This is a genomic window from Streptomyces sp. NPDC046197, assembly GCF_040646295.1.
Lineage (GTDB): Bacteria > Actinomycetota > Actinomycetes > Streptomycetales > Streptomycetaceae > Streptomyces.
In genome coordinates, this window is the sequence record NZ_JBEYZY010000002.1 from 244878 (window position 1) to 298562 (window position 53685).

Here is a 53685-nt window from a genome sequence, read left to right on the forward strand (position 1 = left end):
CTCTACATCTCCGAGGCCTACGTCGACGAGGGCCCGACCCTGAAGCGGTTCCGTCCGCGTGCCCAGGGCCGTGCCTACCGGATCCGCAAGCGGACCAGCCACATCACCGTGGTCGTCAGCAGCAAGGAAGGAACCCGGTAATGGGCCAGAAGGTAAACCCGCATGGGTTCCGGCTCGGTGTCACGACCGACTTCAAGTCGCGTTGGTACGCCGACAAGCTGTACAAGGACTACGTCAAGGAAGACGTCGCCATCCGTCGGATGATGACGTCCGGCATGGAGCGCGCCGGTATCTCGAAGGTTGAGATCGAGCGCACCCGTGACCGCGTGCGTGTGGACATCCACACCGCTCGTCCGGGCATCGTCATCGGCCGCCGTGGCGCCGAGGCCGACCGTATCCGCGGCGACCTGGAGAAGCTGACCGGCAAGCAGGTCCAGCTGAACATCCTCGAGGTCAAGAACCCGGAGACGGACGCTCAGCTGGTGGCCCAGGCCGTCGCCGAGCAGCTGTCCTCCCGCGTCTCCTTCCGCCGTGCCATGCGCAAGAGCATGCAGTCGGCGATGAAGGCGGGCGCCAAGGGCATCAAGATCCAGTGCGGTGGCCGTCTCGGCGGCGCCGAGATGTCCCGCTCGGAGTTCTACCGCGAGGGCCGTGTGCCCCTGCACACGCTCCGCGCGAACGTGGACTACGGCTTCTTCGAGGCCAAGACGACCTTCGGCCGCATCGGTGTGAAGGTCTGGATCTACAAGGGCGACGTCAAGAACATCGCCGAGGTCCGCGCCGAGAACGCTGCCGCCCGTGCGGGTAACCGCCCGGCCCGCGGTGGTGCCGACCGCCCGGCCCGTGGTGGCCGCGGTGGCGAGCGGCGCGGTCGTAAGCCGCAGCAGGCTGCCGGCGCCGAGGCCCCCAAGGCCGAGGCTCCCGCGTCCGCTCCGGCTGAGAGCACCGGAACGGAGGCCTGACCGACATGCTGATCCCCCGTAGGGTCAAGCACCGCAAGCAGCACCACCCGAAGCGCAGCGGTATGAGCAAGGGTGGCACGCAGGTTGCGTTCGGCGAGTACGGCATCCAGGCGCTGACCCCGGCGTACGTCACGAACCGCCAGATCGAGGCGGCTCGTATCGCCATGACCCGCCACATCAAGCGTGGCGGCAAGGTCTGGATCAACATCTACCCGGACCGCCCGCTGACCAAGAAGCCGGCCGAGACCCGCATGGGTTCCGGTAAGGGTTCTCCGGAGTGGTGGGTTGCCAACGTCAAGCCCGGACGCGTGATGTTCGAGCTGTCGTACCCCAACGAGAAGATCGCCCGTGAGGCGCTGCTTCGTGCGGCCCACAAGCTGCCGATGAAGTGCCGGATCGTCAAGCGCGAGGCAGGTGAAGCGTGATGTCGGCCGGTACCAAGGCGTCCGAGCTGCGCGAGCTGGGCAACGAGGAGCTTCTGGGCAAGCTCCGCGAGGCCAAGGAAGAGCTGTTCAACCTCCGCTTCCAGGCGGCGACCGGTCAGCTCGAGAACCACGGTCGGCTGAAGGCCGTCCGTAAGGACATCGCGCGGATCTACACCCTGATGCGTGAGCGCGAGCTGGGCATCGAGACGGTGGAGAGCGCCTGATGAGTGAGAGCAACGTGACTGAGCAGACTGCAGAGGCCCGCGGCTTCCGCAAGACCCGTGAGGGTCTCGTCGTCAGCGACAAGATGGACAAGACCGTCGTCGTCGCCGTCGAGGACCGCGTCAAGCACGCGCTGTACGGCAAGGTCATCCGCCGTACCAACAAGCTCAAGGCGCACGACGAGCAGAACGCCGCCGGCGTCGGCGACCGCGTCCTCCTCATGGAGACCCGGCCGCTGTCCGCGACCAAGCGTTGGCGCGTCGTCGAGATCCTCGAGAAGGCCAAGTAATTCTCCTGCGGGGCACCCCTCGCAGGACAGTTCCGCCAGGCTCCGGGGGCCGCTCGCCCGAGCGGCCCCCGGGGAACCGGCAGACAAACAGGAGATAGACGTGATCCAGCAGGAGTCGCGACTGCGTGTCGCCGACAACACTGGTGCGAAGGAGATCCTTTGCATCCGTGTGCTCGGTGGCTCCGGTCGCCGCTACGCGGGCATCGGTGACGTCATCGTCGCCACCGTCAAGGACGCGATCCCCGGTGGCAACGTGAAGAAGGGTGACGTCGTCAAGGCGGTCATCGTTCGCACCGTCAAGGAGCGCCGCCGTCCGGACGGCTCGTACATCCGCTTCGACGAGAACGCCGCCGTCATTCTGAAGAACGACGGCGACCCTCGTGGCACCCGTATCTTCGGCCCCGTGGGCCGTGAGCTGCGCGAGAAGAAGTTCATGAAGATCATCTCCCTCGCGCCGGAGGTGCTGTGAGCATGAAGATCAAGAAGGGCGACCTGGTCCAGGTCATCACCGGCAAGGACAAGGGCAAGCAGGGCAAGGTCATTGCCGCTTACCCGCGCGACGAGCGCGTCCTGGTCGAGGGTGTCAACCGGGTCAAGAAGCACACCAAGGCCGGTCCGACCGCTCGCGGTTCCCAGGCCGGCGGCATCGTCACCACCGAGGCCCCGATCCACGTGAGCAACGTTCAGCTCGTCGTGGAGAAGGACGGCAACAAGGTCGTGACCCGCGTCGGTTACCGCTTCGACGAGAACGGCAACAAGATCCGCGTTGCCAAGCGGACGGGTGAGGACATCTGATGGCTACCACCACCACTCCGCGTCTGAAGCAGAAGTACCGCGAGGAGATCGCGGGCAAGCTGCGTGACGAGTTCAAGTTCGAGAACGTCATGCAGGTTCCCGGCCTCGTCAAGATCGTGGTCAACATGGGTGTCGGCGACGCCGCCCGTGACTCGAAGCTGATCGAGGGCGCGGTCCGCGACCTGACCACCATCACCGGTCAGAAGCCGGCCGTCACCAAGGCCCGCAAGTCCATCGCGCAGTTCAAGCTGCGTGAGGGCCAGCCGATCGGTGCCCACGTCACGCTCCGTGGCGACCGCATGTGGGAGTTCCTGGACCGCACCCTGTCGCTCGCGCTGCCGCGCATCCGCGACTTCCGCGGCCTGTCCCCCAAGCAGTTCGACGGCCGTGGCAACTACACCTTCGGTCTCACGGAGCAGGTCATGTTCCACGAGATCGACCAGGACAAGATCGACCGCACCCGGGGTATGGACATCACCGTGGTGACCACGGCGACCAACGACGCTGAGGGCCGCGCGCTCCTTCGTCACCTCGGCTTCCCGTTCAAGGAGGCGTGAGCGAGATGGCGAAGAAGGCTCTGATCGCTAAGGCTGCTCGCAAGCCCAAGTTCGGTGTGCGTGGCTACACCCGCTGCCAGCGCTGTGGCCGCCCGCACTCCGTGTACCGCAAGTTCGGCCTGTGCCGCGTGTGCCTTCGTGAGATGGCTCACCGTGGCGAGCTGCCGGGCGTGACCAAGAGCTCCTGGTAGTCCCTGTTACAGGGGACTTCCAGGGCTCTCGGTAAGCATCTGGGACGGCAGGGGGCCCTCCCCGCATGCCTTAGGCTTGTGGGGTTGGGCACCTGCCGTGCCGTACGACTTACTACGCCGTAGGTCCACCGCGCCGCACCCGTCCCGTCTCGGATCGGGGAGAGGGATGGCGCACCAGGAAACCACGGCGAGAGAGGCCGAAGGCCAATTCATGACCATGACTGATCCGATCGCAGACATGCTCACGCGTCTGCGGAACGCGAACTCGGCATACCACGACACCGTGACCATGCCGCACTCGAAGATCAAGTCGCACATCGCGGAGATCCTCCAGCAGGAGGGCTTCATCACGGGCTGGAAGACCGAGGACGCCGAGGTCGGCAAGAACCTCGTCCTCGAGCTCAAGTACGGCCCGAACCGTGAGCGCTCCATCGCGGGCATCAAGCGGATCTCCAAGCCCGGTCTCCGGGTGTACGCGAAGTCCACCAACCTGCCCAAGGTGCTCGGTGGCCTCGGCGTGGCGATCATCTCCACGTCCCACGGGCTCCTCACCGACAAGCAGGCCGGCAAGAAGGGCGTGGGTGGGGAAGTCCTCGCCTACGTCTGGTAACGGAAGGGAACGGAGGAAACAGCTATGTCGCGCATCGGCAAGCTCCCCATCGCGGTTCCCGCCGGCGTGGACGTCACCATCGACGGCAGCACGGTTTCGGTCAAGGGCCCCAAGGGCGAGCTGACCCACACCGTCGTGACGCCGATCGAGATCGTCAAGAACGAGGACGGCACCCTCCAGGTGACCCGCCCCAATGACGAGCGTCAGAACAAGGCTCTCCACGGCCTGTCCCGCACGCTGGTGGCGAACATGATCACCGGCGTGACCCAGGGTTACGTGAAGAAGCTCGAGATCAGCGGTGTCGGTTACCGCGTTGTCGCCAAGGGCTCGAACCTGGAGTTCTCCCTCGGCTACAGCCACCCGATCCTGGTCGAGGCCCCCGAGGGCATCACCTTCAAGGTGGAGGCCCCGACCCGCTTCTCGGTCGAGGGCATCGACAAGCAGAAGGTCGGCGAGGTTGCGGCCAACATCCGCAAGCTGCGCAAGCCTGACCCGTACAAGGCCAAGGGCGTCAAGTACGAGGGCGAAGTCATCCGCCGCAAGGTCGGAAAGGCGGGTAAGTAAGCCATGGCATACGGGCAGAAGATCCTGAAGGGCGACGCCTACAAGCGCGCCGCGATCAAGCGCCGTCACATCCGGATCCGCAAGCGGATCTCCGGTACGGCGGAGCGTCCCCGTCTGGTCGTGACCCGCTCCAACCGCCACATCGTGGCGCAGGTGATCGACGACCTCAAGGGCCACACCCTGGCGTCGGCGTCCACGCTGGACACCTCGATCCGCGGTGGCGAGGGCGACAAGTCCGCGCAGGCCAAGCAGGTCGGCGCCCTGGTCGCCGAGCGTGCCAAGGCCGCCGGTGTCGAGGCCGTCGTGTTCGACCGTGGTGGCAACCAGTACGCCGGGCGCATCGCCGCCCTGGCGGACGCCGCCCGCGAAGCCGGGCTCAAGTTCTGAGCCGCTTGTAGCTAGCGGAAAGAGAGAGGTAATCCAATGGCTGGACCCCAGCGCCGCGGTGGCGGTGCCGGTGGCGGCGAGCGGCGGGACCGGAAGGGCCGTGACGGCGGCGCAGCTGCCGCCGAGAAGACCGCGTACGTTGAGCGCGTCGTCGCGATCAACCGCGTCGCCAAGGTTGTGAAGGGTGGTCGTCGCTTCAGCTTCACCGCGCTGGTCGTGGTGGGCGACGGTGACGGCACCGTGGGTGTCGGTTACGGCAAGGCCAAGGAGGTGCCGGCCGCCATCGCCAAGGGCGTTGAGGAGGCCAAGAAGCACTTCTTCAAGGTCCCCCGGATCCAGGGCACCATCCCGCACCCGATCCAGGGTGAGAAGGCTGCCGGCGTCGTGCTGCTCAAGCCCGCGTCCCCCGGTACCGGTGTTATCGCCGGTGGTCCGGTGCGTGCCGTGCTCGAGTGCGCCGGTATCCACGACGTGCTGTCGAAGTCGCTCGGCTCCGACAACGCGATCAACATCGTGCACGCGACCGTGGAGGCCCTGAAGGGTCTGCAGCGTCCCGAGGAGATCGCGGCCCGCCGTGGTCTGCCGCTCGAGGACGTCGCGCCCGCGGCTCTGCTGCGTGCCCGTGCCGGAGTGGGTGCGTGATGGCACAGCTGAAGATCACGCAGGTCAAGTCCTACATCGGCAGCAAGCAGAACCACCGTGACACCCTGCGGTCGCTTGGTCTCAAGGGGATCAACACCGTGGTCGTCAAGGAGGACCGCCCCGAGTTCCGCGGCATGGTGCACACCGTCCGCCACCTCGTGACGGTCGAGGAGGTCGACTGATCATGGCGGAGCAGAACCCGCTGAAGATCCACAACCTCCGTCCCGCCCCGGGCGCCAAGACCGCCAAGACCCGTGTCGGTCGTGGTGAGGCGTCGAAGGGTAAGACGGCCGGTCGTGGTACGAAGGGTACGAAGGCCCGTTACCAGGTTCCGGAGAGCTTCGAGGGTGGCCAGATGCCGCTCCACATGCGTCTCCCGAAGCTGAAGGGCTTCAAGAACCCGTTCAAGACCGAATACCAGGTCGTGAACCTCGACAAGCTGGCCGCCCTCTACCCCGAGGGTGGCGAGGTCACCGTCGAGGACCTCGTGGCCAAGGGTGCCGTTCGCAAGAACAGCCTCGTCAAGGTGCTCGGCCAGGGCGAGGTCTCCGTGGCGCTGCAGGTGACGGTCGACGCCGTCTCCGGCTCCGCCAAGGAGAAGATCACCGCCGCCGGCGGTTCCGTCACCGAGCTCGTCTGAAACTTTCGGACGTCTCGATGACCTGAACGATCCCGACCGGGGATACCCCACAAATGGGGTATCCCCGGTTGGTCGTTCCAAGGGGAGTACTGTCGCCGGTAAGGTGGCCTGCACTGCCCACTTTCACCGGGTGCGCACAGCGGGCACTCGGAACGGCAGTTGACCGTTGTTAAGTCGTTGTTCTGTTGGAACCTCAAGACCATCACCCTTGACGCAGTTGCGCGGGGGTCGCAGGAGGCACCGTGCTCACCGCGTTCGCCCGGGCGTTCAGGACGCCCGACCTGCGCAAGAAGCTGCTCTTCACGCTCGGCATCATCGTGGTGTACCGGGTCGGTACGCACATCCCGATCCCGGGCGTCGACTACAAGTACGTCCAGCAGTGCGTAAGCGAGGCCTCCGGCAACCAGGGCCTCTTCGGGCTGGTCAACATGTTCAGCGGTGGGGCGCTGCTGCAGATCACGGTCTTCGCGCTCGGGATCATGCCGTACATCACGGCGAGCATCATCCTGCAGCTGCTGACCGTGGTGATCCCGCGCCTGGAGGCCCTCAAGAAGGAGGGCCAGGCCGGCACGGCCAAGATCACTCAGTACACCCGCTACCTGACCGTGGCGCTCGCCATCCTGCAGGGCACCGGCCTGGTGGCCACCGCCCGCAGCGGCGCCCTGTTCTCCGGCTGCACGGTCGCCAGCCAGATCGTCCCGAACCGGGAGATCTTCACGACGATCACCATGGTCGTCTGCATGACCGCCGGTACCTGTGTGGTCATGTGGCTCGGCGAGCTGATCACCGACCGCGGCATCGGCAACGGCATGTCGATCCTGATGTTCATCTCGATCGCCGCGACCTTCCCGTCCGCGCTGTGGGCCATCAAGAAGCAGGGCACCCTGGCCGGTGGCTGGATCGAGTTCGGCACCGTGATCCTCGTCGGCCTGGTCATGGTCGGTCTGGTCGTCTTCGTCGAGCAGGCCCAGCGCCGCATCCCGGTGCAGTACGCCAAGCGCATGATCGGGCGCCGGTCCTACGGCGGTACGTCCACGTACATCCCGCTCAAGGTCAACCAGGCGGGTGTGATTCCCGTCATCTTCGCGTCGTCGCTGCTCTACATCCCGGCGCTGGTCGCGCAGTTCTCCGGGGGCAACTCGGGCTGGAAGCAGTGGGTACAGCAGAATCTGACCAAGGGTGACCACCCGATTTACATCACTCTGTACTTCTTGCTCATCGTTTTCTTCGCGTTCTTCTACGTGGCGATCTCCTTCAACCCCGAGGAAGTCGCCGACAACATGAAGAAGTATGGTGGCTTCATCCCGGGCATCCGGGCTGGCCGACCGACCGCTGAGTACCTGTCGTACGTGCTCAACCGGATCACCTGGCCGGGTTCGCTGTATCTGGGTCTGATCGCTCTCGTACCGACGATGGCGTTGGTTGGCTTCGGGGCAAGCCAGAACTTCCCGTTCGGCGGGACCAGCATCCTGATCATCGTGGGTGTCGGTCTTGAGACGGTGAAGCAGATCGAGAGCCAGCTCCAGCAGCGCAATTACGAAGGGTTCCTCCGCTGATGCGAATCGTCCTCGTCGGGCCGCCGGGCGCCGGTAAGGGTACGCAGGCCACGCGCCTGGCCAAGGAGCTGGGCATCCCGCACATCTCCACGGGCGACCTCTTCCGCGCGAACATCAGCCAGCAGACGGAGCTCGGCAAGCTCGCGAAGTCCTACATGGACGCCGGCAACCTCGTGCCGGACGAGGTGACCATCGCGATGGCCAAGGACCGCATGGAGCAGCCGGATGCCGAGGGCGGCTTCCTGCTGGACGGCTTCCCGCGCAACGTGAAGCAGGCCGAGGCGCTGGACGAGCTGCTGGACTCCGAGGACATCAAGCTCGACGCGGTGCTGGACCTGGAGGTCCCGGAGGAGGAGGTCGTCAAGCGGATCGCCGGCCGGCGGATCTGCCGCAACGACTCCAGCCACGTCTTCCACGTGTCGTACAGCCCCGCGAAGAAGCAGGGCGTGTGCGACGTCTGCGGCGGTGAGCTGTACCAGCGGGACGACGACTCCGAGGACACCGTCCGCAAGCGGCTGGAGGTCTACCACAGCCAGACGGAGCCGATCATCGACTACTACAAGGCGCAGGGTCTCGTGCAGACGATCCCGGCCATGGGCGCCGTGGACGAGGTCACGCGCCGGTCGCTGGACGCGCTCAAGCGCGAGGACGGCAAGTAGTCCCACGTCGGTCGCAGCCGCGGTTCCCGGAGCGGGGGCCGCGGCTGCGTCGTGGGGCCCCGCCCGCCGGCACGCATGCCCCCGACTTGCGCGGGCTGACTGCCCGTATCGTTGGAAGCGTCCGTCCCCTCCCCGGTCCCAGAAAGGCCGTAGCCCCCATGGTGCAGATCAAGACCCCCGAGCAGATCGCCAAGATGCGTGCGGCGGGCCTGGTCGTCGCTGCCATCCACGCGGCCACCCGGGAGGCGGCCGTGCCCGGGGCGACCACCAGGGATCTGGACGAGGTGGCGCGCAAGGTGCTCGCGGAGCACAACGCCAAGCCGAACTTCCTGGGCTACGGCGGCTTCCCCGCGACGATCTGCACCTCCGTCAACGAGGTCGTGGTCCACGGCATCCCGTCCGACGACGTCGTCCTCAAGGACGGCGACATCATCTCCATCGACTGCGGCGCGATCATCGACGGCTGGCACGGCGACGCCGCCTACACCGCCTTCGTGGGGTCGGGTCACGCTCCGGAGCTCGTCGAGCTGTCCCGGGTGACCGAGGAGTCGATGTGGGCCGGCATCGCTGCCATGAAGCAGGGCAACCGGCTGGTCGACATCTCGCGCGCCGTCGAGACCTACATCCGCCGGCAGCCCAAGCCGGGCGGCGGCCGGTACGGGATCATCGAGGACTACGGCGGCCACGGCATCGGTACCGAGATGCACATGGACCCGCATCTGCTGAACTACGTCGACCGGCGGCGCGGCAAGGGCCCCAAGCTGGTCACGGGCTTCTGCCTCGCGATCGAGCCGATGGTCTCCCTGGGCACCCCGAAGACGCGGGTCCTGGAGGACGACTGGACCGTGATCACCACGGACGGCACCTGGTCCTCCCACTGGGAGCACTCGGTCGCCCTCACCGAGGAAGGCCCCCTGGTCCTCACCGCCCCCGACGGCGGCAAGGCGAAGCTCGCCGAGCACGGCATCACCGCCGCGCCGGACCCGCTCGCCTGACGGCGTCCCGCCGTCCCTGCCCTGCTCGCATAATGATCTCCGGCGTGGGGCAGGATTCTTCGATTCGTCTTTCCGGGTGCGCTGACGTAGACTGACTCGTCGACTCTCGTGCACCCGCATGTCCGCATGCGCCCGTAAGGGACGCGGGGGAGTCGATCAAGGTAGTCGATTCGAAGGGCGAAGAGTGGCCAAGAAGCAAGGTGCCATCGAGATCGAGGGCACTGTCGTCGAGTCTCTGCCGAACGCCATGTTCAAGGTCGAGCTCCAGAACGGCCACCAGGTCCTGGCACACATCAGCGGCAAGATGCGCATGCACTACATCCGCATCCTCCCTGACGACCGGGTCGTGGTGGAGCTGTCTCCGTACGACCTGACGCGTGGCCGGATCGTCTACCGCTACAAGTAGATCTTGCCCGCACCCCGCACTCGTGGGGTACGCACTCCGCTTCCGCGGGGTGGTGGCACTGACCCGGAGAACCTCACATCCCATGAAGGTCAAGCCGAGCGTCAAGAAGATCTGCGACAAGTGCAGGGTGATCCGCCGTCACGGCCGGGTCATGGTCATCTGCGAGAACCCGCGCCACAAGCAGCGCCAGGGCTGACGCACGACCGCACCCTCTGCACGGTTCGCAGAGATTCGCGCGACGCAAGCTGAACAGTTCATACGCAGAACCCGAGCCAAACGGCTCGATACCCCCGGTTCGGAGGCCGGGGACCCAGTTCGTACCTGGTACGGCGGCTGGGAGCCGGTTCTGTGGAAGACCTCCGAAGATCAACTGGAGCCATTGAATGGCACGCGTTTCCGGTGTTGACATCCCGCGCGAAAAGCGCGTGGAGGTCGCCCTCACCTACGTGTTCGGCATCGGCCGGACACTCTCGCAGCAGACGCTGGCCGAGACCGGCATCGACCCGAACACCCGCGTTCGCGACCTGAGCGAAGAGCAGCTCGTCGCGATCCGCGAGTACGTCGACAACAACATCAAGACCGAGGGTGACCTCCGTCGCGAGATCCAGGCCGACATCCGCCGCAAGGTCGAGATCGGCTGCTACCAGGGTCTGCGTCACCGCCGCGGCCTGCCCGTCCGCGGTCAGCGCACCAGCACCAACGCCCGCACCCGCAAGGGCCCGCGTCGCGCCATCGCCGGCAAGAAGAAGCCGGGCAAGAAGTAGTCCGCAGCGGACACCTGTCCACGGTCTTCGCTGTAGGACCGACCACCTCCCGTAGGAGTTAGTAGATGCCCCCCAAGGGACGTCAGGGCGCTGCCAAGAAGGTGCGCCGCAAGGAAAAGAAGAACGTCGCTCACGGCCACGCGCACATCAAGAGCACGTTCAACAACACCATCGTTTCGATCACGGACCCGTCCGGCAACGTGATCTCCTGGGCCTCCGCCGGCCACGTCGGCTTCAAGGGCTCCCGGAAGTCCACGCCGTTCGCCGCGCAGATGGCCGCCGAGTCGGCTGCCCGCCGCGCCCAGGAGCACGGCATGCGCAAGGTCGACGTGTTCGTCAAGGGCCCGGGCTCCGGTCGTGAGACCGCGATCCGCTCCCTGCAGGCCACGGGCCTCGAGGTCGGCTCCATCCAGGACGTCACCCCGACCCCGCACAACGGCTGCCGTCCGCCGAAGCGCCGCCGCGTCTGACGCACGGCCGCTTCGCGAGAGCGCGGTTTCGGGCGGTACGGCACCGTAAAAGGGCCGTACCGCCCGTACCCTTGCAGTATCCGCACTTCTCACGGGTGCGGTTTCCGTCGGACGTCAAATAGCGGGCGTCCACGAAAGAAGGATCTGATCCACACATGCTGATCGCTCAGCGACCCTCGTTGACCGAAGAGGTCGTCGACGAGTTCCGCTCCCGGTTCGTGATCGAGCCGCTGGAGCCGGGCTTCGGCTACACCCTCGGCAACTCCCTCCGCCGTACGCTCCTGTCGTCGATCCCCGGCGCTGCTGTCACCAGCATCCGCATCGACGGCGTCCTGCACGAGTTCACCACCGTGCCGGGCGTCAAGGAGGACGTCACCGACCTGATCCTCAACATCAAGCAGCTGGTCGTCTCCTCGGAGCACGACGAGCCGGTCGTGATGTACCTGCGCAAGCAGGGCCCGGGTCTGGTCACCGCCGCCGACATCGCGCCCCCGGCCGGTGTCGAGGTGCACAACCCCGACCTGGTCCTCGCCACGCTCAACGGCAAGGGCAAGCTGGAGATGGAGCTGACCGTCGAGCGCGGTCGCGGCTACGTCTCCGCCGTGCAGAACAAGCAGGTGGGCCAGGAGATCGGCCGTATCCCGGTCGACTCCATCTACAGCCCGGTGCTGAAGGTCACGTACAAGGTCGAGGCCACGCGTGTCGAGCAGCGCACCGACTTCGACAAGCTGATCGTCGACGTCGAGACCAAGCAGGCGATGCGTCCCCGTGACGCCATGGCCTCCGCCGGTAAGACCCTGGTCGAGCTGTTCGGTCTCGCCCGCGAGCTGAACATCGACGCCGAGGGCATCGACATGGGTCCGTCCCCGACGGACGCCGCCCTGGCCGCGGACCTCGCTCTGCCGATCGAGGAGCTGGAGCTCACCGTTCGGTCCTACAACTGCCTCAAGCGTGAGGGCATCCACTCCGTGGGTGAGCTCGTCGCCCGCTCCGAGGCCGACCTCCTCGACATTCGTAACTTCGGTGCGAAGTCCATCGACGAGGTCAAGGCGAAGCTGGCCGGCATGGGCCTGGCCCTGAAGGACAGCCCGCCCGGATTCGACCCGACGGCTGCCGCCGACGCCTTCGGCGCCGACGACGACGCGGACGCCGGGTTCGTCGAGACCGAGCAGTACTGAGAGCTCGGGACCGACTGCCGGTTCCTGGGTGCGGGTGCGCTGTGGCTGGTCGCGCAGTTCCCCGCGCCCCTTCCGGGAGCGCCCCTTCGGGGCTGCTCCCGGATCTCCGACGGGCAACCGCCCGCTCGGATACTGACCCCGGTACCTGACACGGCCGGGGCAGACACACAGGAGAAGAAGAATGCCGAAGCCCACCAAGGGTGCCCGTCTGGGCGGCAGCGCCGCGCACGAGAAGCTGCTCCTCGCGAACCTCGCGAAGTCGCTGTTCGAGCACGGCCGTATCACCACCACCGAGGCGAAGGCCCGCCGCCTGCGCCCGTACGCCGAGCGTCTGATCACCAAGGCGAAGAAGGGCGACCTTCACAACCGCCGTCAGGTGCTCCAGGTCATCACGGACAAGGGCGTCGTCCACACGCTCTTCGCCGAGATCGGCCCGCGTTACGAGAACCGTCCGGGTGGCTACACCCGCATCACCAAGATCGGTAACCGCCGTGGCGACAACGCGCCCATGGCCGTCATCGAGCTGGTCGAGGCGCTGACGGTGCAGCAGAAGGCCGTGGGCGAGGCCGAGGCCGCCACCAAGCGTGCGGTCAAGGAGGCCGAGGAGGCCAAGGTCGAGGAGACCAAGGCCGACGAGGTCGTCGAGGACGCGGCTCCGGCCGAGGAGTCCAAGGACGCCTGAGGTCATCCCTCGCGTTGAGCGGGTCCGCCCTTGCGGGGCGGGCCCGCTTTCGCGTACCTGAGAGGATCCCCGTGTGAGTGACGAAGTACAGCCCGGTCATGTCCGTATCCGCCTCGACCTGTCCTACGACGGCACCGACTTCCACGGCTGGGCCAAGCAGGCCGGCGGGCGGCGGACCGTGCAGGGGGAGATCGAGGACGCGCTGCGTACGGTCACGCGCTCCAGGGAGACCTTCGAGCTGACCGTCGCCGGGCGGACCGACGCCGGGGTGCATGCGCGGGGGCAGGTGGCGCATGTGGATCTGCCCGAGGGCGTCTGGCGCGAGCACCACGAGAAGCTGCTCAAGCGGCTCGCCGGGCGGCTGCCGAGGGATGTGCGCGTGTGGGCTCTCAGGGAGGCGCCCAGCGGCTTCAACGCCCGATTCTCCGCCGTCTGGCGCCGGTACGCCTACCGGGTCACCGACAACCCGGGCGGTGTCGATCCGCTGCTGCGCGCCCACGTCCTGTGGCACGACTGGCCGCTCGACGTCGACGCCATGAACGAGGCGGCCCGGCGGCTGCTCGGCGAGCACGACTTCGCCGCGTACTGCAAGAAACGTGAGGGCGCGACCACGATCCGCACGCTCCAGGAGCTGAGCCTGGTGCGCGGCGACGACGGGATCGTCACCGCGACCGTCCGCGCCGACGCCTTCTGCCACAACATGGTGCGCTCGCTCATCGGGGCGCTGCTGTTCGTGGGGGACGGGCACCGCCCGCCGGACTGGCCCGCGAAGGTCCTCGCGGCCGGGGTACGGGACTCCGCGGTGCACGTCGTACGGCCGCACGGGCTGACGCTGGAGGAGGTCGGCTACCCGGCCGACGAACTGCTGGCCGCGCGCAGCAGGGAGGCACGCAACAAGCGGTCGCTGCCGGTGGCGGGCTGCTGCTGAGGCGGCCGGGCGCCGGTGCGGGAAGGGCACGGCGGCCGGCGGTACGGCGCGCGTGCGGCGTGCGGCGTGCGGCGTGCGGCGAGTGACGGTACGGATCGTGCGGACCGGGAACTCGCAGTATCGGCTTCTGCCGACGTCCCTGCGCCGTACCGACGGCGCGGGGCACGCCGTCTTTCGGCCCGCGGCGAGAAAGGCGTACCCATGCGGCTCTCCGTCATCGGCACCGGCTACCTCGGTGCCACCCACGCCGCGCGATCATGGGTGTGCCGTCCTCGGATCGTGGACGGACGGGGGGTGCTCGACCCGGACCGCTGGACCGCGGCGGGCTGGCAGTTCCGGGCGCTGGGCAGATCCGCGCCCGCGGCGGAGGGGTAGGAGAGCATGACGGACCACGAGCCGACGGATCACGAGCCGACGGATCACGGGCTCACGGACCGCAAGGCGTACGGCGATGTGCCGGTCACCGTGGTGATGCCGACGTACAACGAGGCGGCGAACCTGCCGCGGATGGCCGAGGCGGTGCTGGGGCTGCCGCTCGGCGGGCTGCACCTGAAGGTCGTCGACGACTCCAGCCCGGACGGCACCGGGCGGATCGCCGAGGAGATCGCGGAGAAGTACAACGCCGGCACCGGCGGGCGCCGCCGGATGAGCGTGCTGCACCGCACCGAGAAGGACGGGCTGGGCCGGGCGTACACCGCGGGCATGAGCGCCGCGCTGGAGGAGGGCGCCGCCTACGTCGTGCAGATGGACGCCGACGGCAGCCACCCGGTGGAGGCGGTGCCGCGGATGCTGGACACGGCGGTCGCCTCCGGGGCCGGTCTGGTGGTCGGCAGCCGCTACGTCGAGGGCGGCTCGCTGGCCGAGGACTGGGGCGTGCACCGCGTCCTGCTGTCCCGCTTCGCCAACCGTTACGCGCGCACCGTGCTCGGCACGGAGATCAAGGACATCACGGCCGGATTCAACCTCTGGTCGGCGCAGACCCTGCGGGAGATCGATCTGGCCACGCTCGACAGCGCGGGCTACAGCTTCCAGGTCGAGCTGAAGTACCGGGCAGTCCGCGCCGGGCACAGCGCCATGGAGATCCCGATCCGGTTCGAGGAGCGCACCGAGGGTGTCTCGAAGATGACGCTGCGCACCCAGCTGGAGTCGGCGGTGGTGCCGATCAGGCTGCGGCTGAAGAACTGGTAGGGAGCCGGTGGCGGACCGCCGGCCGCCCTACTGGCCGGCCGCCGCGGACGCCTGGGCCTCGCCGCGCCGGCGGATCTGCCGGAACGCGAACTCGGCGAGGTCGTCGCCGGTGCGGAACACCTTGGTGTCCTTGGCCGTCACGTCCTTGCCTTCGGTGAAGCCGGTCAGGGTGAAGTACGCGTAGCGGCCGTAGGCGTTGGTCGTGGAGCGGCAGACGGCGCCGGTGCAGAAGCTCTTGACGCCCTTGCCGGACAGGGGCTCGACGATGCTCTTCTTGTCCGCCTGGCTCTTGGCCTTGGCGGCCTGGGCCTCGGTGTCGAAGACGGCGACACCGACGGTCACCGCGATGTCGTCCTTGACGTAGGTCACACGCATCAGGCGGGTGCAGCCGTTGCCGGTGAGGGCCTTGGCCAGCGTGCCCCGGGAGGCCGAGGCGCAGTTCTTCGTGTCGGCCGTCGGGCCCTTCTTGTACACGATCGAGCCCATGGTCAGCTGCGTGCCCGGGAAGAGCGTCTCCGGGCTGAGCGGAGCGGTGTCCTTCTTCGCGCTGGATATGAATTCCTTCGGGTCCAGCGGGGGCGGGGCGCTGGTGGGCGCGAAGGACGGGGCCGCGGCGGAGTCGCTCGGCAGGGCAGCGCTGGCGGGCAGCTGGGACGCCGGCTGCCCGGATGCGCTGTTCTTGCCGTTCGCGGACACCACGGCCATCGCGACGGCCGCACCGACCCCGATCGTGGCGAGCGCGCCGCCGCCCATGAACAGCAGCCGACGCCTCTTGTTCCGTGTCTCCGACGCCTCGGCGAGCGCGGCCCAGTCAGGGGTCTGATCGCTGCCCCCGCTGCTCCACGGCTGCTGAGAATTCGGTTTCCAGGGATCCCACTGGGACTGCGAGCCCCCCTGCCCATAATTCATGGGGCGCATCTTAGACGGGGGTTGAGCGGTGCTGGTGTGCCCGTGGGGACCGTTCGGTACAGGCCGGCACAATCGGCCCGTCCGGCTACGCTGGACCGGTTGGGAGATTCCCGGGCAGGCAGGGCAGGCCCGGCCCAGGGTCGGCGGGAGCAGCACGGCGCCAGCCGTTTTGACCCGGCCGTGGCGCCGCGGGTATCCTGCATGTTCGTTGTGTATTGGCTTGGCTCTTCTCACGGACCCGGCCCTTACACCGGTCCACCGGGCCGATGACCAGCGACCAGCACGCGGTTTGCGTCACCGCAGTGCAGTCAGGGCTGTCGTGATCGTCTTCGGTGACCTTGTCAGGACCACTCACTGAAGAAGCGAAGGCTACGAACCGTGCGTACGTACAGCCCCAAGCCCGGCGACATCACGCGCCAGTGGCACGTCATTGACGCCCAGGACGTCGTCCTGGGTCGCCTGGCGTCCACCGCCGCCACCCTCCTGCGGGGCAAGCACAAGCCGATCTACGCGCCGCACGTCGACGCTGGTGACTTCGTCATCATCATCAACGCCGACAAGGTGCACCTCTCCGGCAACAAGCGGACCCAGAAGATGGCGTACCGCCACTCCGGCTACCCGGGTGGTCTGCGCTCCGTCCGCTACGACGAGCTGCTCGCCAAGAACCCCGAGAAGGCCATCGAGAAGGCCGTCAAGGGCATGCTCCCCAAGAACACCCTGGGCCGTCAGATGCTCACGAAGCTGAAGGTCTACTCGGGCGACCAGCACCCCCACGCTGCCCAGCAGCCGGTGCCGTTCGAGATCACCCAGGTCGCGCAGTAAGTCCGGCCACCCCCTAAGACTGAAGAGAATCTGAGGAGAATCGTGGCCGAGACCACTGCCGAGCAGCCGCTCGAAGAGCTTGACATCGACAGCTACACCACCGAGTCCGAGGTCCCCGTCGAGGGCGAGTACACCTCGGAGTCCCTGGCCTCCCGCTTCGGCGAGCCGCAGCCGGCCGCCGGCCTGGGCCGCCGCAAGAACGCCATTGCCCGCGTCCGGATCGTTCCGGGCTCCGGCAAGTGGAAGATCAACGGCCGCACCCTCGAGGACTACTTCCCGAACAAGGTGCACCAGCAGGAAGTCAACGAGCCCTTCAAGGTGCTCGAGCTCGAGGGCCGTTACGACGTCATCGCCCGCATCGCGGGTGGCGGTGTCTCCGGTCAGGCCGGTGCGCTCCGTCTCGGTGTCGCCCGCGCGCTGAACGAGGCGGACGTCGACAACAACCGCGGCCCGCTGAAGAAGGCCGGCTTCCTCAAGCGTGACGACCGTGCGGTCGAGCGCAAGAAGGCCGGTCTGAAGAAGGCCCGCAAGGCCCCGCAGTACAGCAAGCGCTAATCACCAGCTGCCTGCACGTACTCCGAACGCCCCGGCGGCACGCCACTGTGCCGCCGGGGCGTTCGTTTATCAAAGAGTTTGGGCGTATAACGGCACAAGACGCTCAGAGGCTGGTGTGATCGGATGTTCAGGTATCGAATGCCTGGGATGCGGGAGCCGCAAGCGCATCGAGAACATCGAAACTCAGTGAACACGCGCTGAACGCATCGGCACGGGATTTCGAACTGACGCTTCCTCAGGAGGACAAGTGGGACGACTCTTCGGCACGGACGGCGTGCGCGGCGTCGCCAACGCGGACCTGACGGCCGAGATGGCGATGGGCCTCTCCGTCGCCGCGGCGCACGTACTGGCCGAGGTGGGCACCTTCGAGGGCCACAAGCCGACGGCGGTCGTCGGCCGGGATCCTCGCGCCTCCGGGGAGTTCCTGGAGGCCGCCGTGGTCGCCGGTCTGGCGAGCGCGGGCGTGGACGTACTGAACGTCGGTGTGCTTCCGACGCCCGCTGTGGCGTACCTCACCGGCGCCCTCGGTGCCGACCTGGGCGTGATGCTGTCCGCGAGCCACAACGCCATGCCCGACAACGGCATCAAGTTCTTCGCCCGTGGCGGCCACAAACTCGCCGACGAGCTGGAGGACCGGATCGAGTCCGTCTACGCGGAGCACCGCACCGGTGCCCCCTGGGACCGCCCGACCGGGGCGGGCGTGGGCCGGGTCCGGACCTACGACGAGGGCTTCGACCAGTACGTCAACCACCTGCTCAAGGTGCTCCCGAACCGCCTCGACGGTTTGAAGATCGTCCTCGACGAGGCGCACGGCGCGGCCTCCCGGGTCTCGCCCGAGGCCTTCACGCGAGCCGGTGCCGAGGTCGTCACGATCGGTGCCGAGCCGGACGGCCTCAACATCAACGACGGCTGCGGCTCCACCCACCTGGACAAGCTGAAGGCGGCCGTCCTCGAGCTGGGTGCCGACCTCGGCATCGCGCACGACGGTGACGCCGACCGCTGCCTGGCCGTGGACCACACCGGCGACGAGGTCGACGGGGACCAGATCCTGGCCGTGCTCGCGCTGGCGATGCGGGAGCGTTCCGCACTGCGCTCCGACACCGTCGTCGCGACCGTGATGTCGAACCTGGGCTTCAAGCTGGCCATGGAGCGCGAGGGCATCCGCCTGGTGCAGACCGCGGTCGGCGACCGCTACGTCCTGGAGGAGATGAAGCAGCACGGCTTCGCCCTCGGCGGCGAGCAGTCCGGCCACGTCATCGTCCTGGACCACGCCACCACCGGCGACGGCACGCTGACCGGTCTGATGCTGGCCGCCCGGGTCGCGGAGACCGGACGCACGCTGCGGGACCTGGCGTCGGTGATGGAGCGGCTGCCCCAGGTGCTGATCAACGTCCCCGACGTGGACAAGTCGCGGGTGAAGACCTCCGCGGACCTGGCCGCGGCGGTCGCCGAGGCGGAGCAGGAACTGGGGGAGACCGGGCGGGTGCTGCTGCGGCCGTCCGGCACCGAGCCGCTGGTGCGCGTGATGGTCGAGGCGGCCGACATCGACCAGGCGCGGTCGGTGGCGGGGCGGCTGGCCGATGCGGTGAAGTCGGCGCTGGGCTAGTGTCCTGCGCCTGAAGTCCGTCGGTAGATCTGCCTCGTCTCGGTGATCGGATTCACGCTGCCGACCAGGCGCGTTGACCGTCCGCGGCGCAGCCGGAACTGCCTGGGAACTTCCGGCGCAGGACACTAGGGGGTGGGGAGCCGGCCGCCGTGCGCCGTTGGGCGTGGGGGTTCCGCCGGCCGCGGGCTGCGGGTCGTCCGTGGTCGGCCGCGCAGCTCCCCGCGCCCCTCTTCGCCTCGTGCTCGGCGTCCTTCCGGCGGCCCGGCCCGCGCTCCCTACAGCTTGCGCAGGCTCAGTCGCTGGACCTTGTGGTCCGGGCCCTTGCGCAGGACGAGGGCGGCGCGGCCGCGGGTGGGGGCGATGTTCTCCACCAGGTTCGGCTTGTTGATGGTGCGCCACATCGTGCGGGCGTAGTCGAGGGCCTCGTCCTCCGCCACCTGCGTGTACTTGCGGAAGTACGAGGAGGGGTCCTGGAAGGCGGTGTCGCGCAGCTTGCGGAACCGGTTGAGGTACCACTGCTCGATGTCCTCGGTGCGCGCGTCGACGTAGACACTGAAGTCGAAGTAGTCGGCGAGGCCGACCCGGGTGCGGCCGTCCTTGCCGGGCAGGGCGGGCTGGAGGACGTTGAGGCCCTCGACGATCAGGATGTCCGGGCGGCGCACGCTGAGCTTCTCGCCGGGGACGATGTCGTAGATCAGGTGGGAGTAGACGGGGGCGGTGACCTCGTCCTTGCCGGCCTTGATGTCGGCGACGAAACGGGTGAGGGCGCGCCGGTCGTACGACTCGGGGAAGCCCTTCCGTGACATCAGGCCCCGGGCCTCCAGCTCCCGGGTGGGCAGCAGGAAGCCGTCGGTCGTCACCAGCTCCACGCGCGGGTGCTCGGGCCAGCGGGAGAGCAGGGCCTGGAGCAGTCGGGCGACGGTGGACTTGCCGACCGCGACCGAGCCGGCGACCCCTATGACGAACGGGGTCCCGGACTGGGAGCCCTGCTCGCCGAGGAAGGTGTTCAGCGCGCCGCGCAGGCCGTCGGTGGCGCCGATGTAGAGGTTGAGCAGCCGGGACAGCGGGAGATAGATGTCCCGCACCTCGTCGAGGTCGATGACGTCACCGAGGCCGCGCAGCCGCTCGACCTCCTCGGCGGAAAGCGGCAGCGGCGTCTTGTCGCGCAGCGCGCTCCACTCGGCGCGGGTGAGGTCGACGTAGGGAGTCGCCTCCGGCCTGGACCGGTGGGCGCTCCGGGGCATCGAGGAGACCGGAGAGATCACAGTTCATTGTTAACGGAGTTTGAACGGGGCGGGAGGTGGGCTCCGTCACGCCCGCGACGGACGACGTCCAAGATCACGTAGGTGTCACGGTCGGATACCGGGTGGTAATTTCGTGATCAACTGTGTGGCGGCTGTCTCTAAAGTGCGTGCAAAGCGCTGGAAAAGCCTTCGCGCCCTCAAGAGAAAGAGCTGCTTCCTTGAGACCCACCGTCCTTCGCCGCGCCGCGTTCACCGCCACGTCGGTCGCCGCCCTCGCCCTGCTCGCCACCGCCTGTGGTGGCTCGTCCGGCGGTACTGACAAGGGCGGCGACGGCAAGACGGCCCAGGCCGGCAAGACCGCCACCGCCGCGCCCGCCAGGGCGCTGAGCGCCGCCGAGTTGGAGAAGGCCGCGCTGACCCAGGCGGACGTCAAGAGCGGCAAGCTCACCACCAAGGTTCCGGCGCGGGACGACGTCGCGCAGGACAAGGTGAAGGCGGACGACGCGGTCTGCGCCCCGCTCGCCCACCTCCAGGCCGGCACCTACGTCGGCAAGCCCTCGGCGACGGTGAAGCGGTCGTGGGTGGGCGACGCGAAGAAGCCCGCGGCCGGTGCCGGTGCGGAAGGCGCCGTGATGGCCGGCCTCGACCGGGCCAAGGTGCTGGAGACGCTCGCCGCTTACCCGGACGGCGGCGCCGAGCAGGCGATGAAGGACCTGGAGGCGGCCGCGCAGAAGTGCGCCGGCGGGTTCACCTACACGGTCACCGGCACCAGGAACGAGTTCGTGAAGGTGACCACCACTCAGGCGCCCGGCGGAGCGGACGACGCGCTCGCCCTGACGCTGACCATGGACGCCGGAGAGGTCAAGGCGCCGGTGAAGGCCGTCGTCGTCCGCAAGGGCGCCACCCTCGCCTACTTCCCCGCCATCAACCTCTTCTCCGCCGCCACCGGCAAGGACTTCGGCTTCCCCGCGGAGCTCGTCCAGGCCCAGCTCGTCAAGCTCGGCTGACCCCCGTTCCCACCGGGGGCGCCCCGTACCCCGGTGGGAATTTCCGATTTCGGGCAGGCGGAGGGCCATTTTGGCGGCTGACGGCCCGTAAGCTGCCGCTCATGTGCGGAATCGTGGGATACGTGGGATCGCAGTCGGCGCTCGATGTCGTGATGGCCGGACTGAAGCGGCTGGAGTACCGGGGCTACGACTCGGCGGGTGTCGCCGTGCTCGCGGACGGCGGGCTGGCCGCGGCGAGAAAGGCCGGGAAGCTGGTCAACCTGGAGAAGGAACTGGTCGAACGGCCGCTGCCGACCGGTTCGACCGGCATCGGGCACACCCGATGGGCCACGCACGGCGGCCCCACCGACCAGAACGCCCACCCCCATCTGGACAACGCGGGGCGGGTGGCCGTCGTCCACAACGGCATCATCGAGAACTTCGCCGTGCTGCGGGCCGAACTTCAGGAGCGCGGCCACGAGTTGTCCTCCGAGACGGACACCGAGGTCGTCGCGCACCTGCTCGCCGAGGAGTTCTCCTCGTACGCGAACCTGGCGGAGGCGATGCGGCTGGTGTGCCGGCGTCTGGAGGGCGCGTTCACGCTCGTCGCGGTGCATGCGGACGAACCCGACGTGGTCGTGGGCGCCCGGCGGAACTCCCCGCTGGTGGTCGGTGTCGGCGAGGGCGAGGCCTTTCTCGCCTCGGACGTCGCCGCGTTCATCGCCCACACCCGCTCGGCGATCGAGCTGGGCCAGGACCAGGTGGTGGAGCTGCGCCGCGACGGCGTGACGGTGACCGGCTTCGACGGCCGTCCGGCTCAGGTGCGCTCGTACCACGTCGACTGGGACGCCTCGGCCGCCGAGAAGGGCGGCTACGACTACTTCATGCTCAAGGAGATCGCCGAGCAGCCCAAGGCGGTCGCCGACACACTGCTGGGCCGCATCGACGCGGACGGCTCGCTGACCCTGGACGAGGTCCGCATCTCCGCCTCCGAACTGCGCGAGATGGACAAGGTCGTCATCGTCGCCTGCGGTACCGCCTTCCACTCCGGCCTGATCGCCAAGTACGCCATCGAGCACTGGACCCGCATCCCCTGCGAGGTCGAGCTGGCCAGCGAGTTCCGCTACCGGGACCCGATCCTCGACCAGCAGACCCTGGTGATCGCCATCTCCCAGTCCGGCGAGACCATGGACACCCTGATGGCGCTCCGGCACGCCCGCGAGCAGGGCTCCAAGGTCCTGGCCATCTGCAACACCAACGGCTCCACCATTCCGCGCGAGTCCGACGCGGTGCTGTACACGCACGCCGGTCCCGAGGTCGCGGTCGCCTCGACCAAGGCGTTCCTGACCCAGCTGGTGGCCTGCTACTTGGTGGCCCTTTACCTGGGCCAGGTCCGCGGCACCAAGTGGGGTGACGAGATCCAGGACGTCATCCGCGACCTGGCCCAGATCTCCGGCGAGGTCGAGCAGGTCCTGGAGACGATGGAGCCGGTACGGGCCCTGGCGCGGTCCCTGGCCGACAAGAACACGGTGCTGTTCCTGGGCCGGCACGTGGGCTACCCGGTCGCCCTGGAAGGCGCCCTCAAGCTCAAGGAACTCGCCTACATGCATGCCGAGGGCTTCGCGGCGGGCGAGTTGAAGCACGGTCCGATCGCCCTGATCGAGGAGGACCTCCCCGTGGTGGTCGTCGTGCCGTCGCCCCGCAGCCGGTCACTCCTCCACGACAAGATCGTCTCCAACATCCAGGAGATCCGTGCGAGGGGTGCCCGCACGATCGTGATCGCCGAGGAGGGCGACGAGGCGGTCGTGCCGTACGCCGACCACCTGATCCGGATCCCGGCGACCCCGACCCTGCTCCAGCCCCTGGTCGCGACCGTGCCCCTGCAGGTCTTCGCGTGCGAACTGGCCACCGCCCGGGGCAACGAGGTGGATCAGCCGCGGAACCTGGCCAAGTCGGTGACCGTGGAGTGAGTCCCCGGCGGGACGAAGTGGAGTGACTCTCCAGCGCGAAAAAGGGGCCCGCCGCCCTGCGGGTGCAACGGGCGGCGGGCTTTGGCCCGGGTCAGGCCTGCTCAGTCACAGGGGAACAGGTAGTCGGACTTGTAGTCGATGTACAGGCTGCTGGAGCTCTGTCCCATCTTCGCGGTCACCGGCGCGCAGGCGAACGCGGACACGCGCACCGGACCGGCGTACTCGCTGAACATGCCGGAGTTTGTGTCGCAGTGGGAACCGTCGACCTGGCACAGGCGCAGGTACATGTACTGCTTGGAGCCCTGGTTGTTGTCCAGGATCGCGCAACCCTTCCCGTTGTTCTCGTAGGAGAACAGGGTGGCCAGCCGCTGCCTGGGATCCGTACCGACGGGGAGCGGAATGGCCTTCTTGAAGGTGTAGCCGGCTCCGCACACGGTGGCGGCCGCGGTCACCGGGTTGGCGCGGACGGCCCGGATGGCCGCGGCGGACTTCTGGGAGGCGGAGCTTGCGGGCTGCTCCGCGGCCACGGCCTGCGGGGCCGTCACGGCGACGGCGGCGAGGACGGCGGCGGCCGCGGTGCCTGCGCGCAGCTTGGACGTGAACTTCAGCATGGGGAATGGACCTTCTGGTAGGGGCGGCCTGCTCAGTCGCAGTTGAAGAGGAGGCTGTTCTTGAAGTCGAGGTACAGGCTGCTGGAGCTCGGCCCCATCTTCACGATCACGGGCGCGCAGAGGGTGCCGCCCGTGACGTGCATCGGCCCGGCGTACTCGCTGAACATGCCGGAGTCCGTGTCGCAGTGGGTTCCGTCCGGCTTGCACAGGCTCAGGGACATGTACTGCTTGGAGCCCTGGTCGTTGGCGAGGATCGCGCAGCCCTTGTCGCCGTTCTCGTAGCCGTTGAGCGTCGCCACATGTGTGTGGTCCGGCTTGGTGAGGGCCCAGGACGAGACGAGGTGGTATCCGGTTCCGCACGTGGCGGCGCCAACAGCCGCCGCGTCGCCGTGCTCGGCCCGGACGGCCGTGCCGGACTGCTGCGAGGCGGAGCTCGTGGACTGCTCCGCGGCCACGGCCTGCGGAGCCGCCACGGCGACGGCGGCGAGGACGGCGGCGGCCGCGGTGCCTGCGCGCAGCTTGGACAGGGACTTCAGCATGGGGGCTCTTCCTGCTAGGTACGAAGCTGTCCTGAATCGACCAGGTGTTTGGGTCGCGTCGACCATAAGTGCCGAATGGGATCTTTGGTGAGCCTGTTTTCCCAGGGGTCCAGGCCGGTTGGCCGGAAATCGCCGTCGGCCGGAATATCGCCCCGGCGCCCGGGAAGGCCGGGGCGCCTGAGGCAGGGTCGGTTCGACCGCGTAAACGGAAGGCCGTACGCCCTCAAAAAGATGACCAAACGCACGACCCTCACCGAACTGGCCGGAGACCCGGGGGAGACGGGTCACGGTCACCGGGGCGGCGTTGTGGTCCCGGTGCGGGTCCGCGGCCGGGTCGGCGGGGAGCGCACGAGGCTGTACCGTCGACGTGCTCACGGCGGGGCGGTGAGGGAGCCGAATGGAGCCCTCGCCCGGAACGCGTGAACGTGGCAATTCCGCCGGAGGAGGCGGTATCGAATTCCGGCTGCTGGAATGCGGCGACGGAAACGCGTGAATGCAGTGGTGGGTTCGTTTCGGTGCCGGAAGGCGTCCTTGGTCTTCTCGTCTCGCCGCTGCCGCTGCCGTCGTCGCAGAGGTCAAACGCCGTAACCTGGCACCTCGTGGGCCGCGCGAGAGCGGGCCAAACGCAACGGATTCCCCTTCCTGCCTTGAAAAAACGCGAAGTCGGGGACGCTTGTTCGTTGGCCGACGGGGAACTCGGCCAAGCGGAGGTGGATAGACATGGTTCCCTTGCTTCTGGTTCTTCTGCTCGCTCTGATCCTTTTCGGTGCGGGCTTTGCACTGAAGGCGCTGTGGTGGATCGCGGTCGTCGTGCTGGTGGTGTGGCTGCTGGGCTTCGTCGTCCGCCCGGCGGGCGGGGCCGGTCGGCGCGGCCGCTGGTACCGCTGGTAGACACGCACCACCACGCCCGCAGAGAGGCCCCGGCGTCCGTCGGGGCCTCTCTGTGTCGCCGGTTTCGGTGACCGCACTCCGGCGACCGTAGGCTGCTCGGCATGAGCATCATCGGCGTCGGTATCGACGTGGCCGAGATCGACCGGTTCGCGGCTTCGCTGGAGCGGACGCCCGGGCTGGTACGACGACTCTTCCTGGAGAGCGAGTTGCTGCTGCCCAGCGGGGAGCGCCGGGGCATCGCGTCCCTCGCCGTCCGCTTCGCGGCCAAGGAGGCGGTCGCCAAGGCCCTCGGCGCCCCGGCCGGACTGCACTGGACGGACGCGGAGGTCTACGTCGAGGACAGCGGCCGGCCCCGGCTGCGGGTGAAGGGGACGGTCGCCGCCCGTGCGGCCGAACTCGGGGTCCGCTCCTGGCACGTGTCGCTGAGTCACGACGCGGGGGTGGCCTCGGCGGTGGTCGTGGCGGAAGGCTAGGGGGTGTCCGGCGGATCACGCCTCGATCGCGGGGCTCGGCACGCCTCCCCGAACGGTCCGGGTGCGTCCAGGGTGGGCTTCGGGGCAGACTCGACCCCATGCGTACCGCGTACAGCGTAGAGACGGTGAGGGCGGCGGAGCGGGAGCTCATGGCGAGGCTCCCGGACGGTGCCCTCATGCAACGTGCCGCCGCCGGACTCGCCGCCGCCTGCGCGGACTTGCTCGGGCGGGTCTACGGCCGCCGGGTCGTCCTCATCGTCGGCAGCGGCGACAACGGCGGCGACGCGCTGTACGCCGGCGCCCGGCTCGCCCGCCGCGGTGCCGGGGTCGCCGCCGTCCTGCTCTCGCCCGACCGCACCCACCCCGGTGGCCTCGCGGCACTGCGCCGCGCGGGCGGCACCGTCGCGCGTCCCGGCACCGCCGAGGAGCTGATCGACCGGGCCGACCTGGTCGTCGACGGCATCGTCGGCATCGGCGGCAAGGGGGGCCTGCGCCCCGACGCCGCGCTGCTGGCCGGGCGGGCCGCCGCCTCCCGGGCCGCCGTCGTCGCCGTGGACCTGCCGAGCGGCGTGGAGGCGGACACCGGTGAGGTGCGCGGCCCCGCCGTGCGCGCCGACCTGACCGTCACCTTCGGCACGCACAAACCGGCGCTGCTGATCGACCCGGCCCGCGAGTACGCCGGGACGGTCCGGCTCGTCGAGATCGGTCTCGTACTGCCCGCCGAACCCGAACTGGAGGCGTTGCAGCACGCCGACGTGGCCGAGTCGCTGCCGTTGCCCGCCGCCGAGAGCGACAAGTACCGGCGGGGCGTCGTCGGCATCGCGGCCGGTTCGGCGCGCTACCCCGGTGCCGCCGTGCTCGCGGTCTCCGGCGCGCTGCGGGGCGGGGCGGGCGCCGTACGGTACGTCGGCCCGGCCGGGCAGGCGGTGATCGCCCGTTTCCCCGAGACCCTCGTCTCGGACCGGGGACCGCACAAGGCGGGCCGCGTGCAGGCCTGGGTGGTGGGCCCCGGGGCCGGGGACGACGCCGCCGCCGTCGCCGAGGTCCTGGAGACGGATGTACCCGTGCTGCTCGACGCGGACGGCCTGCGCCTCGCCGACCGGGACGCCGTACGGGCCCGCACCGCCCCCACCCTGATGACCCCGCACGCCGGAGAAGCCGCCGCCCTGCTCGGCGTGGCCCGGGAGGAGGTCGAGGCCGCCCGCCTGCCCGCGGTCCGCGAACTCGCCGCCCGCTACGGGGCGACCGTCCTCCTCAAGGGCTCGACCACCCTGGTCGCCGACCCCGACGGCGGCCCCGTACGGGTCAACGCCACGGGCACGCCCTGGCTGGCCACGGCCGGCAGCGGCGACGTGCTCTCGGGCCTGGCCGGATCGCTCCTCGCGTCGGGCCTGTCCGCCCGGGACGCCGGCAGTGTGGCCGCCTACCTGCACGGCCTGGCCGGCCGCTTCGCGGCGAACGGAGCGCCGGCCGGTGCCCACGACGTGGCGGAGATGATCCCGGAGGCATGGCGGGACGTACGGGACTGAGGTGCCCCGGCGCCTAAGGGCCGTCCGGCCCCTCTGAGACACTGGGGGCGCGATGACTGAGACAGCACACCCGCGGACAGCCCCGCTGCGCGCCCACGCCGAGATCGATCTGGCCGCCCTGCGGGCCAACGTGCGTGCCCTGCGCGCCCAGGCGCCCGGCGCCGCCCTCATGGCCGTGGTCAAGTCCGACGCCTACGGTCACGGCGCCGTGCCGTGCGCCCGGGCCGCCGTCGCCGAGGGGGCGACCTGGCTCGGCACGGCCACGCCCGAGGAGGCGCTCGCCCTGCGCGCGGCCGGACTGTCGCCGTCGCAGGTCCGGATCCTGTGCTGGCTGTGGACCCCGGGCGGCCCCTGGCGGGAGGCGATCGAGGCGGACGTCGACGTGTCCGTGAGCGGGCTCTGGGCCCTGGAGGAGGTCCGCCGGGCCGCCCGGAGCGCGGGCCGTCCCGCGCGCGTGCAGCTCAAGGCCGACACCGGACTCGGGCGCAACGGCTGCCAGCCCGCGGACTGGCCCGGACTCGTCGCCGAGGCCCTGCGTGCCGAGGCCGAGGGAACCGTCCGCATCACCGGACTGTGGTCCCACTTCGCCTGCGCCGACGAGCCCGGCCACCCCTCCATCGCCGCCCAGCTCACCCGATTCCGCGACATGGTGGCGTACGCCGAGCAGCAGGGCGTCCAGCCCGAGGTGCGGCACATCGCCAACTCGCCCGCCACGCTCACCCTCCCCGAGAGCCACTTCGACCTCGTACGGCCCGGGATCGCCCTCTACGGCGTCTCGCCCAGCCCCGAGATCGGCACCCCGGCCGACTTCGGGCTGCGCCCGGTGATGACCCTGTCCGCCTCGCTGGCGCTGGTGAAGCACACTCCGGGCGGGCACGGCGTCAGTTACGGGCATCACTACGTCACCCCCGGCGAGACCACCCTCGGCCTCGTGCCGGTCGGCTACGCGGACGGCATTCCGCGGCACGCCTCGGGCGCCGGCCCGGTCCTGATCGGCGGTAAGTGGCGCACGGTCGCGGGACGGGTGGCCATGGACCAGTTCGTGGTCGACCTGGGCGGCGACGAGCCCGAAGTCGGCGCGCAGGCCGTGCTCTTCGGCCCCGGCGACCGCGGCGAACCCACCGCCGAGGACTGGGCCCAGGCCGCGGGCACCATCGCATACGAAATCGTCACGCGCATCGGAACGCGCGTTCCTCGCGTCTATGTGAACGAGGAACCGGACGGGCAGGACGGGTAACCCGCACAGGGACCCCCGCGGCACCGCGGCCCGGGCCGCTTTCGAGCAGCACGGCAGTACCAGCACCACCACCGGAGCAGCAGGTCCGGCGTGTCCCATCCAGCGAACAGCAGTACGGCGAAGAGGAGCGGTACGTGAGCGAGAGCAGTGCGGAGGCCGTCGCGAAAGCCGCCACGGCGGCCGTCGCCTCCGCCGCGGCGGCGTCCGGCGGCTGGCGCAGGGCCACCGGCATCGCGGGCGCCGCGATAGGCGTGGTCGCCGCGGGCGCGGCCGCCGGGGTCGCGATCGAGCGGATGACCGTCGGCCGCGGCATGCGCAGGAAGGCCCGCCTCGCCCTGGACTCGGCGGGCCCGTACGGGGCGCTGCGCGGCACCCCCGGCAAGGCGCACGCCGACGACGGCACCGAGCTGTACTACGAGGTCGACGACCTCGACCCCGACGCGGCGGCGAACCTCGGCCCCCGCCGCCGGCGGCTCTTCGGGCGCAAGGCCCCCGCGCCGGTCACCGTGGTCTTCAGCCACGGCTACTGCCTCAGCCAGGACTCCTGGCACTTCCAGCGCGCGGCGCTGCGCGGCGTGGTGCGGACCGTGCACTGGGACCAGCGCAGCCACGGCCGGTCCGGACGGGGCCTGTCCCAGACCCGGGACGGCGCGCCGATCACCATCGACCAGCTCGGCCGCGACCTGAAGGCCGTCATCGACACCGCCGCACCCGAGGGGCCGATCGTGCTGGTCGGGCACTCCATGGGCGGCATGACCGTCATGGCGCTGGCCGCGCAGTACCCCGAGCTGATCCGTGAGCGGGTCGTCGCCACCGCCTTCGTCGGTACGTCGTCCGGGCGGCTGGGCGAGGTCAACTTCGGGCTGCCGGTGGCCGGCGTCAACGCGGTGCGGCGGGTGCTGCCCGGCGTGCTGAAGGCGCTCGGACAGCGGGCCGAGCTGGTGGAGAAGGGACGGCGGGCCACCTCCGAGCTGTTCACCGGGATCATCAAGCGCTACTCGTTCGGCTCCAAGGACGTCGATCCGGCGGTCGCCCGGTTCGCCGAGCGGATGATCGAGAGCACGCCGATCGACGTGGTCGCCGAGTTCTACCCGGCCTTCACCGACCACGACAAGACCGAGGCGCTGACCCTCTTCGAAGGCATGCCGATACTGGTCCTCGCCGGGGTCAAGGACCTCGTCACGCCCAGTGAGCACAGCGAGGCCATCGCCGACCTGCTGCCGGACGCGGAGCTGGTGCTGGTGCCGGACGCCGGGCACCTGGTGATGCTGGAACACCCCGAGGTCGTCACCGACCGGCTCGCCGACCTGCTGACCCGCGCGGGCGCGGTCCCCGCAGGGGCTACCGTGGGTGGCTATGGAAGCACCAGCAGCACCGCACAGCCCGGCTGACCCCGTGTCCGTCGAGATCACCGTCACCTCTCCCGAGCAGATGCGGGAACTGGGACGCCGCCTCGCCAAGCTGCTGCGCGCGGGCGATCTCGTGATGCTCAGCGGGGAGCTCGGCGCGGGCAAGACGACGCTGACCCGCGGGCTGGGCGAGGGCCTCGGCGTGCGCGGCGCCGTCACCTCCCCGACCTTCGTGATCGCCCGGGTGCACCCCTCGCTCGGCGACGGTCCGCCCCTGGTCCACGTCGACGCCTACCGCCTGTCCGGCGGGCTCGACGAGATGGAGGACCTCGACCTCGACGTCTCGCTGCCGGACTCGCTGATCGTCGTGGAGTGGGGCGAGGGCAAGGTCGAGGAGCTGACCGACGAGCGGCTGCAGGTCCTGATCCACCGGGCCGTCGGCGACACCACCGACGAGGTGCGGCACGTGACGGTGACGGGGATCGGCGAGCGCTGGGCGGCCGTCGACCTCGGGATCCTCACCGCCTGAGCCCGCAAGCCCCCGGACGGTGGAAGCACACCGTGAGCGGCATCGCCCTATCGGATGACGACGGCGGTCCATCCCGGCCGTCAACGGATCCACTCGACCGTCAACGGATGACGACGACCTTCTGCCCGATCGTGGCGAACATCCACATCGCCTCCCCGTCCGCACGCGACTCGCGGATCCCGCCGGTCTTCACGGCCGGGTCGGGCGTCGGCGCGGCACCGTTCACCGCCGCGCTGAAGCCGATGACGACGCCGCCCACGCTGGTGAAGCGCACGACGTGCTCGATCGGCGTGCCGTCGGTGCCGGTGACGGCGTTCGAACGGGACATCACGGCGTAGGTGCCCGGAAGCGGGTCGACGCTGCCGGGGCTGACCTTGAAGGTGTTCTCGACCCGGTTGCCCGGGCCGACCAGCCAGACCCGGTCGTCGTCCACCGAGTACACGACCCGTTCGCCCGTCCCGGAGCCGTGGGGAAGGGCGGCCGGGTTCTTCTGGTCCCGGGGCGCCTTGGAGGCGACCGCGACGGGCGTCGCGCCCGGGCCGGGCCTGCCGCTCAGGTTCGCGGGCACGCTCGCCTGCGCACGGTAGGCGAGGAAGCCGACCGCGGCGATGGCCGCCGCGGTGAGCCCGGCCACGAATCCCGAGCTGCTCCTTGCCACCGTCGTCCACCTCTGCATCACGTCGTACGAGCTGCCCCGTCGCTGCCTCGTGGTGACGGTAGCAGCACGGGGGCGTACGACCGGGGCGGCCGTGCCGGGGCCGCAGGAGCCGTAGGCTGTTTGCGTGCTCTTGCTAGCTCTGGATACCGCCACCCCCGCCGTCACCGTCGCCCTGCACGACGGATCGGCCGTCATCGCCTCGTCGAGCCAGGTGGACGCCCGTCGGCACGGAGAGCTCCTGCTGCCGGCCGTCGACCGGGTGCTCGCCGAGGCAGGGCTGAAGCTGGACGCCGTCACGGGCATCGTCGTCGGCATCGGTCCCGGCCCCTACACCGGACTGCGGGTCGGCCTGATGACCGCCGACACCTTCGGGCTCGCCCTCGGCGTCCCGGTGTACGGCCTGTGCACGCTCGACGGCCTCGCCTACGCGGCCGACCTCCCCGGCCCCTTCGTCGTCGCCACCGACGCCCGCCGCAAGGAGGTCTACTGGGCGCGGTACGCCGACTCCCGCACCCGGGTCACCGATCCGGCCGTCGACCGCCCGGCCGACATCGCCGACCGGGTCAGGGGCCTGCCCGCGGTCGGCGCGGGCGCGCTGCTCTACCCCGACACCTTCCCCCAGACGCACGAGCCCGAGCACGTGTCGGCTGCCGCCCTGGCCTCCCTCGCCGCGAACAAGCTGGCCGCCGGCGAGGAACTCCCCGCGCCCCGGCCGCTGTACCTGCGCCGGCCGGACGCCCAGGTGCCCAAGAACTACAAGGTGGTCACCCCCAAGTGACAGGACCGACGACGACCGGATCCGCGACCGGCGACCCCGCGACTCCCGTGCTGCGCGAGATGCGATGGTGGGACATCGACCCCGTGCTGGAGCTGGAGAGGGACCTGTTTCCCGAGGACGCCTGGTCCCGCGGCATGTTCTGGTCCGAGCTCGCGCACTCCCGCGGCCCGGAGGCCACCCGGCGCTACGTCGTCGCCGAGGAGGGCGACCGGATCGTCGGCTACGCCGGTCTGGTCGCCTCCGGCGAGCAGGCCGACGTGCAGACCCTCTCCGTCGCCCGGGACCGCTGGGGCAGCGGGCTCGGCCCGCAGCTGCTGACCGAGCTGCTGCGGGCCGCGACCGCCTTCGAGTGCGCCGAGGTGATGCTCGAATGCCGGGTGGACAACGCGCGCGCACAGAAGCTCTACGAGCGCTTCGGCTTCCAGCCCATCGGCCTCCGACGCGGCTACTACCAGCCGGGCAACGTGGACGCCGTGGTGATGCGCCTGTCCATGGCCTCCGACAGCGGCTCCGCCGCGGATGACCCCTCCGTCAATGGCGTACAAGGAACCGAGACCCATGACTGACATGCGGGACGAGCCGCTCGTCCTCGGCATCGAGACCTCCTGCGACGAGACCGGCGTCGGCATCGTCCGCGGGACCACCCTGCTCGCCGACGCGGTCGCGTCCAGCGTCGACGAGCACGCCCGCTTCGGCGGAGTCGTACCCGAGGTCGCCTCGCGCGCCCACCTGGAGGCGATGGTCCCCACCATCGGCCGCGCGCTGAAGGCGGCGGGCGTCTCCGCCAAGGACCTGGACGGCATCGCGGTCACCGCCGGACCCGGCCTGGCCGGCGCCCTGCTGGTCGGCGTCTCGGCGGCGAAGGCGTACGCGTACGCCCTGGGCAAGCCGCTGTACGGCGTCAATCACCTCGCCTCGCACATCTGCGTGGACCAGCTGGAGCACGGGCCGCTGCCCGAGCCGACGATGGCGCTGCTGGTCAGCGGAGGCCACTCGTCCCTGCTGCTGTCGACGGACATCACCTCGGACGTACGGCCCATGGGCGCGACCATCGACGACGCGGCGGGCGAGGCCTTCGACAAGATCGCGCGCGTGCTGGACCTGGGCTTCCCGGGCGGCCCGGTCATCGACCGGTACGCGAGGGAGGGCGACCCGGAGGCGATCGCCTTCCCGCGTGGCCTGACCGGCCCGCGCGACCCCGTCTACGACTTCTCCTTCTCCGGCCTGAAGACGGCGGTCGCCCGCTGGATCGAGGCGAAGCGAGCGGCCGGGGAGGAGGTGCCGGTGCGTGACGTGGCGGCCTCCTTCCAGGAGGCGGTGGTGGACGTCCTGACCCGCAAAGCCGTACGGGCCTGCAAGGACGAGGGCGTCGACCACCTGATGATCGGCGGCGGTGTCGCGGCGAACTCCCGGCTGCGCGCCCTGGCTCAGGAACGCTGCGAAGCGGCCGGCATCCGCCTGCGCGTGCCCCGCCCCAAGCTGTGCACCGACAACGGCGCGATGGTGGCGGCCCTGGGCGCGGAGATGGTGTCCAGGGGCCGCGCGGCGTCGAGCTGGGACCTGTCGGCGGACTCCTCGCTTCCGGTGACGGAGCCGCACGTGCCCGGCGACGACCTCGGCCACGACCACGTGCACGAGGTCAGCAGGGAGAACCTGTACTCATGACGGTCGCGCTGATGTGGGAGGCGAGGGCGGTCCCGGGGCGGGGCGAGGACCTGCTGGCCTGGGTGAGGTCCCAGACACTGGCCGAGAGGCCCGTACGCCGGGAGACCTTCCGGGCTCCGCAGGACCGGGTCCTGGTTATCACCTGGTGGGACGCGGCCTACGACGCCGAGCTGCCCGAACTCCCCGAGCCGGACGGGGAGCTGGTGACCCGGGCGGTCCACCGGTGGCGGTTCGAGCCGGTGAGCGAGGAGCCGGAGCGCTGAGTGGTGGGCGACCCTCCGGGTGCGCTATGATCATCACACGCGAACGGCCGGAACACCGGTTCGTGAGCAGTGCGTTGGTGGTCCAAGGAAAGACGTCCCGCTTCCTGCGGGGAGATGCAGGTGCAAGGCCTGCCCGGCGCTCGACGACACCCCGCCCCCGGTCACCCGGGGGCGGGGTGTTTCGCGTCTGCCCGTGCCCGGCGAACGGTCCCGGAAAAAATCTCCGAAGAAATCCGGGGAGTGTGTCGATTGCGGTGTCTGCCGTTCGACGCACGGGGTGAGAGGCGGGAAGAGCCCCGCACTTCGCCCTTCGACCGAGGAGTCACCATGCCGCGTTACCTGTCGCTCGTGAAGATCGACGAGTCCACCGTGCCCGCCGAGGGCCCCAGCCCGGAGCTGATGCAGCGGATGGGGGAGCTGATCGAGGAGATCACCAAGGCGGGCGTCATGCTCGACACCGCCGGTCTGACGCCGTCCGCGCAGGGCGCCCGGGTGCACTGGGAAGGCGGAAAGATCTCCGTCACCGACGGGCCCTTCACCGAGTCCAAGGAGGTCGTCGGCGGTTACGCGCTCATGCAGTGCAAGGACATGGCAGAGGCGATCGAGTGGACGCAGCGGTTCCTGAAGACCCACGAGGAGCACTGGACGGTGACCTGCGAGGTGCGCGAGATCGCCGAGGGCTGAGTTCTCCTTGGCCGGGGGCCGGCGGAGGTGTTGCATGGTGGGTTGTGGAACCACAGCCCGCCGCCCCCGCCGCCCCCGCCGCCCCCGCCGAGACGAAAGGCGCCCTCGAGACCGTCTTCCGCCTGGAGTCCCCGCGTGTCGTGGCCGCCGTCGCCCGTATCGTGCGGGACGTCGGCATCGCCGAGGAGCTGACGCAGGACGCGCTGGTCGCGGCGCTGGAGCAGTGGCCCCGGGACGGCCTGCCGGACAATCCCGGGGCCTGGCTCATGGCCACCGCCCGGCACCGTGCCGTCGACCTGGTGCGCCGCCGGGAGACCTACGCCCGCAAACTCCGGGAGATCGGCCGCAGTCTGGAGACGGCGGCCCCGCCCGAAGAGCCCTGCGACCCGGACGACATCGACGACGACCTGCTGCGCCTGGTCTTCACCACCTGCCACCCCGTACTGTCCGCCGAGGCCCGCACCGCCCTCACGCTGCGCCTGCTGGGCGGCCTGACCACCGCCGAGATCGCCCGCGCCTTCCTGACGCCCGAGCCGACGGTCGCCCAGCGCATCGTGCGCGCCAAGCGGACGCTGGCGACCAGGAACGTCGCCTTCGAGGTGCCGTACGGACCCGACCGTGAGGCCCGGCTCGGCTCCGTGCTGGACGTCATCTACCTGATCTTCAACGAGGGCTACGCCGCCACGGCCGGCGACGACTGGCTGCGGCCGGGCCTGTGCGAGGACGCGCTGCGCCTGGCCCGCCTGCTGTCCGGTCTGATGCCCAAGGAGCCCGAGGTGCACGGCCTGACCGCCCTGCTGGAGTTCCAGGCGTCGCGCGCCGCCGCCCGCACCGGCCCGAACGGCGAACCGGTCCTGCTGGGGGACCAGAACCGCCGCCGCTGGAACCGCATGCTCATCGCCCGCGGCGTCAGCGCCCTCGGCCGGGCCGACGCGGCCTCCTCGCCCGGCGCCCCCGGTCCGTACGCGCTCCAGGCCGCGATCGCCGCGTGCCACGCGCACGCGTACACCTACGAGGAGACCGACTGGGCGACCATCGCGACCCTGTACGGCCTGCTCGCGGCGCGCGCTCCGTCGCCGGTCGTCGAGTTGAACCGCGCGGTCGCCGTGTCGATGGTCCAGGGCCCGTCCCCGGCCCTGACGATCGTCGACTCCCTCGCCGCCGAACCGGCCCTGCGCGACTACCACTTGCTCCCCAGCGTGCGCGGCGACCTGCTGTCCCGCCTCGGCCGCACGGCCGAGGCCCGCACGGAGTTCGAACGCGCGGCCTCCCTCGCCCGCAACGAGCGGGAGCGGGAACTGCTGCTGAGGCGCGCCGGGGAATGCGGTCGAGCCGACGGCGCATGATCACTCGTTCGGATGATCACAAGTGGTTATTGCATGTCAGTAACCGCGGCTTCCGTAGCGTCGCGGTGTCGCTTGTGCCGTAGTGGCGCCCTTGCCCTTGCTTGAAGGAGGAGCTGCCGCTGTGGCAGACAAGCCGGCTTCCGATCCGGTTTCCGATCTGGACGAGGTTCTGTGGCAGGCGTGGAAGGCCATGGACCTTCCCGAGGGCTACCGCGCCGAGATCATCGAGGGGACCATCGAGGTGTCACCCACCGGTCGCCGTCGCCACGGAGTGCTCGTGAACCGTCTTCGCCGGGCGTTGGACGCGCACTTGGCGTCAAGCGGCTACGCAACCCACCAAGGCGGCAACGTCATCCATCGCCAGAAGTCCTGGACCCCTGACCTCTTCGTCTCCCCCCTCGACCTCGACGAGATCCCCGACGAGGAAGGCCTCGGCGTCCACGCCGCCGGGGTGAAGATGGTCGTGGAGGTCACCTCGCCGGGACATCGGAACCTCCAGCGTGACCGCGCCCGCAAGCGCCGTGAGTACGCCCGGGCGGGGATCCCCGTGTACGTGATCGTCGACGACTTCGACGACGACGGAGCCGTGGTCGTCCTGACCTCCCCCGACCCCAGGAAGGCCAAGTACACCGACGAGCACCGCGTTCCGTACGGCACCGACGCGGTGATCCCGGAGGGACCGGCCAAGGGTTTCGCCATCGGCAAGGCGATCGTCGCGGCCTGAAGGGCCTTCAGCCCGCAGGGTGGCCGATCAGCATCGTCGGCGACCCCGCGACCCGGGTGAGGAACACCGTCGCCGTGTTCCGTCCCTGCGGTTTCGGAAGCACCTTGCGGCGCAGCTCCTCCGGCTCCACCGCGGAGCCGCGCTTCTTCACCGTCAGAGTGCCGACCTCGCGCTCGCGCAGCAGGGCCTTCAACTTCTTGACGTTGAACGGGAGCCGGTCGGTGATCTCGTAGGCCGAGGCATGGGGCGTCGGGCGCAGTTGGTCTGCCGTGACGTATGCGATGGTCGCGTCGAGGAGGCCGCCGTCGAGTTGTTCGGCGACCTCCGCGACCAGGTGGGCGCGGATGACGGCGCCGTCGGGTTCGTACAAGTAGCGGCCCACGGGGCGGACTTGGGGGTCGGGCAGCCCCCGGCCGCGCAGGGTGTGCGGTCCCGGCAGCAGGGTGGCCCGCACCAGCCCCGGCTCGGTGCCGAACCACAGCACCGCCTCCTTCACGTCCCCGCCGTCCGAGATCCACTCGGCCTCCGCCTCGGCGGGGACGGCCTCGTGCGGAATCCCCGGGGCGATCTTCAGCGCCGCGCGGGGTGCCGCGCGGGCGGTGTCCACCGCCCAGGACAGCGGGGGCGAGTAGGCCTCGGGGTCGAAGATCCTGCCCCGGCCGCCGCGCCGTGCCGGGTCCACGAAGACGGCGTCGTACCCGGACGTGTCCACCTCGGTCACGTCCGCCTCCCGCACCTCGATCAGGTCGCGGAGTCCGAGCACCTCCGCGTTCGCCCGCGCCGCGGCCACCGTGAGCGGGTCCCGGTCCACGGCGAGCACGCGGATCCCGGCGCGGGCGAGGGCGATCGCGTCACCGCCGATGCCGCAGCACAGGTCGGCGACGGAAGCCACGCCCAGTTCCGCGAACCGCTGCGCCCGGTGCGCCGCCACGCTCGTCCGCGTCGACTGCTCCACCCCGTTCGCCGTGAAGAACATCCGCTCCGCGTCCGCGGCCCCGAACTTCGCCGCCGCCCGCTGCCGCAGCCGTGCCTGCCCGAGTGCCGCCGACACCAGGTCGGCGGGGTGCTCGCGGCGCAGCCGGGTGGCGACGGCCAGTTCGTCGGCCGGGTCGGTGCCGCGCACCGCGTCGAGGAGGGCGCGGCCCTCCGGGGTGAGCAGCGAGGCGAAGGCCTGGAGGGCGGGGAGGTGGTCGTTCACCGGCTCATTGTGGGCCAGTCGGTGGATGGTGCGCCTCCGGCAGCGGTGTCTGCCGTGGTTCCGGGTGACGGCCTGGGAGGATCCGGCGCCATGGGACTAGTAGTACAAAACGATAAAAAGACCACCAAGGGGGGCGTGCACCGGAAAACGGGGCTCCGCGGCGCGCTCGCGGCCCTGGCGGTCGCCGCCGTCGCCGCCGGCTGTGCGCAGCCGGACGCCCAGGTCCGCCCCGCCCACGGCCAGGAGCGCCTCCAGGCACCCGAGGCCCGCGCCCTCGACTCCTACGCGGCCCGGCTTCAGGCCTCCTACCAGGCCCGGGCGGCCGCCGCCCGGCGCTGGGGTCTGGAGGAGGTCCCGCTGACGCCTCCGCCGCCGCCCGAGACGAAGCCGAGGATCACCGCCCGCGCGGGCTTCGAGGTGGACCACCAGGAGGACTGGCACCTGCCCCCGGTCTTCACCACCGTCCCCACCAGGAACCGCGTCGTCTTCCTCACCATCGACGACGGCTCGGAGAAGGACCCCGCGTTCCTGCAGATGATGCGGGACCTGAAGATCCCGTACACCGCCTTCCTCAGCAACTACCTGGTGAAGGACGACTACGGCTACTTCCGGAAGATGCAGGCCTACGGGAACACCCTCAACAACCACACCCTGCACCACCCCTACCTGCCCGGCCTGTCCTACGAGGAGCAGGAGCGCGAGATCTGCGACATGCAGGACATCATGCAGAGGCAGTTCGGCAAGCGCCCGAAGGTCTTCCGCCCGCCCTACGGCAACTACAACGAGAACACCCTGCGCGCCGCCAAGTTCTGCGGCATCAGATACGCGCCCATCTGGAACGAGGAGGTCTTCGTCGACCACTGGGAGTACCGCGAGGACGACCAGCGCATGCGCCCCGGCGACATCGTCCTCACCCACTTCCGTGGCCGCAGCGACTGGAACGGCACGATGGTCGACGACATGCGCCGGTTCCTGAACAAGGTCACGGCCGACGGGTACGCGGTGGCGCGGCTGGAGGACTACCTGTGAGGCTGCGGCGCCCGGCCGCGGCCCTGGTCGCGGCCACCCTCCTGACCGGCTGCGCGCCGTCGGTCGACCCCATCGAGCGGCTGGGCAGGAAGGCGGCCCAGCGGGTCCGGTCGCCGAGCGCGGCCGCCGCGCCGCAGCCCTACCGCCGCTGGGGCCTTGTCGCCCCACTGCCGGCGGCACCCGGCCCGCCGGCCCGCCCCCCGCTCACGGCCGGCGCGCCGCGCCCCGGACCGCCCCCGGTCGTGGACCACGTCGACACCCCCGACCGGGTCGTCTTCCTCACCTACGACGACGGGGCGGAGCGCGATCCGCGGTTCGTCGACATGGTCCGTGAACTGCGGCTGCCGGTCAGCATGTTCCTCACGGACAGCGTCGTCGGACCGGGCTACGGGCACTTCGCGCGGCTCAGATCGGTCGGCGCGGACCTGCAGAACCACACCCTGGACCACCCCTCGCTGCGCGGCCTGCCCTACGCCGGCCAGCGCGCCGAGATCTGCGGCCAGCGGGACAGGCTCCGGTCCCGCTTCGGCGTCCGCCCCCGCCTCTTCCGGCCGCCCTACGGCTCCTACGACCGGACGACCCTGCGCGCCGCCGCCGACTGCGGCGTCTCGGCGGTCGTCCTGTGGCGGGCGTCCATGACGGACACCGAACTCCACTTCACCCGGGGCCACGACCACGTCCTGCGCCCCGGTGACATCCTCCTCGTCGCCTCGGACGACGACGACCTGGACGGGCCCACCCTCCGCGAGCGCACCGCACGGCTGCTGCGGCGGATCCAGGAGCGGGGGCTGACGGTGGGGCGGCTGGAGGACTACCTCTGACCGGAGGGCTTCCTCCCACCGCTGGGGGCCGGGTGACCGGTGTGGTCCGGGGCCGCGGGCGCCCGGGGCGCAGCGGCGTACACCAGGCGGCCGGGCGGGGGAGTGGAGTGGGCGCCGGCCCGGGCGTCGTGCCAGATCCAGACCGCGGCACCCGCCACGGCGACGGCGAGCGTCAGCTGCACGGCCCCCGTGAGCCGGTTCCCGCTGCGCACGAGCAGGACACCGGTCACCCCCAACGCCAGCGCGAGCCCGCCGAACAACAGGGCCGGCGTCCAGTCCATCGGCAGCGGACCGGCGGGCTCTCCGACGCCGGCGTCCGCCCGGCTCAGGCCCCGCACGGCGAGCACGAGGACGATCAGCAGCCCGGCTGTGGCGTCGGCCAGCAGCACGAGCAGCAACAGGCAGCCACCGGCCGTCGCGTCCGGCCGGACCGAGGAACGCTCCTCGGCGATTTCGGGCGAGGCGGACCGGGGACCAGCGGAACCGAAACGCAGGGGCATGCCTCGTACGGTCGTACGAAACGCGCCGAAGCGGAATCACCGTGCGCCGACCCGAGACCGAGGTGTTACGCGAACGGAGACCCGGGCGATCGTCGCGGCCGCCGGGTCCCGAAAGACGCCCGTCACGACGAACCGTCGGCCGACGCGCCGCGGGCAATTGGCACTCCGCTTGACCGAGTGCTAACGACGGTCATAGTCTCGGCTCTGGCACTCCCCCCTGGAGAGTGCCAACAAACGCGACGGGCAGGTCCGGCACCCGCGACGACGGATCGACCTGGTCGCCACCTCAGACAGTTAACCCCGTGAGATCTCCGAAGGGGGAGGTCGGATCGTGACGACCGCCAGCACCAAGGTTGCCATCAAGCCGCTCGAGGACCGCATCGTGGTCCAGCCGCTGGACGCCGAGCAGACCACGGCCTCTGGCCTGGTCATCCCGGACACCGCGAAGGAGAAGCCCCAGGAGGGCGTCGTCCTGGCCGTGGGCCCGGGCCGCTTCGAGGACGGCAACCGTCTTCCGCTCGACGTCAAGGTCGGCGACGTCGTGCTCTACAGCAAGTACGGCGGCACCGAGGTGAAGTACAACAACGAGGAGTACCTCGTCCTCTCGGCTCGCGACGTGCTCGCGATCATCGAGAAGTAGTTCACCCCGAAGCACTCCTGCTTTGAGCTGCGCCCCTGGTCCCCGCAACCGATAAGAAGCCGGGCGCCCGGGGCGCAGTGCCGTCAACCCAGATTTCCGAGAGGGCTCCCGCTGCCATGGCGAAGATCCTGAAGTTCGACGAGGACGCCCGTCGCGCCCTCGAGCGCGGCGTCAACAAGCTCGCCGACACGGTCAAGGTGACGATCGGCCCCAAGGGCCGCAACGTCGTCATCGACAAGAAGTTCGGCGCGCCCACCATCACCAACGACGGCGTCACCATCGCCCGCGAGGTCGAGATCGAGGACCCGTACGAGAACCTCGGTGCCCAGCTGGTGAAGGAGGTGGCGACCAAGACCAACGACATCGCGGGTGACGGCACCACCACCGCCACGGTGCTCGCCCAGGCGCTGGTGCGCGAGGGTCTGAAGAACGTCGCCGCCGGCGCCTCTCCGGCCGCCCTGAAGAAGGGCATCGACGCCGCGGTCAAGGCCGTCTCCGACGACCTGCACGCCTCGGCCCGCCCGATCGACGAGAAGTCCGACATCGCCGCCGTCGCCGCGCTGTCCGCCCAGGACCAGCAGGTCGGCGAGCTGATCGCCGAGGCGATGGACAAGGTCGGCAAGGACGGTGTCATCACCGTCGAGGAGTCCAACACCTTCGGTCTGGAGCTGGACTTCACCGAGGGCATGGCCTTCGACAAGGGCTACCTGTCGCCGTACTTCGTGACGGACCAGGAGCGTATGGAGGCCGTCCTCGACGAGCCGTACATCCTGATCAACCAGGGCAAGATCTCCTCCATCGCGGACCTGCTCCCGCTCCTGGAGAAGATCATCCAGGCGAACGCCTCGAAGCCGCTGCTGATCATCGCCGAGGACGTCGAGGGCGAGGCCCTCTCCACCCTCGTGGTGAACAAGATCCGCGGCACCTTCAACGCCGTCGCCGTCAAGGCCCCGGGCTTCGGCGACCGCCGCAAGGCGATGCTGCAGGACATGGCGATCCTCACCGGCGCCACGGTCGTCTCCGAGGAGGTCGGCCTCAAGCTCGACCAGGTCGGCCTCGAGGTGCTGGGCACCGCCCGCCGCGTCACGGTCACCAAGGACGACACGACGATCGTCGACGGCGGCGGGAAGAAGGAGGACGTCCAGGCCCGGATCGCCCAGATCAAGGCCGAGATCGAGAACACCGACTCCGACTGGGACCGCGAGAAGCTCCAGGAGCGCCTCGCGAAGCTGGCCGGCGGCGTGTGCGTGATCAAGGTCGGCGCCGCCACCGAGGTGGAGCTGAAGGAGAAGAAGCACCGTCTGGAGGACGCCATCTCCGCGACCCGTGCCGCGGTCGAGGAGGGCATCGTCTCCGGTGGTGGCTCCGCGCTGGTCCACGCCGTCAAGGTCCTGGAGGGCAACCTCGGCAAGACCGGCGACGAGGCCACCGGTGTGGCGGTCGTCCGCCGCGCTGCCGTCGAGCCGCTGCGCTGGATCGCCGAGAACGCCGGCCTCGAGGGCTACGTCATCGTCTCCAAGGTGGCCGAGCTGGAGAAGGGCAGCGGCTACAACGCCGCCACCGGCGAGTACGGCGACCTGGTCAAGGCCGGCGTCATCGACCCGGTCAAGGTCACCCGCTCCGCCCTGGAGAACGCCGCCTCCATCGCCTCCCTCCTGCTGACGACCGAGACCCTGGTCGTCGAGAAGAAGGAAGAGGAAGAGCCGGCCGCCGCGGGCCACGGCCACGGCCACGCCCACTGACGACGCACGTCGGCAAGCCGTAGGCGAAGGCCCGGCGCCCCGAGGGGGTGCCGGGCCTTCGCGCTGCGCTACTTCTCCAGCGCGTCGAGCGCGCCCAGTTGCTGCATCAGCCCGAGCTGGTCGTGCTGCCACCACGTCTCGGCGATCTTCCCGCCCCTGCCCAGCCGGAACATGGTCATCCCCGTCATGGTGACCTGCTTCCCGGTGGGCGCGATGCCCAGGAAGTCGCCCTTGTGGGTGGCGTTCCAGGTCCAGCGGGCGCAGGCCCCGTCCCCCTGGGCGATCAGATCGTCGATGGTGAAGTCGAAGTCGAAGGCGGCGCGCCACATCCGGTACTCGCTGCGGACCGAGTCCAGCCCGATGGTGTCCTGCGGGTTGATCGGATCGTGGCTGTGGATGTCCTCGTCGAGCAGGTTGTTCAGCGGCGGAAGCTCACCGTCCGCCGCCAGCGTCTCGAAGAAGAGCCGCACGGTCGTCGCGTACAACTGCTCGTCCCGTACGACGTCCAGGTCGGTGAAGGTGGGCGTCTCGTCGCAGAGTGCGACCAGGCCCCGGAAGATCTTGCCCGTCTCCGGAAGCTTCGAGTTCCGCATCGCCTCCTCGTACGAGGGGAACTCCACCATCTCCACGAGGTGCGACGCGTCCGAGCGGTCCTTGCCCACCACCGCGTGCGTCGCGGTCCGCTTTCCGCTGGTCTGCTCGACCCACGTGTCCATCAGCCGGTTCATCTCGTCGATCCGGCTGGTCCTGCACTCGATGAGCTGTACGAAGGTCATGACGCCGCCTCCGGCCCCCCTGGTCCGGTTCCGTCAGCGCCCATTTTCCCACCGGAGCGCGGCCGTCACCTCCGTACCGTGGCTGTGCTCCGTGCCGTCACTGCGGCCCGTACTTCCGCCCCGTCCTGGACGTGACGCCGCCCAGCAGGCCGCGGGGGGTCACCTTCACCAGGCCCATCAGCGCCTTGTACCGGGGGTCCGGGACGGAGAGGGTCTTGCCGCGGGAGAGGTCCGACAGGGCCGTCGCGACGAGCTTGTCCGCGTCCAGCCACATCCAGCCCGGGATGTTGTCGGTGCCCATTCCGGCCCGCTGGTGGAACTCGGTGCGGACGAAACCGGGGCACAGGGCCATCAGGCGCACCCCGCTGCCGGCCAGGTCCCGTGCCGCGCCCTGGGTGAACTGCACGACCCAGGCCTTGGAGGCGCCGTAGGTGCCACGGGGGACGAAGGCGGCCACCGAGGCCACGTTGACGACCCCGCCCCGGCCGCGCTCGCGCATCGCGTCAGTCGCCGCCGAGGTCAGCCGCAGCACCGCCTCGATGTGCACCTTGAGCATCCTGAGCTCGTCGGCCATGGGTACGTCGAGGTAGCGGCCCTTGTTGCCGAAGCCGGCGTTGTTGATCAGCAGATCGACGGGATTCCTGCGGTCGCCCAGCCGTGCGGCGACCGTCTCGATCCCCTCGTCCGTCGCCAGGTCGGCGGTCAGCACCTCCGCCTCGATGCCGTGCCGGTCGTGCAACTCGGTCGCCTGCTCGGTGAGGCGCTTGGTGTCCCGGGCGACCAGGACGAGGTTGTGCCCGTCCGCCGCCAGCCGTCGCGCGAACGCGGCGCCGATGCCCGCGGTCGATCCCGTAATCAGAGCCGTTGTCATGGCGAAAGATTAGTGGCCCGGACCGCCTGACTCCGATCTCTGCACAGTCCCTCCCGATCAGTGACCGCGTGTGTTCTGTCCCCGGCCAGGTGTCAGCCCGCGTGTGTCCGGGCGTACTTGTGGGCCGCCGCCAGGGACTCCGGATGCAGTGCCGTACCCGCCGGGAGCAGCCGCGGCAGCAGGGACCGGTCGGTGGTGAGGGCCCGGAACTGCAGGGCGACGGTCACGTCGTGGTCCGGTCGGTGCACGATCTCGACCGGATCGCCCGCCCGGATCTCGCCCGGCTCGATCACCCGCAGATACGCGCCCGGCGCACCCTTCCGCGTGAACCGCCTCACCCATCCCGGCTCGCCCAGATGCCCCTGGAAGGTGCGGCAGGGAATCCGTCCGCAGGTCACCTCCAGCACCACCGTGGGGCCGACGCGCCAGCGTTCACCGATCCGGGCGCCGGAGATGTCGAGGCCCGCGGTGGTGAGGTTCTCGCCGAAGGCGCCGTTGGCCAGTGTCCGGCCGAGCGCGCCCTCCCAGTCGTCGAGGTCCTCGCGCGCCACCGCGTACACCGCCTGGTCGTCGCCGCCGTGGTGCCGGGTGTCGCACACCGCGTCCCCGGCCAGCCCGCTCGCGCCGACGCCCTTGGGCCCGGGCGCCGCCACCCGCACCGGTCCCCGGGCCGGCCGCTTGTCGATGCCGGTCAGACCCTCGGGCTGATCGGTGTACGGCACGGACCGCGGCCGGCCCAGGTTCACTGACAGAAGCCTCATGCCCGCACGGTAGGTCAGCGACCATCAAAGTGTCGACGCATTATTCCGTTGCTCACCCAAGACTCGCTTATGATTCTGTTTGTGATCGAGGCTCGTCATCTGCGCGTGCTGCGCGCCGTGGCCACCACCGGCTCCTTCTCCGCGGCGGGGCGCGAACTGGGCTGCACCCAGCCCGCGGTCAGCCAGCAGATGAAGGCGCTGGAGGCGTCCGTGGGCACCCCGCTGCTGGTCCGCACCGGCCGCGAGATGCGCCTGACGCAGGCGGGTGAGGCGCTCGTCCGGCACGCCAACGGCATCCTCGCCGGACTCACCGCAGCCGAGGAGGAGGTCGCCGCCATCGCCGGGCTGCGGGCGGGGCGGGTCCGGCTCGTCTCCTTCCCGAGCGGCAGCTCCACCCTCGTCCCGACCGCGCTCGCCGCACTCCGCGCCGCGCACCCCGGCACCCGGGTGTCCCTGGAGGAGGCCGAGCCGCCGAAGTCCGTCGAGCTGCTGCGCGAGGGCGACTGCGACGTGGCCCTCGCCTTCCGCTACGAGGCGGCCGGGGGCGCCGAGGAGTGGGAGGACCTCGTCGTACGGCCGCTGCTGACCGACCGGCTCGTGGGGCTGGTGCCCGAACGGCACCCATTGGCCTGTGCCGAGTCCGTCGCCATCGGCGAACTCGCCGGCGAGCCGTGGATCGCGGGCTGCCCGCGCTGCCGCGGCCAGCTGGTGGAGGCGTGCGAGAGCGCCGGCTTCACGCCCCGCATCGACTTCGCCACGGACGACTATCCGGCGGTGGTGGGACTGGTGAGCGCCGGTCTCGGGGTCGCGGTGCTGCCCCAGCTGGCGATCGAGTCGGTACGGCCCCGGGGCGCCCGCACGGTGAACCTGGAACCGGCGGTGCGTCGCGAGATCGTCGCGCTCACCCTGCCCGACCTGGCTCAGGTGCCGGCGGTGGCGGCCACGCTGGACCAGCTGGCCCGGGCCGCGTCGCGGTGACCCGGCTCCACGGACCGGCACGGGGAAACAGGCGTCGCAACACTGGGGCACGCGCAGGCGTGTAGGCCCTGTCGTCACATGCCCGTCTGCCTCACGCCGCCATGCACGCTCCCCCACTCTCGGCTTCGCTCGAGCGGGCGGGGCCCCCACCACCGCACCGGGCGGGAACCCGAGTACATCCAGTACGAGGGCTTCCGGCCGGCACGCCGAGAGCACGCTCCCCCCGAGCTCTCGGCTTCGCTCGAGCAGGGGGACCCATGACGCCGCGAGGCGGCCCTCCGGGCGACGACGGGCATTTGACGACAGGACCTAGTGAAGAAACGTTCCTTCAGTTGTTCGAGGCGGTGTCTCCGGTGGTCGACGACGCCGACACCAGCCGGTTCCGTGCCCGCCCCATGAGCTCTTCGCGCTCGTCCTCGGTCAGGCCGCCCCACACCCCGTACGGTTCGCGCACCGCCAAAGCATGCGCCGCGCACTCCGCACGGACCGGGCACCTCATGCAGACCTCCTTGGCCGAGTTCTCTCGAGCGCTCCGAGCCGCCCCGCGCTCGCCCTCCGGATGGAAGAAGAGTGAGCTGTCGACCCCGCGGCAGGCGGCCAGAAGCTGCCAGTCCCACAGGTCCGCGTTCGGTCCGGGAAGGCGGGAGAAATCTGCCATTACGTGACCCCTTGTAGCCGTTCGTGGCGGATACGGTGCCAACGACCGTACATCTCCGATCTAAGGAGATGAAAATATGACTCATTGCGAATCTAGCCCCAGACACCAAGAAACGGGAAGAAAAGGGGCTAAATGGGGCATAGGTTGTGGTGAAAAGTTGAGGGTCTGACGGCCATGTCTGCGCTGTGTCCGCTCCCTCACGTAGAGTGCCGAAGATGGCACACAGCCCCGTAACTCTTTCGAGTGACCGTCGTTGAGAGTGCGGAGGCGGTTGAAAACACAAGCGCTCGGGCAGGCGTCCGAGACGGTCGACCGCACAGGTGACGATTTCGTACCAGCCTGGAGGCTCAAGGTGACGCGCATCAGCTGCGGAGGACGGCCATGACATCCGTCCTCGTCTGCGACGACTCCCCGCTTGCCCGAGAGGCGCTCCGCCGCGCGGTCGCGACCGTGCCCGGCGTCGAGCGAGTGACGACGGCGGCCAACGGCGAGGAAGTCCTCCGCCGCTGGGGCGCCGACCGGTCGGACCTCATCCTCATGGACGTGCGCATGCCCGGCCTGGGCGGTGTCGAGACCGTCCGGCGTCTGCTGTCCGCCGACCCCGGCGCACGCATCATCATGCTCACCGTCGCGGAGGACCTCGACGGTGTGGCGCTCGCCGTCGCCGCCGGTGCCCGCGGCTATCTGCACAAGGACGCCTCCCGCGCGGAGCTGCGAGCCACCGTGACCCAGGCCCTGGCGGACCCCACCTGGCGGCTCGCCCCGCGGCGCCTGCGTTCCGCGGAGATGGGCGCCGCGCCCACGCTCACCGCGCGTGAGATCCAGGTGCTGGAAGGCATGAGCCACGGCCGCTCCAACGCGGAGATCGGCCGCGAGCTGTTCCTCTCCGAGGACACCGTCAAGACGCACGCCCGCCGGCTGTTCAAGAAGCTCGGCGCCTCCGACCGCGCGCACGCGGTGGCGCTCGGCTTCCGGTGGGGCCTGGTCCGCTAGGGCCCTGGGCCGACCGGGCCCGGGTCCGGCGTAGCGGGCCGTCTTCCGGTGACGGGGACCCGTCGGCCCGGCCGAGCGGAACGTGACGGCACCCCCACGCGCGGAATCGAGCGTGGGGGAGCGTCCGGCCGTACGGTCGCGTCGCGGAGGCGGGGGCCGATGCGGCGGGGGAGCGACCCGCGGCGGCTTTGCGTCCGGCTCTCTGATCGGCTCTCTGATCGGCTTTGTGTTCGGCTTTGTGTTCGGCTTTCGCTTGTCGGCTGTGACTTTTCGGCTCTTGCCTGTCGGCTCTTCCCTGCCGGCTCGTGCTTGTCCGCTCCGGCGGCGCGGGCGTCGGCCGCGCCGTGGGCACGCCTCGGCCGGCGGGCGCTCCCGGAGCCGGTGACGTCGAGAAACACGGGGGAGATGTCGAGTGCTTGGGGGAGGACGCGGCGGCCGCCGCGGCCCCGGAGGTGATCGTGCCCGGACCCGGGCCGTCGCCGCCTACCGCAGGGTGGGCTCGCGCGGCAAAACGGCCCGTCGGGTGCCCGGTGCTCGTTTCGCCGCGGATGCCGCATCCTTGAGGGTGTGGAGTTCCTCGGGGACGAGTCGGTCGAGCGGAAGGGGAGGGCGCAGGGGATGAGTTCCGGCGCACCTGCTCATAACGCTTCAGTGCACAACCACGAAGGCGGTGCCACGGATCGTGCGACGCCAAGGCACCATGGACCGATGCGTGACGACGAGGCGGCACTTGCCCATGGGCAGATCGGTGCGCTCGTCCATCGCGCTGTCGACGGCGACGAGCAGGCCACGCACGATCTGCTGGCCCGCGTCCATCCGCTGGCGCTGCGCTACTGCCGCAGCCGTCTGACGCGGCTGCCGGGAGACGCGCGTCATTTCGTCGAGGACCTCGCCCAGGAGGTCTGTGTCGCCGTCCTGCTCGCTCTGCCCCGCTACCGGGACACCGGCCGCCCCTTCGAGGCCTTCGTCTTCGCCATCGCCGCCCACAAGGTCGCGGACCTGCAGCGTGCGGCGATGCGGCACCCGGGCTCGACGGCCGTCCCCTCGGACGAGATGCCCGAGCGCCCGGACGACTCCCTCGGACCGGAGGAGCGCGCCCTGCTCAGCAGCGACGCCGAGTGGGCCAAGAAGCTGCTGGCCAACCTTCCCGAGAACCAGCGCGAGCTGCTCCTGCTGCGCATCGCCGTGGGCTTGACGGCCGAGGAGACGGGTCAGATGTTGGGAATGTCACCGGGGGCCGTGCGGGTGGCCCAGCATCGTGCGCTGAGCAGGCTCCGGGCCCTCGCCGAGCAGTAGGAAATCCCGCTGCCCGGCCCTCACATGAACGGGTGACCGATGGTTTCCGTACGAACATACGAAGCCGAAGGCCGCCTTCCGTCATGGAATGAGACAGCCTTGCTTCCCGTTAGCATGGACATCCGCACCGATCAAGGCCATTTGGGGAAGGTGTCATGACTGCCAACGTCGACGGAGTGCCCGGTAAATTCGCGACACTCGGGCTGACCTACGACGACGTGCTGCTGCTGCCGGGCCCGTCGGACATGGCACCCGACGAGATCGACACCGCCTCGTACGTCTCCAAGAACGTGCGGGTGAACATCCCGCTGCTGTCCGCCGCCATGGACAAGGTGACCGAGTCGCGGATGGCGATCGCCATGGCCCGCCAGGGCGGCGTCGGCGTGCTGCACCGCAACCTGTCCATCGAGGACCAGGCCAACCAGGTCGACCTGGTCAAGCGCTCCGAGTCCGGCATGGTCGCCGACCCCATCACGGTGCACCCCGACGCCACGCTCGCCGAGGCCGACGCGATCTGCGCCAAGTTCCGCATCAGCGGTGTCCCGGTCACCGACGGCAACAAGAAGCTGCTCGGCATCGTCACCAACCGCGACATGGCCTTCGAGTCCGACCGTTCGCGCCGGGTGCGCGAGGTCATGACACCGATGCCGCTGGTCACCGGCAAGGTCGGCATCTCCGGCGTCGACGCGATGGAGCTGCTGCGCAAGCACAAGATCGAGAAGCTCCCGCTGGTCGACGACGAGGGCATCCTCAAGGGCCTGATCACGGTCAAGGACTTCGTCAAGGCGGAGCAGTACCCCAACGCCGCCAAGGACGCCAGGGGCCGGCTCCTGGTCGGTGCCGCGGTCGGTGTCGCCGGTGACTCCTTCGACCGCGCCCAGGCCCTGATCGAGGCGGGTGTCGACTTCATCGTGGTCGACACCGCGCACGGCCACTCCCGCCTGGTCGGCGACATGATCGCCAAGATCAAGTCGAACTCCTCCGGCGTGGACGTCATCGGCGGCAACGTCGCCACGCGCGACGGCGCGCAGTCCCTCGTGGACGCGGGCGCGGACGGCATCAAGGTCGGCGTCGGCCCCGGCTCCATCTGCACCACCCGGGTGGTCGCCGGTATCGGCGTGCCGCAGGTCACCGCCATCTACGAGGCCTCGCTCGCCGCGAAGGAGGCCGGCGTCCCGGTCATCGGCGACGGCGGCCTGCAGTACTCCGGCGACATCGCCAAGGCCCTGGTCGCGGGTGCCGACACGGTGATGCTCGGCTCGCTGCTCGCGGGCTGCGAGGAGTCGCCGGGCGAGCTGCTGTTCATCAACGGCAAGCAGTTCAAGTCGTACCGCGGCATGGGCTCCCTGGGCGCGATGCAGTCCCGCGGCGACCGCAAGTCGTTCTCCAAGGACCGCTACTTCCAGGAGGGCGTCGCCTCCGACGAGCAGCTGATCCCCGAGGGCATCGAGGGCCAGGTGCCCTACCGCGGCCCGCTGTCCTCCGTCGTCCACCAGCTGGTCGGCGGCCTGCGCCAGTCGATGTTCTACGTCGGCGGTCAGACGGTGCCGGAGCTCCAGGCGAGGGGCCGGTTCGTGCGGATCACCTCGGCGGGCCTGAAGGAGAGCCACCCGCACGACATCCAGATGACGGTCGAGGCGCCGAACTACAGCAGCAAGAAGTGACGCACGCGCGCGCGTGAAGGCCGCTCAGGGGGCGGCCCCGGATCCTCCGGGGCCGCCTCCGGCCTTTCCGCCGCACCTGCGGAGGGCCGCTGTCGCACCCGTCGGCGATACTGGAAGACGCTGAAACGCATCAGGGAAAGGCCAAGACGTGACTGAGATCGAGATCGGGCGCGGCAAGCGCGGCCGCCGGGCGTACGCGTTCGACGACATCGCCGTCGTTCCGAGCCGCCGTACGCGGGACCCGAAGGAGGTCTCGATCGCCTGGCAGATCGACGCCTACCGCTTCGAGCTGCCCTTCCTGGCCGCTCCCATGGACTCGGTCGTCTCCCCGGCCACCGCGATCCGCATCGGCGAGCTCGGCGGGCTCGGCGTGCTGAACCTGGAAGGCCTGTGGACGCGGTACGAGAACCCGCAGCCGCTGCTCGACGAGATCGCGGAGCTGCCCGCCGAGTTCGCGACCCGGCGCCTGCAGGAGATCTACGCCGCCCCGATCAAGGAAGAGCTGATCGGCGCGCGCATCAAGGAGGTGCGCGACGCGGGCGTGGTCACCGCGGCGGCGCTCTCCCCGCAGCGCACGGCGCAGTTCTCCAAGGCGGTCGTGGACGCGGGCGTGGACATCTTCGTCATCCGCGGTACGACGGTCTCGGCGGAGCACGTCTCGTCCTCGCACGAGCCGCTGAACCTGAAGCAGTTCATCTACGAGCTCGACGTCCCGGTGATCGTCGGCGGCTGCGCCACCTACACCGCCGCCCTGCACCTGATGCGCACCGGCGCGGCCGGTGTCCTGGTCGGCTTCGGCGGCGGTGCCGCGCACACCACGCGGAACGTGCTCGGCATCCAGGTCCCGATGGCCACCGCCGTGGCCGACGTGGCGGCCGCCCGCCGCGACTACATGGACGAGTCCGGCGGCCGGTATGTGCACGTGATCGCGGACGGCGGAGTCGGCTGGTCCGGCGACCTGCCCAAGGCGATCGCCTGCGGCGCCGACTCGGTGATGATGGGCTCCCCGCTGGCCCGCGCCACGGACGCGCCCGGCAAGGGCCACCACTGGGGCATGGAGGCGGTCAACGAGGAGCTGCCGCGCGGCAAGAAGGTCGACCTCGGCACGGTCGGCACCATCGAGGAGGTCCTGACGGGCCCGTCCCACACCCCCGACGGCTCCATGAACTTCTTCGGTGCGCTGCGGCGGGCGATGGCCACGACCGGCTACAGCGAGCTCAAGGAGTTCCAGCGGGTCGAGGTGACCGTCGCCGACTCGCAGCACAAGCGGTAGTCCCACGGCGTTCGACACCCCCTGGGGGCCCGGTCACCCGCTCACGCGGGGACCGGGCCCTTTCGCGTAGGCGTGTCCTGCCTGGTGGGGGCGCGTGCGGTGGTATGGGGGCGCACGGTTGCCTTCGGGGCGAATGCGGGGCGGGAGGGCGGTGCCGAGGCGGTAACGTCCGTGTCCGGCGACCCGGTTCTCTGGGGCGCCCCCTTCCAAGGACACGGTTCCGGACCCCGGCTCCTCGGGGCCCGTCCCGAACTCCAACGGACCGCCTTACCGGGCCAATGGGCGGCGTCGTGGAAGGGGGCGCGCCCATGGGCCGTCACCGCAGGCCCACCCGCTGGGACCGCATCCGGCTTCGGCTGGTGAAGTTCCGGAGGAGGTGGATCCTGCGGATTCACGGCCGCTGAGCGGCCACCCCTACAAGGACTAGGGGTGGACACTCCGCCTAGTGGTTAGGGGCCCGCTGCAGTGGCCGCTGCGGTGGGCTCCGCCTCTTTCCGTACGCTACCGGTGCACGGTGCCGGGTGCCACCACATCCGAGGTCAGGCCGCCCGCACGCGCCCCCCTTCACAACCGATGCGCCGCCCCTGTAGGCGCCGCCCCCCGCGTGTCCAGCAACAGCTGCGCCTTGACCGACAGGCCCTGCAGGTCGTACGTGCGGTGGTGCTGGAGGAGGATCGTCAGGTCGGCGTCCGCCACTGCCTCGTACAGCGCGTCGGCGCGCGGGACCGGGCGGTCCAGAACGCTCCAGGCGGGCACGTACGGGTCGTGGAAGCTGACGGCGGCGCCCAGTTCCATCAGCCGGATCGCGATCTCCTGGGCCGGGGTGCCCTGCAGGTCGGCGAGGTCGGGCTTGTACGTGACGCCCAGCAGCAGGACCCGGGCGCCCCGGGCCGACTTGCCGTGCTCGTTCAGGAGGGTGGCGGCGCGCTGGATGACGTAGCGGGGCATGCGGCTGTTGACCTGCTGGGCCAGTTCCACCATGCGCAGGCCCCGACCCGCCTGCCCGGTCAGGTCCTGCGGGACGCCGTGGCCGCCGACGCCCGGGCCGGGACGGAAGGCCTGGAAGCCGAACGGCTTGGTCTCCGCGCAGCGGATGACGTCCCACAGGTCGATGCCCAGCTCGTGGCAGAGCACGGCCATCTCGTTGACGAGGGCGATGTTGACGTGCCGGTAGTTGGTCTCCAGCAACTGCACCGTCTCGGCTTCCCGCAGTCCGCGCGCCCGGACCACCTTGTCGGTGAGCCGCCCGTAGAAGGTGGCCGCCGACTCGGTGCAGGCCGGGGTCAGGCCACCGATCACCTTCGGCGTGTTGGCCGGGGTGAAGTCGCGGCCGCCGGGGTCGGCCCGGCTCGGCGAGTAGGCGAGGTGGAAGTCGCGGCCCGCACGCAGGCCCGAGACCTTCTCCAGCAGCGGGCGCAGGAATTCCTCGGTGGTCCCGGGGTACACGGGCGACTCGAGGATCACCGTGGTGTGCGGGCGCAGCCGCTCGGCCAGGGTGCGGGCGGCGGCCTCCACCTGGCTCAGGTCGAGCCCGCCGTCGGCACCCCGCGGGGTCGGCGCGCAGATCACCGCGGTGCGCACCCGGCCCAGCTCGGCCGGGTTGGTGGCAGGCCGGAAACCCCCCGAGAGCATCCGGCGCAGTTCGGCGGGGCTGAGGGAGCCGGCCTCGGGCCCGGTCCGGTATCCGAGGGTGGGAATGCCGGCGGCGACGGCGGCCTGGGCCAGGGGCAGTCCGAGAGGACCGAGTCCGATGACGGCGAGATCTGCAGGCATGGCGTGGGCCGTCCTTCCCGATAACCGAGGTGGGGCAGGTGCGCAAGCCCGGCGGACAGGACGGGCGAGTGCAATGTCAGACTAGGAGTAAATATGACCGTTTTGTGGGATTGACCAGCGTGTTTCTCCGGAAGCCGTGAGGGTTGTCCACAGGCTGGGGGCGACTGGTGGCTGAAGTGGGGCGACCCGGTCAGAATTTGGGCATGGGGGAAGTCAACGGGCTTCGCCGACGGG

At 70.1% G+C, this 53685-nt stretch carries 66 protein-coding genes (1 of these 66 cut by a window edge); 54 read left to right on the forward strand and 12 right to left on the reverse strand.

Features of this window, described 5'->3' with window-relative positions; genetic code table 11:
* The 27 genes from rplV to AB0A61_RS03935 form a co-directional block, all read left to right on the forward strand.
* A protein-coding gene (gene rplV / locus AB0A61_RS03805; protein WP_019329637.1) for a 50S ribosomal protein L22 crosses the window boundary here: on the forward strand, positions 1 to 141 show its final stretch. 207 nt of this gene lie to the left of the window's left edge; 141 of the gene's 348 nt are visible here — the last part of the coding sequence; its start codon lies off the left edge, out of view; it ends in the stop codon at positions 139 to 141.
* A complete protein-coding gene (gene rpsC, locus AB0A61_RS03810; protein WP_003998826.1) occupies positions 141 to 962 on the forward strand; it encodes a 30S ribosomal protein S3 in 822 nt (273 codons plus the stop codon). Before rplV ends, rpsC begins: the two co-directional genes overlap by 1 nt.
* A gap of 5 nt (positions 963 to 967) precedes the next feature.
* Positions 968 to 1387, forward strand: a complete 420-nt coding sequence (rplP, locus tag AB0A61_RS03815; RefSeq protein WP_361285559.1) for a 50S ribosomal protein L16 — start codon at positions 968 to 970, stop codon at positions 1385 to 1387.
* Entirely contained in the window at positions 1387 to 1611 is a 225-nt protein-coding gene (gene rpmC / locus AB0A61_RS03820; RefSeq protein ID WP_030174543.1) for a 50S ribosomal protein L29, read from the forward strand. Before rplP ends, rpmC begins: the two co-directional genes overlap by 1 nt.
* Entirely contained in the window at positions 1611 to 1898 is a 288-nt protein-coding gene (rpsQ, locus tag AB0A61_RS03825; RefSeq protein WP_003992363.1) for a 30S ribosomal protein S17, read from the forward strand. The genes rpmC and rpsQ overlap by 1 nt, the downstream gene beginning before the upstream one ends.
* Positions 1899 to 1998: 100 nt before the next feature.
* Positions 1999 to 2367, forward strand: a complete 369-nt coding sequence (gene rplN / locus AB0A61_RS03830; protein ID WP_003998823.1) for a 50S ribosomal protein L14 — start codon at positions 1999 to 2001, stop codon at positions 2365 to 2367.
* 2 nt (positions 2368 to 2369) lie between these two features.
* A complete protein-coding gene (gene rplX / locus AB0A61_RS03835) occupies positions 2370 to 2693 on the forward strand; it encodes a 50S ribosomal protein L24 (RefSeq protein ID WP_043443039.1) in 324 nt (107 codons plus the stop codon).
* Positions 2693 to 3250, forward strand: coding sequence for a 50S ribosomal protein L5 (rplE, locus tag AB0A61_RS03840; RefSeq protein WP_361285564.1), 558 nt, complete (start codon positions 2693 to 2695; stop codon positions 3248 to 3250). Before rplX ends, rplE begins: the two co-directional genes overlap by 1 nt.
* A 5-nt stretch (positions 3251 to 3255) precedes the next feature.
* Positions 3256 to 3441 (forward strand): type Z 30S ribosomal protein S14, encoded by a 186-nt coding sequence (locus AB0A61_RS03845; RefSeq protein ID WP_003948630.1) that lies wholly within the window; start codon positions 3256 to 3258, stop codon positions 3439 to 3441.
* A 211-nt stretch (positions 3442 to 3652) separates the two neighbouring features.
* Positions 3653 to 4051, forward strand: a complete 399-nt coding sequence (rpsH, locus tag AB0A61_RS03850; RefSeq protein WP_009190141.1) for a 30S ribosomal protein S8 — start codon at positions 3653 to 3655, stop codon at positions 4049 to 4051.
* Between the two features lie 24 nt (positions 4052 to 4075).
* Positions 4076 to 4615: a 50S ribosomal protein L6 gene (gene rplF, locus AB0A61_RS03855; protein WP_361285567.1), complete on the forward strand. Its 540-nt coding sequence runs from the start codon at positions 4076 to 4078 to the stop codon at positions 4613 to 4615.
* A 3-nt stretch (positions 4616 to 4618) separates the two neighbouring features.
* Positions 4619 to 5002 (forward strand): 50S ribosomal protein L18, encoded by a 384-nt coding sequence (gene rplR / locus AB0A61_RS03860; protein WP_019980869.1) that lies wholly within the window; start codon positions 4619 to 4621, stop codon positions 5000 to 5002.
* Between the two features lie 36 nt (positions 5003 to 5038).
* Positions 5039 to 5644, forward strand: a complete 606-nt coding sequence (gene rpsE / locus AB0A61_RS03865) for a 30S ribosomal protein S5 (protein WP_003998815.1) — start codon at positions 5039 to 5041, stop codon at positions 5642 to 5644.
* Positions 5644 to 5826 (forward strand): 50S ribosomal protein L30, encoded by a 183-nt coding sequence (gene rpmD / locus AB0A61_RS03870; RefSeq protein WP_003998814.1) that lies wholly within the window; start codon positions 5644 to 5646, stop codon positions 5824 to 5826. Before rpsE ends, rpmD begins: the two co-directional genes overlap by 1 nt.
* Before the next feature lie 2 nt (positions 5827 to 5828).
* Positions 5829 to 6284, forward strand: a complete 456-nt coding sequence (gene rplO, locus AB0A61_RS03875) for a 50S ribosomal protein L15 (protein WP_361285571.1) — start codon at positions 5829 to 5831, stop codon at positions 6282 to 6284.
* 242 nt (positions 6285 to 6526) lie between these two features.
* Entirely contained in the window at positions 6527 to 7840 is a 1314-nt protein-coding gene (gene secY / locus AB0A61_RS03880) for a preprotein translocase subunit SecY (protein ID WP_361285574.1), read from the forward strand.
* Positions 7840 to 8499 (forward strand): adenylate kinase, encoded by a 660-nt coding sequence (locus tag AB0A61_RS03885; protein WP_361285577.1) that lies wholly within the window; start codon positions 7840 to 7842, stop codon positions 8497 to 8499. The genes secY and AB0A61_RS03885 overlap by 1 nt, the downstream gene beginning before the upstream one ends.
* Positions 8500 to 8657: 158 nt before the next feature.
* Positions 8658 to 9494, forward strand: a complete 837-nt coding sequence (gene map, locus AB0A61_RS03890) for a type I methionyl aminopeptidase (protein WP_361285580.1) — start codon at positions 8658 to 8660, stop codon at positions 9492 to 9494.
* A 184-nt stretch (positions 9495 to 9678) separates the two neighbouring features.
* Positions 9679 to 9900, forward strand: a complete 222-nt coding sequence (infA, locus tag AB0A61_RS03895) for a translation initiation factor IF-1 (protein ID WP_003948620.1) — start codon at positions 9679 to 9681, stop codon at positions 9898 to 9900.
* Between the two features lie 82 nt (positions 9901 to 9982).
* A complete protein-coding gene (gene rpmJ / locus AB0A61_RS03900) occupies positions 9983 to 10096 on the forward strand; it encodes a 50S ribosomal protein L36 (RefSeq protein WP_003998809.1) in 114 nt (37 codons plus the stop codon).
* 187 nt (positions 10097 to 10283) lie between these two features.
* Positions 10284 to 10664, forward strand: a complete 381-nt coding sequence (gene rpsM / locus AB0A61_RS03905) for a 30S ribosomal protein S13 (protein ID WP_020135802.1) — start codon at positions 10284 to 10286, stop codon at positions 10662 to 10664.
* A gap of 65 nt (positions 10665 to 10729) precedes the next feature.
* Positions 10730 to 11134 (forward strand): 30S ribosomal protein S11, encoded by a 405-nt coding sequence (rpsK, locus tag AB0A61_RS03910; protein ID WP_003956432.1) that lies wholly within the window; start codon positions 10730 to 10732, stop codon positions 11132 to 11134.
* 155 nt (positions 11135 to 11289) lie between these two features.
* Positions 11290 to 12312, forward strand: a complete 1023-nt coding sequence (locus AB0A61_RS03915; protein WP_003966937.1) for a DNA-directed RNA polymerase subunit alpha — start codon at positions 11290 to 11292, stop codon at positions 12310 to 12312.
* A 181-nt stretch (positions 12313 to 12493) separates the two neighbouring features.
* Positions 12494 to 12994, forward strand: a complete 501-nt coding sequence (rplQ, locus tag AB0A61_RS03920) for a 50S ribosomal protein L17 (protein WP_361285583.1) — start codon at positions 12494 to 12496, stop codon at positions 12992 to 12994.
* A gap of 73 nt (positions 12995 to 13067) precedes the next feature.
* Positions 13068 to 13922, forward strand: coding sequence for a tRNA pseudouridine(38-40) synthase TruA (gene truA / locus AB0A61_RS03925; RefSeq protein ID WP_361285586.1), 855 nt, complete (start codon positions 13068 to 13070; stop codon positions 13920 to 13922).
* A gap of 201 nt (positions 13923 to 14123) precedes the next feature.
* A complete protein-coding gene (locus AB0A61_RS03930) occupies positions 14124 to 14297 on the forward strand; it encodes a hypothetical protein (RefSeq protein WP_361286274.1) in 174 nt (57 codons plus the stop codon).
* A 96-nt stretch (positions 14298 to 14393) separates the two neighbouring features.
* On the forward strand, positions 14394 to 15110 hold the full coding sequence (locus AB0A61_RS03935; protein WP_361286231.1) for a polyprenol monophosphomannose synthase: 717 nt from the start codon (positions 14394 to 14396) through the stop codon (positions 15108 to 15110).
* A gap of 27 nt (positions 15111 to 15137) precedes the next feature.
* Here the strand turns inward: AB0A61_RS03935 and AB0A61_RS03940 are convergent, their stop codons facing one another.
* On the reverse strand, positions 15138 to 16019 hold the full coding sequence (locus AB0A61_RS03940) for a hypothetical protein (RefSeq protein WP_361285589.1): 882 nt from the start codon (positions 16017 to 16019) through the stop codon (positions 15138 to 15140).
* Positions 16020 to 16397: 378 nt separating this feature from the next.
* Here AB0A61_RS03940 and rplM point away from each other — a divergent pair, with 378 nt between their 5' ends.
* The 3 genes from rplM to glmM all read left to right on the forward strand — a co-directional run bounded on the left by rplM (position 16398) and on the right by glmM (position 19002).
* The gene (rplM, locus tag AB0A61_RS03945; protein ID WP_361285592.1) at positions 16398 to 16841 is read left to right on the forward strand and encodes a 50S ribosomal protein L13; all 444 of its coding nucleotides are present in this window, start codon (positions 16398 to 16400) and stop codon (positions 16839 to 16841) included.
* Positions 16842 to 16883: 42 nt separating this feature from the next.
* Positions 16884 to 17396 carry a 30S ribosomal protein S9 gene (rpsI, locus tag AB0A61_RS03950; protein WP_093905249.1) on the forward strand — a complete coding sequence of 171 codons (513 nt, stop codon included), beginning with the start codon at positions 16884 to 16886 and terminating at the stop codon, positions 17394 to 17396.
* A 247-nt stretch (positions 17397 to 17643) separates the two neighbouring features.
* Positions 17644 to 19002 (forward strand): phosphoglucosamine mutase, encoded by a 1359-nt coding sequence (gene glmM, locus AB0A61_RS03955; protein WP_361285595.1) that lies wholly within the window; start codon positions 17644 to 17646, stop codon positions 19000 to 19002.
* Between the two features lie 275 nt (positions 19003 to 19277).
* Here the strand turns inward: glmM and coaA are convergent, their stop codons facing one another.
* Positions 19278 to 20267, reverse strand: a complete 990-nt coding sequence (gene coaA, locus AB0A61_RS03960; protein ID WP_361285598.1) for a type I pantothenate kinase — start codon at positions 20265 to 20267, stop codon at positions 19278 to 19280.
* A 197-nt stretch (positions 20268 to 20464) separates the two neighbouring features.
* Here coaA and AB0A61_RS03965 point away from each other — a divergent pair, with 197 nt between their 5' ends.
* A complete protein-coding gene (locus AB0A61_RS03965; protein ID WP_361285601.1) occupies positions 20465 to 21253 on the forward strand; it encodes a hypothetical protein in 789 nt (262 codons plus the stop codon).
* A 101-nt stretch (positions 21254 to 21354) separates the two neighbouring features.
* Entirely contained in the window at positions 21355 to 23202 is a 1848-nt protein-coding gene (gene glmS / locus AB0A61_RS03970) for a glutamine--fructose-6-phosphate transaminase (isomerizing) (RefSeq protein WP_361285604.1), read from the forward strand.
* A 101-nt stretch (positions 23203 to 23303) separates the two neighbouring features.
* Here the strand turns inward: glmS and AB0A61_RS03975 are convergent, their stop codons facing one another.
* Entirely contained in the window at positions 23304 to 23813 is a 510-nt protein-coding gene (locus tag AB0A61_RS03975; RefSeq protein ID WP_361285607.1) for a hypothetical protein, read from the reverse strand.
* Between the two features lie 32 nt (positions 23814 to 23845).
* Positions 23846 to 24352 (reverse strand): hypothetical protein, encoded by a 507-nt coding sequence (locus AB0A61_RS03980; protein WP_361285610.1) that lies wholly within the window; start codon positions 24350 to 24352, stop codon positions 23846 to 23848.
* 720 nt (positions 24353 to 25072) lie between these two features.
* On the opposite strand from AB0A61_RS03980, the gene AB0A61_RS03985 reads away from it, so the two are divergent.
* From AB0A61_RS03985 to tsaE, 6 genes are all read left to right on the forward strand, one after another.
* Entirely contained in the window at positions 25073 to 25243 is a 171-nt protein-coding gene (locus AB0A61_RS03985) for a hydrophobic protein (protein WP_361285613.1), read from the forward strand.
* A 101-nt stretch (positions 25244 to 25344) separates the two neighbouring features.
* Complete coding sequence (locus AB0A61_RS03990) at positions 25345 to 25716, forward strand: holo-ACP synthase (RefSeq protein WP_361285616.1); 372 nt, start codon at positions 25345 to 25347, stop codon at positions 25714 to 25716.
* A gap of 98 nt (positions 25717 to 25814) precedes the next feature.
* Positions 25815 to 27245, forward strand: a complete 1431-nt coding sequence (locus AB0A61_RS03995) for an NAD(P)H-hydrate dehydratase (protein ID WP_361285619.1) — start codon at positions 25815 to 25817, stop codon at positions 27243 to 27245.
* Positions 27246 to 27297: 52 nt separating this feature from the next.
* On the forward strand, positions 27298 to 28482 hold the full coding sequence (alr, locus tag AB0A61_RS04000; RefSeq protein WP_361285621.1) for an alanine racemase: 1185 nt from the start codon (positions 27298 to 27300) through the stop codon (positions 28480 to 28482).
* A 134-nt stretch (positions 28483 to 28616) separates the two neighbouring features.
* A complete protein-coding gene (locus AB0A61_RS04005) occupies positions 28617 to 29873 on the forward strand; it encodes an alpha/beta hydrolase (RefSeq protein WP_361285624.1) in 1257 nt (418 codons plus the stop codon).
* Complete coding sequence (tsaE, locus tag AB0A61_RS04010) at positions 29839 to 30360, forward strand: tRNA (adenosine(37)-N6)-threonylcarbamoyltransferase complex ATPase subunit type 1 TsaE (protein ID WP_361285627.1); 522 nt, start codon at positions 29839 to 29841, stop codon at positions 30358 to 30360. The genes AB0A61_RS04005 and tsaE overlap by 35 nt, the downstream gene beginning before the upstream one ends.
* A 100-nt stretch (positions 30361 to 30460) precedes the next feature.
* Here the strand turns inward: tsaE and AB0A61_RS04015 are convergent, their stop codons facing one another.
* A complete protein-coding gene (locus AB0A61_RS04015; RefSeq protein ID WP_361285630.1) occupies positions 30461 to 31018 on the reverse strand; it encodes a hypothetical protein in 558 nt (185 codons plus the stop codon).
* 124 nt (positions 31019 to 31142) lie between these two features.
* Between AB0A61_RS04015 and tsaB the strand changes: the two genes are divergently transcribed.
* From tsaB to AB0A61_RS04050, 7 genes are all read left to right on the forward strand, one after another.
* On the forward strand, positions 31143 to 31796 hold the full coding sequence (gene tsaB / locus AB0A61_RS04020; protein ID WP_361285633.1) for a tRNA (adenosine(37)-N6)-threonylcarbamoyltransferase complex dimerization subunit type 1 TsaB: 654 nt from the start codon (positions 31143 to 31145) through the stop codon (positions 31794 to 31796).
* Positions 31797 to 31855: 59 nt separating this feature from the next.
* Positions 31856 to 32362, forward strand: coding sequence for a ribosomal protein S18-alanine N-acetyltransferase (gene rimI, locus AB0A61_RS04025; RefSeq protein WP_361286234.1), 507 nt, complete (start codon positions 31856 to 31858; stop codon positions 32360 to 32362).
* The gene (gene tsaD / locus AB0A61_RS04030) at positions 32355 to 33461 is read left to right on the forward strand and encodes a tRNA (adenosine(37)-N6)-threonylcarbamoyltransferase complex transferase subunit TsaD (RefSeq protein ID WP_361285636.1); all 1107 of its coding nucleotides are present in this window, start codon (positions 32355 to 32357) and stop codon (positions 33459 to 33461) included. The genes rimI and tsaD overlap by 8 nt, the downstream gene beginning before the upstream one ends.
* Positions 33458 to 33724, forward strand: coding sequence for a hypothetical protein (locus AB0A61_RS04035; protein ID WP_361285638.1), 267 nt, complete (start codon positions 33458 to 33460; stop codon positions 33722 to 33724). Before tsaD ends, AB0A61_RS04035 begins: the two co-directional genes overlap by 4 nt.
* 327 nt (positions 33725 to 34051) lie before the next feature.
* Positions 34052 to 34408: a YciI family protein gene (locus AB0A61_RS04040; protein WP_361285641.1), complete on the forward strand. Its 357-nt coding sequence runs from the start codon at positions 34052 to 34054 to the stop codon at positions 34406 to 34408.
* Positions 34409 to 34452: 44 nt separating this feature from the next.
* Positions 34453 to 35754, forward strand: a complete 1302-nt coding sequence (locus tag AB0A61_RS04045) for an RNA polymerase sigma factor (RefSeq protein ID WP_361285644.1) — start codon at positions 34453 to 34455, stop codon at positions 35752 to 35754.
* 121 nt (positions 35755 to 35875) lie between these two features.
* Entirely contained in the window at positions 35876 to 36478 is a 603-nt protein-coding gene (locus AB0A61_RS04050) for a Uma2 family endonuclease (RefSeq protein ID WP_361285647.1), read from the forward strand.
* A 7-nt stretch (positions 36479 to 36485) separates the two neighbouring features.
* On the opposite strand, the gene AB0A61_RS04055 is transcribed toward AB0A61_RS04050, so the two are convergent.
* Positions 36486 to 37676: a methyltransferase domain-containing protein gene (locus tag AB0A61_RS04055; protein ID WP_361285650.1), complete on the reverse strand. Its 1191-nt coding sequence runs from the start codon at positions 37674 to 37676 to the stop codon at positions 36486 to 36488.
* Positions 37677 to 37766: 90 nt separating this feature from the next.
* Here AB0A61_RS04055 and AB0A61_RS04060 point away from each other — a divergent pair, with 90 nt between their 5' ends.
* Positions 37767 to 38705 carry a polysaccharide deacetylase family protein gene (locus tag AB0A61_RS04060; RefSeq protein ID WP_361285652.1) on the forward strand — a complete coding sequence of 313 codons (939 nt, stop codon included), beginning with the start codon at positions 37767 to 37769 and terminating at the stop codon, positions 38703 to 38705.
* Between the two features lie 2 nt (positions 38706 to 38707).
* Positions 38708 to 39526: a polysaccharide deacetylase family protein gene (locus tag AB0A61_RS04065; RefSeq protein ID WP_361286237.1), complete on the forward strand. Its 819-nt coding sequence runs from the start codon at positions 38708 to 38710 to the stop codon at positions 39524 to 39526.
* On the opposite strand, the gene AB0A61_RS04070 is transcribed toward AB0A61_RS04065, so the two are convergent.
* Positions 39517 to 40026: a hypothetical protein gene (locus tag AB0A61_RS04070; RefSeq protein ID WP_361285655.1), complete on the reverse strand. Its 510-nt coding sequence runs from the start codon at positions 40024 to 40026 to the stop codon at positions 39517 to 39519. The genes AB0A61_RS04065 and AB0A61_RS04070 overlap by 10 nt on opposite strands.
* A 331-nt stretch (positions 40027 to 40357) precedes the next feature.
* Between AB0A61_RS04070 and groES the strand changes: the two genes are divergently transcribed.
* Positions 40358 to 40666 (forward strand): co-chaperone GroES, encoded by a 309-nt coding sequence (gene groES / locus AB0A61_RS04075; protein WP_100569792.1) that lies wholly within the window; start codon positions 40358 to 40360, stop codon positions 40664 to 40666.
* Positions 40667 to 40782: 116 nt separating this feature from the next.
* The gene (groL, locus tag AB0A61_RS04080; protein WP_361285658.1) at positions 40783 to 42408 is read left to right on the forward strand and encodes a chaperonin GroEL; all 1626 of its coding nucleotides are present in this window, start codon (positions 40783 to 40785) and stop codon (positions 42406 to 42408) included.
* 68 nt (positions 42409 to 42476) lie between these two features.
* Here groL and AB0A61_RS04085 read toward each other — a convergent pair whose 3' ends face one another.
* From AB0A61_RS04085 to AB0A61_RS04095, 3 genes are all read right to left on the reverse strand, one after another.
* Positions 42477 to 43184: an ester cyclase gene (locus AB0A61_RS04085; RefSeq protein WP_361285661.1), complete on the reverse strand. Its 708-nt coding sequence runs from the start codon at positions 43182 to 43184 to the stop codon at positions 42477 to 42479.
* Between the two features lie 97 nt (positions 43185 to 43281).
* Positions 43282 to 44055, reverse strand: coding sequence for an SDR family oxidoreductase (locus tag AB0A61_RS04090; protein WP_361285664.1), 774 nt, complete (start codon positions 44053 to 44055; stop codon positions 43282 to 43284).
* A 92-nt stretch (positions 44056 to 44147) separates the two neighbouring features.
* The gene (locus AB0A61_RS04095; RefSeq protein WP_361285668.1) at positions 44148 to 44816 is read right to left on the reverse strand and encodes an MOSC domain-containing protein; all 669 of its coding nucleotides are present in this window, start codon (positions 44814 to 44816) and stop codon (positions 44148 to 44150) included.
* An 81-nt stretch (positions 44817 to 44897) separates the two neighbouring features.
* On the opposite strand from AB0A61_RS04095, the gene AB0A61_RS04100 reads away from it, so the two are divergent.
* Positions 44898 to 45794: a LysR family transcriptional regulator gene (locus AB0A61_RS04100; protein WP_361285671.1), complete on the forward strand. Its 897-nt coding sequence runs from the start codon at positions 44898 to 44900 to the stop codon at positions 45792 to 45794.
* A gap of 328 nt (positions 45795 to 46122) precedes the next feature.
* On the opposite strand, the gene AB0A61_RS04105 is transcribed toward AB0A61_RS04100, so the two are convergent.
* Positions 46123 to 46452, reverse strand: a complete 330-nt coding sequence (locus AB0A61_RS04105) for a WhiB family transcriptional regulator (protein ID WP_361285674.1) — start codon at positions 46450 to 46452, stop codon at positions 46123 to 46125.
* 381 nt (positions 46453 to 46833) lie between these two features.
* Here AB0A61_RS04105 and AB0A61_RS04110 point away from each other — a divergent pair, with 381 nt between their 5' ends.
* The 4 genes from AB0A61_RS04110 to AB0A61_RS04125 all read left to right on the forward strand — a co-directional run bounded on the left by AB0A61_RS04110 (position 46834) and on the right by AB0A61_RS04125 (position 51678).
* Positions 46834 to 47445 carry a response regulator transcription factor gene (locus AB0A61_RS04110; RefSeq protein ID WP_003948568.1) on the forward strand — a complete coding sequence of 204 codons (612 nt, stop codon included), beginning with the start codon at positions 46834 to 46836 and terminating at the stop codon, positions 47443 to 47445.
* Between the two features lie 708 nt (positions 47446 to 48153).
* Entirely contained in the window at positions 48154 to 48741 is a 588-nt protein-coding gene (locus AB0A61_RS04115) for a sigma-70 family RNA polymerase sigma factor (protein ID WP_361285677.1), read from the forward strand.
* 155 nt (positions 48742 to 48896) lie between these two features.
* Entirely contained in the window at positions 48897 to 50405 is a 1509-nt protein-coding gene (guaB, locus tag AB0A61_RS04120; RefSeq protein ID WP_361285680.1) for an IMP dehydrogenase, read from the forward strand.
* 148 nt (positions 50406 to 50553) lie between these two features.
* A complete protein-coding gene (locus AB0A61_RS04125; RefSeq protein WP_361285683.1) occupies positions 50554 to 51678 on the forward strand; it encodes a GuaB3 family IMP dehydrogenase-related protein in 1125 nt (374 codons plus the stop codon).
* Positions 51679 to 52242: 564 nt separating this feature from the next.
* Here the strand turns inward: AB0A61_RS04125 and AB0A61_RS04130 are convergent.
* Positions 52243 to 53451 (reverse strand): nucleotide sugar dehydrogenase, encoded by a 1209-nt coding sequence (locus AB0A61_RS04130; RefSeq protein WP_361285686.1) that lies wholly within the window; start codon positions 53449 to 53451, stop codon positions 52243 to 52245.
* Between the last annotated feature and the right edge of the window lie 234 nt (positions 53452 to 53685).

Coding starts and splice junctions, on each gene's coding strand:
- rpsC (WP_003998826.1), top strand. CDS start 141: ATGGGCCAGAAGGTAAACCCGCATGGGTTCCGGCTCGGTGTCACGACC.
- rplP (WP_361285559.1), top strand. CDS start 968: ATGCTGATCCCCCGTAGGGTCAAGCACCGCAAGCAGCACCACCCGAAG.
- rpmC (WP_030174543.1), top strand. CDS start 1,387: ATGTCGGCCGGTACCAAGGCGTCCGAGCTGCGCGAGCTGGGCAACGAG.
- rpsQ (WP_003992363.1), top strand. CDS start 1,611: ATGAGTGAGAGCAACGTGACTGAGCAGACTGCAGAGGCCCGCGGCTTC.
- rplX (WP_043443039.1), top strand. CDS start 2,370: ATGAAGATCAAGAAGGGCGACCTGGTCCAGGTCATCACCGGCAAGGAC.
- rplE (WP_361285564.1), top strand. CDS start 2,693: ATGGCTACCACCACCACTCCGCGTCTGAAGCAGAAGTACCGCGAGGAG.
- AB0A61_RS03845 (WP_003948630.1), top strand. CDS start 3,256: ATGGCGAAGAAGGCTCTGATCGCTAAGGCTGCTCGCAAGCCCAAGTTC.
- rpsH (WP_009190141.1), top strand. CDS start 3,653: ATGACCATGACTGATCCGATCGCAGACATGCTCACGCGTCTGCGGAAC.
- rplF (WP_361285567.1), top strand. CDS start 4,076: ATGTCGCGCATCGGCAAGCTCCCCATCGCGGTTCCCGCCGGCGTGGAC.
- rplR (WP_019980869.1), top strand. CDS start 4,619: ATGGCATACGGGCAGAAGATCCTGAAGGGCGACGCCTACAAGCGCGCC.
- rpsE (WP_003998815.1), top strand. CDS start 5,039: ATGGCTGGACCCCAGCGCCGCGGTGGCGGTGCCGGTGGCGGCGAGCGG.
- rpmD (WP_003998814.1), top strand. CDS start 5,644: ATGGCACAGCTGAAGATCACGCAGGTCAAGTCCTACATCGGCAGCAAG.
- rplO (WP_361285571.1), top strand. CDS start 5,829: ATGGCGGAGCAGAACCCGCTGAAGATCCACAACCTCCGTCCCGCCCCG.
- AB0A61_RS03885 (WP_361285577.1), top strand. CDS start 7,840: ATGCGAATCGTCCTCGTCGGGCCGCCGGGCGCCGGTAAGGGTACGCAG.
- map (WP_361285580.1), top strand. CDS start 8,658: ATGGTGCAGATCAAGACCCCCGAGCAGATCGCCAAGATGCGTGCGGCG.
- rpmJ (WP_003998809.1), top strand. CDS start 9,983: ATGAAGGTCAAGCCGAGCGTCAAGAAGATCTGCGACAAGTGCAGGGTG.
- rpsM (WP_020135802.1), top strand. CDS start 10,284: ATGGCACGCGTTTCCGGTGTTGACATCCCGCGCGAAAAGCGCGTGGAG.
- rpsK (WP_003956432.1), top strand. CDS start 10,730: ATGCCCCCCAAGGGACGTCAGGGCGCTGCCAAGAAGGTGCGCCGCAAG.
- AB0A61_RS03915 (WP_003966937.1), top strand. CDS start 11,290: ATGCTGATCGCTCAGCGACCCTCGTTGACCGAAGAGGTCGTCGACGAG.
- rplQ (WP_361285583.1), top strand. CDS start 12,494: ATGCCGAAGCCCACCAAGGGTGCCCGTCTGGGCGGCAGCGCCGCGCAC.
- AB0A61_RS03930 (WP_361286274.1), top strand. CDS start 14,124: ATGCGGCTCTCCGTCATCGGCACCGGCTACCTCGGTGCCACCCACGCC.
- AB0A61_RS03935 (WP_361286231.1), top strand. CDS start 14,394: ATGCCGACGTACAACGAGGCGGCGAACCTGCCGCGGATGGCCGAGGCG.
- AB0A61_RS03940 (WP_361285589.1), bottom strand. CDS start 16,019: ATGAATTATGGGCAGGGGGGCTCGCAGTCCCAGTGGGATCCCTGGAAA.
- glmS (WP_361285604.1), top strand. CDS start 21,355: ATGTGCGGAATCGTGGGATACGTGGGATCGCAGTCGGCGCTCGATGTC.
- AB0A61_RS03975 (WP_361285607.1), bottom strand. CDS start 23,813: ATGCTGAAGTTCACGTCCAAGCTGCGCGCAGGCACCGCGGCCGCCGCC.
- AB0A61_RS03980 (WP_361285610.1), bottom strand. CDS start 24,352: ATGCTGAAGTCCCTGTCCAAGCTGCGCGCAGGCACCGCGGCCGCCGCC.
- AB0A61_RS03985 (WP_361285613.1), top strand. CDS start 25,073: ATGGTTCCCTTGCTTCTGGTTCTTCTGCTCGCTCTGATCCTTTTCGGT.
- AB0A61_RS03990 (WP_361285616.1), top strand. CDS start 25,345: ATGAGCATCATCGGCGTCGGTATCGACGTGGCCGAGATCGACCGGTTC.
- AB0A61_RS03995 (WP_361285619.1), top strand. CDS start 25,815: ATGCGTACCGCGTACAGCGTAGAGACGGTGAGGGCGGCGGAGCGGGAG.
- alr (WP_361285621.1), top strand. CDS start 27,298: ATGACTGAGACAGCACACCCGCGGACAGCCCCGCTGCGCGCCCACGCC.
- tsaE (WP_361285627.1), top strand. CDS start 29,839: ATGGAAGCACCAGCAGCACCGCACAGCCCGGCTGACCCCGTGTCCGTC.
- rimI (WP_361286234.1), top strand. CDS start 31,856: ATGCGATGGTGGGACATCGACCCCGTGCTGGAGCTGGAGAGGGACCTG.
- tsaD (WP_361285636.1), top strand. CDS start 32,355: ATGACTGACATGCGGGACGAGCCGCTCGTCCTCGGCATCGAGACCTCC.
- AB0A61_RS04035 (WP_361285638.1), top strand. CDS start 33,458: ATGACGGTCGCGCTGATGTGGGAGGCGAGGGCGGTCCCGGGGCGGGGC.
- AB0A61_RS04040 (WP_361285641.1), top strand. CDS start 34,052: ATGCCGCGTTACCTGTCGCTCGTGAAGATCGACGAGTCCACCGTGCCC.
- AB0A61_RS04060 (WP_361285652.1), top strand. CDS start 37,767: ATGGGACTAGTAGTACAAAACGATAAAAAGACCACCAAGGGGGGCGTG.
- AB0A61_RS04070 (WP_361285655.1), bottom strand. CDS start 40,026: ATGCCCCTGCGTTTCGGTTCCGCTGGTCCCCGGTCCGCCTCGCCCGAA.
- groL (WP_361285658.1), top strand. CDS start 40,783: ATGGCGAAGATCCTGAAGTTCGACGAGGACGCCCGTCGCGCCCTCGAG.
- AB0A61_RS04085 (WP_361285661.1), bottom strand. CDS start 43,184: ATGACCTTCGTACAGCTCATCGAGTGCAGGACCAGCCGGATCGACGAG.
- AB0A61_RS04090 (WP_361285664.1), bottom strand. CDS start 44,055: ATGACAACGGCTCTGATTACGGGATCGACCGCGGGCATCGGCGCCGCG.
- AB0A61_RS04095 (WP_361285668.1), bottom strand. CDS start 44,816: ATGAGGCTTCTGTCAGTGAACCTGGGCCGGCCGCGGTCCGTGCCGTAC.
- AB0A61_RS04105 (WP_361285674.1), bottom strand. CDS start 46,452: ATGGCAGATTTCTCCCGCCTTCCCGGACCGAACGCGGACCTGTGGGAC.
- AB0A61_RS04110 (WP_003948568.1), top strand. CDS start 46,834: ATGACATCCGTCCTCGTCTGCGACGACTCCCCGCTTGCCCGAGAGGCG.
- AB0A61_RS04115 (WP_361285677.1), top strand. CDS start 48,154: ATGCGTGACGACGAGGCGGCACTTGCCCATGGGCAGATCGGTGCGCTC.
- guaB (WP_361285680.1), top strand. CDS start 48,897: ATGACTGCCAACGTCGACGGAGTGCCCGGTAAATTCGCGACACTCGGG.
- AB0A61_RS04130 (WP_361285686.1), bottom strand. CDS start 53,451: ATGCCTGCAGATCTCGCCGTCATCGGACTCGGTCCTCTCGGACTGCCC.